Origin of the sequence: Synechococcus sp. W60.3, from assembly GCF_047502615.1 — a bacterium.
Lineage (GTDB): Bacteria > Cyanobacteriota > Cyanobacteriia > Thermostichales > Thermostichaceae > Thermostichus.
Genome location: NZ_JANSHJ010000020.1, coordinates 1,706 through 51,706 on the forward strand (window position 1 = coordinate 1,706; position 50,001 = coordinate 51,706).

Annotated in this window: 44 protein-coding genes, 1 tRNA gene and 2 pseudogenes; 27 read left to right on the top strand and 20 right to left on the bottom strand. The window is 60.8% G+C overall.

Annotated elements, in window-relative coordinates; translation table 11 throughout:
- Window positions 1-13: 13 nt before the first annotated feature.
- The 3 genes from NW846_RS08220 to NW846_RS08230 form a co-directional block, all read right to left on the bottom strand.
- Window positions 14-1,270, bottom strand: coding sequence for an RNA-guided endonuclease InsQ/TnpB family protein (locus NW846_RS08220; RefSeq protein WP_414515744.1), 1,257 nt, complete (start codon window positions 1,268-1,270; stop codon window positions 14-16).
- Entirely contained in the window at window positions 1,158-1,775 is a 618-nt protein-coding gene (locus NW846_RS08225) for an IS607 family transposase (protein ID WP_414515735.1), read from the bottom strand. Before NW846_RS08225 ends, NW846_RS08220 begins: the two co-directional genes overlap by 113 nt.
- 286 nt (window positions 1,776-2,061) lie before the next feature.
- Window positions 2,062-2,135, bottom strand: a tRNA-Pro gene (locus NW846_RS08230).
- A gap of 210 nt (window positions 2,136-2,345) precedes the next feature.
- Here NW846_RS08230 and rpsB point away from each other — a divergent pair.
- From rpsB to queG, 4 genes and pseudogenes are all read left to right on the top strand, one after another.
- Window positions 2,346-3,149, top strand: coding sequence for a 30S ribosomal protein S2 (rpsB, locus tag NW846_RS08235; RefSeq protein ID WP_011430474.1), 804 nt, complete (start codon window positions 2,346-2,348; stop codon window positions 3,147-3,149).
- Between the two features lie 175 nt (window positions 3,150-3,324).
- A pseudogene (gene tsf / locus NW846_RS08240) lies at window positions 3,325-3,969 on the top strand (translation elongation factor Ts); the annotation flags it as partial.
- Window positions 3,970-4,379: 410 nt separating this feature from the next.
- Entirely contained in the window at window positions 4,380-5,795 is a 1,416-nt protein-coding gene (locus NW846_RS08245) for an amidohydrolase (protein WP_414346972.1), read from the top strand.
- 8 nt (window positions 5,796-5,803) lie between these two features.
- Entirely contained in the window at window positions 5,804-6,847 is a 1,044-nt protein-coding gene (gene queG, locus NW846_RS08250) for a tRNA epoxyqueuosine(34) reductase QueG (RefSeq protein ID WP_276307354.1), read from the top strand.
- 10 nt (window positions 6,848-6,857) lie between these two features.
- Here queG and NW846_RS08255 read toward each other — a convergent pair whose 3' ends face one another.
- Window positions 6,858-7,142, bottom strand: coding sequence for a zinc ribbon domain-containing protein (locus NW846_RS08255; RefSeq protein WP_206336883.1), 285 nt, complete (start codon window positions 7,140-7,142; stop codon window positions 6,858-6,860).
- A gap of 403 nt (window positions 7,143-7,545) precedes the next feature.
- Between NW846_RS08255 and NW846_RS08260 the strand changes: the two genes are divergently transcribed.
- On the top strand, window positions 7,546-7,689 hold the full coding sequence (locus NW846_RS08260) for a hypothetical protein (protein WP_168175288.1): 144 nt from the start codon (window positions 7,546-7,548) through the stop codon (window positions 7,687-7,689).
- A 222-nt stretch (window positions 7,690-7,911) separates the two neighbouring features.
- Window positions 7,912-8,418 (top strand): AAA family ATPase, encoded by a 507-nt coding sequence (locus tag NW846_RS08265; protein ID WP_168174235.1) that lies wholly within the window; start codon window positions 7,912-7,914, stop codon window positions 8,416-8,418.
- On the opposite strand, the gene dnaN is transcribed toward NW846_RS08265, so the two are convergent.
- The 6 genes from dnaN to rnz all read right to left on the bottom strand — a co-directional run bounded on the left by dnaN (window position 8,415) and on the right by rnz (window position 14,089).
- Complete coding sequence (dnaN, locus tag NW846_RS08270) at window positions 8,415-9,779, bottom strand: DNA polymerase III subunit beta (protein WP_099835900.1); 1,365 nt, start codon at window positions 9,777-9,779, stop codon at window positions 8,415-8,417. The genes NW846_RS08265 and dnaN overlap by 4 nt on opposite strands.
- A gap of 818 nt (window positions 9,780-10,597) precedes the next feature.
- On the bottom strand, window positions 10,598-11,638 hold the full coding sequence (gene dusB, locus NW846_RS08275) for a tRNA dihydrouridine synthase DusB (protein ID WP_099836037.1): 1,041 nt from the start codon (window positions 11,636-11,638) through the stop codon (window positions 10,598-10,600).
- Between the two features lie 63 nt (window positions 11,639-11,701).
- Window positions 11,702-11,917 (bottom strand): 30S ribosomal protein S18, encoded by a 216-nt coding sequence (gene rpsR / locus NW846_RS08280; protein ID WP_011430485.1) that lies wholly within the window; start codon window positions 11,915-11,917, stop codon window positions 11,702-11,704.
- A 29-nt stretch (window positions 11,918-11,946) separates the two neighbouring features.
- Window positions 11,947-12,141, bottom strand: coding sequence for a 50S ribosomal protein L33 (gene rpmG / locus NW846_RS08285; protein WP_011430486.1), 195 nt, complete (start codon window positions 12,139-12,141; stop codon window positions 11,947-11,949).
- Between the two features lie 89 nt (window positions 12,142-12,230).
- Window positions 12,231-13,085 carry an RDD family protein gene (locus NW846_RS08290; RefSeq protein ID WP_228375219.1) on the bottom strand — a complete coding sequence of 285 codons (855 nt, stop codon included), beginning with the start codon at window positions 13,083-13,085 and terminating at the stop codon, window positions 12,231-12,233.
- 47 nt (window positions 13,086-13,132) lie between these two features.
- On the bottom strand, window positions 13,133-14,089 hold the full coding sequence (gene rnz, locus NW846_RS08295) for a ribonuclease Z (protein ID WP_041439069.1): 957 nt from the start codon (window positions 14,087-14,089) through the stop codon (window positions 13,133-13,135).
- Between the two features lie 140 nt (window positions 14,090-14,229).
- On the opposite strand from rnz, the gene NW846_RS08300 reads away from it, so the two are divergent.
- Window positions 14,230-14,586: a HesB/IscA family protein gene (locus tag NW846_RS08300; RefSeq protein WP_011430489.1), complete on the top strand. Its 357-nt coding sequence runs from the start codon at window positions 14,230-14,232 to the stop codon at window positions 14,584-14,586.
- On the opposite strand, the gene NW846_RS08305 is transcribed toward NW846_RS08300, so the two are convergent.
- From NW846_RS08305 to NW846_RS08315, 3 genes are all read right to left on the bottom strand, one after another.
- Window positions 14,587-15,816: a response regulator gene (locus tag NW846_RS08305; protein WP_414346971.1), complete on the bottom strand. Its 1,230-nt coding sequence runs from the start codon at window positions 15,814-15,816 to the stop codon at window positions 14,587-14,589.
- Complete coding sequence (locus tag NW846_RS08310) at window positions 15,803-20,542, bottom strand: PAS domain S-box protein (protein WP_414515738.1); 4,740 nt, start codon at window positions 20,540-20,542, stop codon at window positions 15,803-15,805. The genes NW846_RS08305 and NW846_RS08310 overlap by 14 nt, the downstream gene beginning before the upstream one ends.
- A 232-nt stretch (window positions 20,543-20,774) precedes the next feature.
- On the bottom strand, window positions 20,775-23,531 hold the full coding sequence (locus NW846_RS08315) for a cation-translocating P-type ATPase (protein ID WP_414346847.1): 2,757 nt from the start codon (window positions 23,529-23,531) through the stop codon (window positions 20,775-20,777).
- 124 nt (window positions 23,532-23,655) lie between these two features.
- On the opposite strand from NW846_RS08315, the gene NW846_RS08320 reads away from it, so the two are divergent.
- The 11 genes from NW846_RS08320 (at window position 23,656) to NW846_RS08370 (ending at window position 34,722) form a co-directional block, all read left to right on the top strand.
- Complete coding sequence (locus tag NW846_RS08320) at window positions 23,656-25,434, top strand: diflavin flavoprotein (protein ID WP_011430493.1); 1,779 nt, start codon at window positions 23,656-23,658, stop codon at window positions 25,432-25,434.
- 34 nt (window positions 25,435-25,468) lie between these two features.
- On the top strand, window positions 25,469-26,431 hold the full coding sequence (locus NW846_RS08325; RefSeq protein WP_414346846.1) for a DUF726 domain-containing protein: 963 nt from the start codon (window positions 25,469-25,471) through the stop codon (window positions 26,429-26,431).
- Between the two features lie 283 nt (window positions 26,432-26,714).
- Window positions 26,715-28,079, top strand: coding sequence for a histidine phosphatase family protein (locus tag NW846_RS08330; protein WP_011430495.1), 1,365 nt, complete (start codon window positions 26,715-26,717; stop codon window positions 28,077-28,079).
- Between the two features lie 11 nt (window positions 28,080-28,090).
- A complete protein-coding gene (locus tag NW846_RS08335; RefSeq protein ID WP_414346845.1) occupies window positions 28,091-29,425 on the top strand; it encodes a dihydroorotase in 1,335 nt (444 codons plus the stop codon).
- 88 nt (window positions 29,426-29,513) lie between these two features.
- Window positions 29,514-30,533, top strand: a complete 1,020-nt coding sequence (locus tag NW846_RS08340) for a YihY/virulence factor BrkB family protein (protein WP_049749756.1) — start codon at window positions 29,514-29,516, stop codon at window positions 30,531-30,533.
- Window positions 30,502-31,602, top strand: coding sequence for an L-threonylcarbamoyladenylate synthase (locus NW846_RS08345; RefSeq protein WP_011430498.1), 1,101 nt, complete (start codon window positions 30,502-30,504; stop codon window positions 31,600-31,602). The genes NW846_RS08340 and NW846_RS08345 overlap by 32 nt, the downstream gene beginning before the upstream one ends.
- Entirely contained in the window at window positions 31,572-32,102 is a 531-nt protein-coding gene (gene purE / locus NW846_RS08350) for a 5-(carboxyamino)imidazole ribonucleotide mutase (RefSeq protein WP_011430499.1), read from the top strand. Before NW846_RS08345 ends, purE begins: the two co-directional genes overlap by 31 nt.
- Window positions 32,103-32,173: 71 nt before the next feature.
- Window positions 32,174-32,953, top strand: coding sequence for a hypothetical protein (locus NW846_RS08355; RefSeq protein ID WP_071813555.1), 780 nt, complete (start codon window positions 32,174-32,176; stop codon window positions 32,951-32,953).
- 103 nt (window positions 32,954-33,056) lie between these two features.
- Window positions 33,057-34,091, top strand: a complete 1,035-nt coding sequence (locus tag NW846_RS08360) for a CobW family GTP-binding protein (RefSeq protein WP_099813166.1) — start codon at window positions 33,057-33,059, stop codon at window positions 34,089-34,091.
- Between the two features lie 80 nt (window positions 34,092-34,171).
- Window positions 34,172-34,498 carry a hypothetical protein gene (locus tag NW846_RS08365; RefSeq protein WP_414515742.1) on the top strand — a complete coding sequence of 109 codons (327 nt, stop codon included), beginning with the start codon at window positions 34,172-34,174 and terminating at the stop codon, window positions 34,496-34,498.
- A gap of 2 nt (window positions 34,499-34,500) precedes the next feature.
- Window positions 34,501-34,722, top strand: a complete 222-nt coding sequence (locus tag NW846_RS08370; protein ID WP_011430503.1) for a hypothetical protein — start codon at window positions 34,501-34,503, stop codon at window positions 34,720-34,722.
- 52 nt (window positions 34,723-34,774) lie between these two features.
- Here the strand turns inward: NW846_RS08370 and guaA are convergent, their stop codons facing one another.
- Complete coding sequence (guaA, locus tag NW846_RS08375; protein WP_099813400.1) at window positions 34,775-36,325, bottom strand: glutamine-hydrolyzing GMP synthase; 1,551 nt, start codon at window positions 36,323-36,325, stop codon at window positions 34,775-34,777.
- A gap of 374 nt (window positions 36,326-36,699) precedes the next feature.
- Between guaA and NW846_RS08380 the strand changes: the two genes are divergently transcribed.
- The 3 genes from NW846_RS08380 to NW846_RS08390 all read left to right on the top strand — a co-directional run bounded on the left by NW846_RS08380 (window position 36,700) and on the right by NW846_RS08390 (window position 38,914).
- Window positions 36,700-37,704, top strand: coding sequence for a hypothetical protein (locus tag NW846_RS08380; protein ID WP_011430506.1), 1,005 nt, complete (start codon window positions 36,700-36,702; stop codon window positions 37,702-37,704).
- Window positions 37,701-38,483: a 16S rRNA (guanine(527)-N(7))-methyltransferase RsmG gene (rsmG, locus tag NW846_RS08385; RefSeq protein ID WP_011430507.1), complete on the top strand. Its 783-nt coding sequence runs from the start codon at window positions 37,701-37,703 to the stop codon at window positions 38,481-38,483. The genes NW846_RS08380 and rsmG overlap by 4 nt, the downstream gene beginning before the upstream one ends.
- A 140-nt stretch (window positions 38,484-38,623) precedes the next feature.
- Entirely contained in the window at window positions 38,624-38,914 is a 291-nt protein-coding gene (locus NW846_RS08390) for an RNA recognition motif domain-containing protein (protein ID WP_011430509.1), read from the top strand.
- A gap of 39 nt (window positions 38,915-38,953) precedes the next feature.
- On the opposite strand, the gene NW846_RS08395 is transcribed toward NW846_RS08390, so the two are convergent.
- Together NW846_RS08395 and NW846_RS08400 are read right to left on the bottom strand one after the other, a co-directional pair.
- Window positions 38,954-39,787: a metal ABC transporter permease gene (locus NW846_RS08395; RefSeq protein WP_011430510.1), complete on the bottom strand. Its 834-nt coding sequence runs from the start codon at window positions 39,785-39,787 to the stop codon at window positions 38,954-38,956.
- A gap of 15 nt (window positions 39,788-39,802) precedes the next feature.
- Window positions 39,803-40,558: a metal ABC transporter ATP-binding protein gene (locus NW846_RS08400; RefSeq protein WP_011430511.1), complete on the bottom strand. Its 756-nt coding sequence runs from the start codon at window positions 40,556-40,558 to the stop codon at window positions 39,803-39,805.
- A 44-nt stretch (window positions 40,559-40,602) separates the two neighbouring features.
- On the opposite strand from NW846_RS08400, the gene NW846_RS08405 reads away from it, so the two are divergent.
- The 4 genes from NW846_RS08405 (at window position 40,603) to NW846_RS08420 (ending at window position 45,428) form a co-directional block, all read left to right on the top strand.
- Window positions 40,603-41,556 (top strand): metal ABC transporter solute-binding protein, Zn/Mn family, encoded by a 954-nt coding sequence (locus tag NW846_RS08405; protein WP_414346844.1) that lies wholly within the window; start codon window positions 40,603-40,605, stop codon window positions 41,554-41,556.
- Between the two features lie 72 nt (window positions 41,557-41,628).
- On the top strand, window positions 41,629-43,434 hold the full coding sequence (gene aspS, locus NW846_RS08410) for an aspartate--tRNA ligase (protein WP_011430513.1): 1,806 nt from the start codon (window positions 41,629-41,631) through the stop codon (window positions 43,432-43,434).
- Between the two features lie 59 nt (window positions 43,435-43,493).
- Window positions 43,494-44,270 carry an enoyl-ACP reductase FabI gene (gene fabI / locus NW846_RS08415; RefSeq protein ID WP_414346939.1) on the top strand — a complete coding sequence of 259 codons (777 nt, stop codon included), beginning with the start codon at window positions 43,494-43,496 and terminating at the stop codon, window positions 44,268-44,270.
- Window positions 44,271-44,291: 21 nt separating this feature from the next.
- Complete coding sequence (locus NW846_RS08420) at window positions 44,292-45,428, top strand: AI-2E family transporter (RefSeq protein ID WP_011430515.1); 1,137 nt, start codon at window positions 44,292-44,294, stop codon at window positions 45,426-45,428.
- 80 nt (window positions 45,429-45,508) lie between these two features.
- Here the strand turns inward: NW846_RS08420 and NW846_RS08425 are convergent, their stop codons facing one another.
- From NW846_RS08425 to psbV, 4 genes are all read right to left on the bottom strand, one after another.
- Entirely contained in the window at window positions 45,509-46,405 is an 897-nt protein-coding gene (locus NW846_RS08425; RefSeq protein ID WP_414346940.1) for a sulfatase-like hydrolase/transferase, read from the bottom strand.
- Complete coding sequence (locus NW846_RS08430; RefSeq protein ID WP_011430517.1) at window positions 46,393-46,893, bottom strand: hypothetical protein; 501 nt, start codon at window positions 46,891-46,893, stop codon at window positions 46,393-46,395. The genes NW846_RS08425 and NW846_RS08430 overlap by 13 nt, the downstream gene beginning before the upstream one ends.
- A 70-nt stretch (window positions 46,894-46,963) precedes the next feature.
- Window positions 46,964-47,488 (bottom strand): photosystem II cytochrome PsbV2, encoded by a 525-nt coding sequence (gene psbV2 / locus NW846_RS08435; RefSeq protein WP_011430518.1) that lies wholly within the window; start codon window positions 47,486-47,488, stop codon window positions 46,964-46,966.
- The gene (gene psbV, locus NW846_RS08440; RefSeq protein ID WP_011430519.1) at window positions 47,488-48,024 is read right to left on the bottom strand and encodes a photosystem II cytochrome c-550; all 537 of its coding nucleotides are present in this window, start codon (window positions 48,022-48,024) and stop codon (window positions 47,488-47,490) included. Before psbV ends, psbV2 begins: the two co-directional genes overlap by 1 nt.
- 391 nt (window positions 48,025-48,415) lie before the next feature.
- Between psbV and NW846_RS08445 the strand changes: the two genes are divergently transcribed.
- Both NW846_RS08445 and NW846_RS08450 read left to right on the top strand, forming a co-directional pair.
- Window positions 48,416-49,477 carry a CIA30 family protein gene (locus tag NW846_RS08445; RefSeq protein WP_011430520.1) on the top strand — a complete coding sequence of 354 codons (1,062 nt, stop codon included), beginning with the start codon at window positions 48,416-48,418 and terminating at the stop codon, window positions 49,475-49,477.
- Window positions 49,478-49,681: 204 nt separating this feature from the next.
- Window positions 49,682-50,001: pseudogene (locus NW846_RS08450) on the top strand (dolichyl-phosphate-mannose--protein mannosyltransferase); the annotation flags it as partial.

Consider the following 50,001-nt stretch of genomic DNA (forward strand, 5'->3'; position numbering starts at 1 on the left):
CTAGCTGATACATTTACGCTGAACACTGCTGAGCATTACTGCTCAGCGGTGAAGCGATAGCATTCTGTCCGTTTCCGTTGTCACTACGCGACGCTGACGCGACCGCGCTACTCGGACGGAGTCCAAACAGAAAGGCGGTATCCCGCAAAGCCCTGAGCATAACACCCAGAGCGCCTTGCCAATCTCGTGGTAGCCTATGGTTGCACTTTGGGCATCTAAACACCTTTGCGCCACCCAACTTAGTGTGGATGTGCCCGCACTTGGTACAGGTTTTGCTGGTGTACGCTTCCGATACTTCCACGACAACCACGTTTTTCTTCTTGGCTTGAAACTTCAGGAACTGCTTGAACCGATAGTGCGCCCAGGTGAGCATCGCCCTTGCTGTCTTGCTACCAAACTTCCTCCCTGCCTTGGCAACCATCTTGGCTGACTCGAAAGTGGGGAGGAATATCAATCGGTAGTTATCCGTGTTATCCGTTAGGAACGCCGCTACCTTGCGATGGCACTCGTCCACCAAGTTCCTGATTCTCTCCCGCAGACGAAACGCCGCTTGCCGCATTCGCCTACGCTTGAGTCTCGGCGCTTTGCTCAGCCTAGATTGCAGATCGTCTAGGTGGTAGCACAGCCGAACGATCCTGCCAAAGTCTCCCTTGGCGATATCTACAAAGCCCGCCCCATCAAACCCTGTAAGGAAACTTCTTACTCCAGGATCAAGTGCGATCACCCCCTTTGCTAACGAACACTGCTCGTTCACGGGCTCAGGAAAGATGGCATACCATCTGTCTTTCACCCGCATTAGCTCAGTTCCACGTGCCCATTCTCTGGGCATCTCCTCGGATGCACGGAACGCCAAACCTCGGGTGAGTTTCGGATACCACTTCCCATTGCGAAAGTTGCCGGCGTTGAATTGCAGCGTATGCGACCTGTCCCGCACACTGCGAAACCTCGCGTCTTTGCTTCGGCGAAACGCCAACCACGCCTCGACGACCGCGTTCTGCTTGATGTGGCAAGGGGCGTCCTTCACCCACCCGGGCAGGTCGGAGTGCAGGATGATGTCCCGCAGCTTTCTGGCCGTTTTTGGGGCACCATGCTGACGCTGATAGGCAATCGCTTGGTTGTAGCAGTACCGGCACGCCGCTTGCCACCGCTTCCAAACTTTAGCCAGCGCTGGCTCCGGATAAATCCGTATCTTTCTCGATTGCAGCCCGGTATTTTCTGAGTCCGTAGAGCCGACTGCTGAAGCAGTGCAGGATGGTGAGGATGTCCTCAACCAGTTCCTGTTGGGGAGAAAGGTGATCGTCATCGAGAACCAAGACTTCGCACCCGTATTGACGGCAGTACCACTCAACGAACTCAAATCCAAACCGGCAGAGTCGATCCCGGTGAGCGACCACAATCGTTCCGACGTCTCCCGCACGGACTCGTTCCAATAAGGCAAGGAACTTTGGTCTTTTGAAGTCGAGACCGCCGCCAACCTCTCCGACCACTTCGGCTCCAGGATAGAGGTTAACCAGTCTTGCAATCTGTCTTTCCAAGTCTGGTTTCTGTCCTCGACTGCTGACTCGGGCGTACAAAACGACTCGTTTGTCGTTTTTGGGCGCTCTGTTCGCGTCAGCGGGCCGGAGGCCAATGTAGCTGTCGAGGTCATACCTTCTCGCCCTACCGGATGGTGTACGTGTTGCATTGATCCAGCCCTTCTGTTCCCATCGCCTCAAGGTGTGGAGACACACCCCAAAATAATCCGCCGCTTCTCTCGGTTTTACATATCTAGCCATACCAAGCAGCCATACTGAACATACTGTACATTATTTTCAGTATAGTCCAGCGTATCATTGACTAGAGTCATGCTCCTGCCCCGGCGCGGGCGGCCAAGATGGAAGCCACCTAGGAGGCCCCGCACCACTAGCGCCAATGCAGCTTTCTTTCCAAGAGCAGTTTCCCTGCTCGCGCCAGCGGGACGGAGCCCTCAGAGCCCCTAGCTTCAGCCGCGGGGTAGTTTACCGCAATCCCCAAAAGAATGGCTTGACCCTGCCACTAGAAAGGGGCTCTCTCTAATTCCAGTCGGAGCGAAAGGATTTGAACCTTCGACCCCCACTACCCCAAAGTGGTGCGCTACCAAGCTGCGCTACGCCCCGACGCACCTAAGCCAGAGAAAATCTCTGGAGGTGCTTTACCAGTTTAGCTTCTAGAACCGGATCCCGGCAAGTGCAAGGCCTTGGTTACCGGATCCTGTAGAACACATGCTAGCATAGCTGAGCTGTCAAAATACCACACGCCCGAACTACCGGGTGTCCTCAACGGGGATCCGTTCGGGCGGAGGCTAACCCGTAGGAGATAACCAACTCATGAGCGTAGTCAGTTTGCCTCAACTGCTGGAGGCAGGGGTACACTTCGGCCATAAGGCCAGCCGCTGGAACCCCAAGATGCGGCCCTACATTTTCGCCGAGCGCAACGGCATTCACATCATCGACCTGGTGCAGACGGCCCGTTACCTCAACGAAGCCTATGAATACGTGCGGGAGGGGGCCGAAAAGGGGTGGCGTTTCCTGTTTGTCGGCACCAAACGGCAAGCCGCCGGGATCATCGCCCATGAGGCCACTCGCTGTGGCAGCTACTACGTCAACCAGCGCTGGCTGGGGGGCATGCTCACCAACTGGGCCACCATCAAAACCCGCATCGACCGCCTCAAGGAAATCGAGGAGATGCAGAGCAGCGGCCTGCTGGATCGCCTGCCTAAGCAAGAAGCGGCCCGCCTAAAACGGGAATTGGCCAAGTTGGAGAAGTACTTGGGCGGCATCAAAACTATGCGCAAGCTCCCCGACGCGGTAATCATCGTCGATCAGCGGCGGGAGGCCAACGCCGTTCAGGAATGTATCAAGCTCAAGATTCCGATCATCTCGCTGCTGGATACCAACTGCGATCCTGACCTGAGCGATGTCTTCATCCCCTCTAACGACGACGCCATCCGAGCGATTAAGCTGATTGTAGGCAAGCTGGCCGATGCCATCTACGAAGGGCGACATGGGCAGCTCGACACAGTCGAAGAGGATGAGTACGACTACGAGGGGGCCATGGACATGGATCTAGAGGATGACATTCTGGAAGATGTGGAGGATGAAGAGGAGGGGGATCCCGAGCAGGGAGAGTAACCCTTGGGCCGAGGGTGGGGATCCTGGGTGGTTCGAGTTGCTCCCTGTCCATCCTTTCTCCAGAAGCCTGTATCCTTAAAATCCAGATTCATCCTTTGTTCTGCTCCTGCCTATCCTCTGCATCCGGTCACATCCTTTCTGCCTCTTTGTACGATGTGAGATTTGAGGAACCCTCATGAGTATTGATGCCAAATTGGTCAAAGAGCTGCGCGAAAAGACGGGCGCAGGCATGATGGACTGTAAAAAAGCCCTGGAAGAGTCCGGTGGCGATATGGAGAAAGCCATCACCTGGCTGCGGCAGAAAGGGTTGGCAGGGGCAGCCAAAAAGGCCAGTCGCGTGGCGGCTGAGGGGGTTGTCGATAGCTACATCCACTTCGGCAACCGGATCGGTGTGTTGGTGGAGGTGAACTGCGAGACGGATTTTGTGGCCCGCAACGAAGACTTTAAGAAGCTGGTGCAAGATATTGCCAAGCAGATTGCCGCCTGCCAAAGCGTGGAGTACGTCAGCATTGACCAGATCCCTCCCGAAGTGGTGGAGCGGGAAAGGGCCATCGAGATGGGCAAAGAGGATCTGGCCAGCAAGCCTGAAAACGTGCGGGAAAAGATCGTGCAGGGCCGCATCGAGAAGCGCCTGAAAGAGCTGTCCTTGATGGATCAGCCCTTTATTAAAGATTCCTCGATTACCGTAGAGGAATTGGTGAAGCAGCACATTGCCAAGCTAGGGGAAAACATCCGGGTGCGGCGGTTTGCCCGCTTCGTCTTGGGAGAAGGGATCGAGAAACAAGAAGCGGATTTTGCCGCTGAGGTGGCCGCTCAGGCCGGTCTCAAGCCAGCACAGCCAGCGCAAGTGGCAGAAGTTGCAGCCGCTCCTCCCGCAGAACCTGTGGCTGACCAACCTGCTGCCGAACCTCCAGCAGAGTCCGTTGCCCCAGAACCCGTCGTCGCAGAATCTGCTGACGCAGAGCCAGCGCCTGCTGCTGAGGGCAAGCCCTCCAAAAAGGGCTCCACCAAGAAGAAGAAATAAGCCCATTCCACGCTGCGGATGGATCCCTGAATTCACCCCGATTGGTGGAAGCAGCCTACTCGGTGGGCCTCTCCACCCTGAGGGGGGCTGGCTAGGTGGTGACTTCCTCACGGGAAGCGTCCTGGGAGGGTATTTGGGGCTTTCCTCCCTTTTTGCCTTGGCACGGCAAAGTGTGAACTGAAGAACAGCTCTTTTGATTGCTGGCCATGAGCTACCTTTTGCGCAATGTGCTGATTCCCACCGCCACCGGCTACGAGACTACAGATGTCCGCATTGAAGGGGAGCGGATCGCTGCCATCGGCAAAGAGCTGGCGGCAGTGGGCCCAGATGGCGTAGAGCTCGATGCCCACAACAAGCTTTTGTTGCCCGGCTTTGTCAACGCTCACACCCACTCTTCGGAGCTGTGGCAAAGAGGGATCATCCCGCCCTACCCGCTGGAGCTGTGGCTGGCACAACTGCACGAGTACGCGCCCCCGGATCCAGAAAAGATTTATCTCAGCGCCCTGGCGACAGCGGTGGAAACCTTGCTCAGTGGCGGCACGACCGTAGTGGATCACCTAATCCTCATCCCTGGCCAGGAGCTGGCCACCCTCGAGGCGGCGGTGCGGGCCTACCGAGAAGTCGGGATCCGCGCTTTCATCGGCCCCCTGCTCCAGGATCAAGCCCTCTCTCAGGGGTTGCCCAGCGGCTCCTTTTCGGATCGGGAGCTGGAAACCTATCCTCTCTCCACAGCGGAGGTGTTGGCCATTGTGGAAGAGGCAGTGCAGCGCTTTCACCGGCCAGAGGAGGGCATCACGCTGATGGTGGCCCCCACCGGCATCCAACTCTGTTCTGACAAGCTGTTTGAGGGCTGCGCGGAGTTGAGCCAGAAGTATGGCCTCCCCCGCCATGCCCACCTGCTGGAAACCCGCGCCCAGCAGAGATTGGCCCAGGAAAAGTACGGCTGCAGCGCAGTCGAGCACCTGGAGCGCTTGGGCTACCTAGACCGGAGAACCTCGCTGGCCCACTGCGTCTGGCTTACCGATGCCGATATCGAGATCTTGGCCCGCACCGGCTCTACGGTTGTCCACAACCCCTTGAGCAACCTGCGCCTGGGCAGCGGCATCGCCCCCATCCTCAAGTACCGGCAGGCGGGGGTGAACGTGGCCTTCGGCTGCGATGGGTCAGCCAGCAATGACTCCCAGGATCTCCTGGAGGCCATTAAAATCGGCACCATCCTGCACAACATTACGGATCCCGACTACCGCCACTGGATCTCGCCGCGGGAGAGCATCGAGATGGCCTCTCGCGGTGGGGCCATTGGTCTAGGGCTGGGAGAGGAGCTGGGATCCCTGGAGGTGGGCAAGCAGGCGGATCTGGTGCTTTACGACCTCACCCAACTGTCGCTGTTGCCCCGCACGGATCCCATTGGTCTACTGGTGCTGGGCCGGCCCACCCAGGTGGTGCACAGCGTCTGGGTCAGGGGGAAGCGGGTGGTGGCCAACGGCGAGGTAACGACGGTGGATGTGGCCAAGCTGCGGCAGGAGCTGTTCGCTCACAGCACCTGGGATCCCTTCCATCGCTCGCAGCAGGCAGCACAACTGGAGGCCCGCTACCGCCAGGTGATGGGTCTGCCAGAATAGCCCTAGAATTGTCGGGGCCGACCGTGGGAGCAGCAGCCGATTGGGCCAGAGCCACCGAGCAGGTGAAGCGGCAGGCGCTGGCGCTGGGCTTTGACAAAGTCGGCATTGCCAGCGCGGCGGATCCCCCTGACTTGACGAGCTTGCGGGCCTGGCTGGCCGCGGGCATGGCCGCCGACATGGCCTGGATGGCCGATCCCCGGCGAATGGATCCAGAGCGGGTGCTGCCGGGAGTACAATCTCTGGTCTGTGTGGCCCTCAACTACTACACCCCCACCTGCCACAGCCGGGATCCAGCTAAAGGCAAGATCTCCCGCTACGCGTGGGGGCGGGACTACCACCGCGTGTTGGGACGGCGGCTGAAGCAGCTCCACCTCTGGATGCAGGCCCAGTTTCCGGACTACCGCGGTCGATTCTACGTCGATACCGGCCCAGTGGCGGAAAAGCCCTGGGCCATGCAGGCGGGCTTGGGCTGGATCGGAAAAAACGGCCTCTTGCTTACCCGCGAATACGGCTCCTGGGTATTTCTGGGGGTAATCCTGACCACTCTCCCGTTGATCCCCGACCGGCCCCACACCGCCCACTGTGGCACCTGTAGCCGCTGTCTGGAGGCCTGCCCCACCCAGGCCATTGTCAGCCCAGGGGTGGTGGATTCCCGCCGCTGCATTGCCTACCACACCTTGGAAAGCCACGCCGAGCAGATCCCTGCCGAGATCGCCCAGAACCTACACAACTGGGTGGCCGGCTGCGACATCTGCCAAGAGGTCTGCCCTTGGAACCAGCGCTTTGCCCGGCCCAGCCGGATCCCCGATTTTCAGCCTTACCCTTGGAATGTTGCCCCCGATCTCCAAGAACTGGCGCGGATTGGCGACGAGGAGTTCGACCGCAGGTTTCCCGCCTCTGCCCTGCGCCGCCTCAAGGCCCACCGGCTGCGCCGCAACGCCCAAGCCGCTCTCAGCGGCCATTCGGGCTCCACAGCCCACAGCAACGATTTGGAAGCCCATACTCCCGTTCCTCACCCTGAAGCGCTCCGCGCCGCTGACGCGAACGGGTAGAGGGCGGGCTTCATGGCTTACGCCACGCTTCGCGAACAGGGATCCCTGCTATCGCAGCGGGCGTTTCCTGAGCTTTAAGAACGGGATGCCCCACCGCTCTGGATTTGATTCCCCTCGCCAAGTTGTGATCCCGTGACAGGCTTAGCCCGCAGTAGGGGCAATCGTGCCACCTTTCGTGGAGTTTTTTGGGAACCACCTGACCACACCCAGAACACTCTTGACTCATGCCGTTTGGATTCCCTGCAATCGTCAACAGCCCAGCTCTTTCAGTCGTCCACGCCCTAGCACCCCCTATTGGCTTCCCCTCTTCTCAGACCCTAACCCTGCCTGGATAACGATTACGAAGACTATTACCCCAGCTACCGGCACAACCTACTGCAATCCGGGTGGAAACCCCTGTACCGCCATTTCGATGCCGAGTATTCCTGTGCGGGATCCCTGGGCGTTGGCCGAAAAATTTTTGGAGATGTGTGCAGCGATATTGCCAATGCGGTAGGACGTAGAGAGTACAGCGCGCTTCTCAACTTTCAGAGAATACCTGTTACAAGATCGAAGGGTTTTGGAATAGCGTCACTCCACCTCTGCCCAGCCCCGACCATACAGTATTTCATGATCAGCTCTCCACGCAGACGCCGATTCAGCAGCAGGTGAGCCGGGATCAAGTTCCCATCGATGACGTTTTAAGGCGCCTGCAGGAAATGACCGTTCTCAGAGTTTTAGCGCATCTGGGGCGACTGGTGCAGTTGGCGCAATTCCATATGGAGCGCTACTTCTACCATCCAGTCGAGCGGTTCAGCAGTTGGGAGGAAATCAGCAGCCTGGGCACCACCTATGCCTTCTGACCGGAGCCGCAGATTTGGCTACAAGTTCAGGCCACCTATCACAACTGCCGCCGCTACACCCTGCTGGGCGTGGCTCTCAGGCCCTTGTTCGCAAGGTTACTTACAATCTGGCAGTGATGGTGAGCGGCTACCAAAGCCGGATCGGGCAAATCCACAGCCCCTATCCAATCAGTTCTTTTCCCACCGAAATTCAGGCCTTTGCAGCTTCTACAGCAGGAGCGATTGGCGGTCTTGGTGCACGGGATCCCGGGTACGGGCAAAACGGGATGGACGCAGGCAGTGACCCACGAGCTGCTGGGGCCCCTGCGCTATGCGGTGCTCATCTTGGATCACGAAGCCGTGCAGGAGTTCATCGCGCCCCCCTACCTGGAGGGGGTCTGCCTGATCATCAACGAAGCCGATCACCTCGCCCAAGACCGAGCCAGCGAGGTAGCCCAGCAGAGCACCAAAACCGAACGCATCCTCAGCCTGTTAGATGGCACCCTTCACCAAAGCGTGCTCGCTCCCGATTATCTCGACTGCGAGCAGAGGTTGGTGGTGTTAATGACCTGCAACACGACCGAGCGCCTGGAGCCGGCCGTTTTGCGCCAAGGGCGGGTGGACTTGGTGCAGGAGTTTACCCACCGGTTTGCTCGAGCTGCTATCGGCAGCCACCTGTTCTCCTCTCCGGACAGGTCAGGGGAGCAACTGAGGCCAATCTTCGATTTGGGTCAGGCTGGGGTGGGCTAGGTAGCCCGCAGTTGAACCGGCATGACCAAATAGCAGAGGCGCGTCGCTCCAATCGGCTTCCAGATGGCCGGCTGGGTAGCGCCGTTCAGCTCCAGGCTCACCTGCTGTGTATGAAACACCTTAAGGGCCTCCAGCAGGTAGCGCACATTAAAAGCCAGCTCCAGGTCAGGGCCGGACATCTGTACCGGCAGAGATTCCTCGCCGCTGCCCACATCGGGCGCCTCGGTGCTGATGCGTAGGGTTTGGGTTGCCTCAGAAAGGTTGAACTTGATGATGTCGTTCCGCTGGGCAGCAAACACCCCCACTCGCTCCAAGGACTCGATCAAAGGCCGACGCTCCAGGGTTACATGCCGCTCAAATTGCCGGGGGATCAGGCGGTTGTAGTCGGGGTACTGGCCCTCCAAAAGGCGGCTGGTAATCCGCTGCTGGCACTGAGCGCTGCCGGCGCCAGGGGGCAAAATAAATTGCACCTGCGACCGGTCAAACCGCAGTTCCACCGCGGAGGCGGCCGTCTGGGCGCCGAGGATGCGCTCCACCTCTCGTAGAGTCCGAGCGGGAATGGTGAAATCCAGCTTCGTCCCCCCAGCCGCCAAATCAACTGGGATCCCTTCCGCCTCCACCTGAACTATCGCCAGGCGATGTCCATCGGTGGCCGCAAACTCCAGCCGCGGCGGATCCCCGGTCAAGAGCTTGACATGTACACCCGTAAGCACTTGCTTGGTGTCATCACCGGAAGCGGCAAAGAGGGTTTGGCCAATCCCTTGCAGCAGGCTCTCGATGGGCAGCTCAAGGATCTGGGCGGCTAAGCTCTCCTCCTCAGCATCGGCATCGGCAGTACGGGGCGCTATCTCGGGCAACGTGGGATACTCTTCCGCAGGCATGCCGCGTAGCTGGTACTGGCCGGCGGCCGATGTAAGGGTCACGGCAGCGCTCTCCGGCACTTGGCTGAGGCCGATCGGGCCGCTAGGCAAACGGCTGACGATGTCGCTGAGCAGCTTGGCCGGCAGAGTGGTGCGACCGGATCCCTTCACCTCGGCCTCGAACTCGCTGCGAATGCCCAAGTTCAAGTCAAAGGCCGTCAGGGCAACCCGCTGTGCCTCTGCACTTGCCTCTACCAGCACGTTGGCCAAAACTGGCAGGGCAGGACGGCTGGCAACGGCTCGGCTAACTGCAGCAAGGTGGTGGCTGAGCTCAGCTTGCTCACAGGTGAAGCAAAGACAACCGGCAGGTAGGTCGACAGCCTTGCCGAAGGACTCTGTCCTGTTGACGGGGAAGGGATCCCCAGACCTGCCGTCGCGCGGGGCAGACGCGGGCGATCCGGTTTCGACTTCCCAATCCGCAGGACGTTGAGCTTGCACCATCAGGGGACTTGCGAGCTGAATACGCCTATCCTACACCGCCTGCTTCCCACGGATCCCTCCCTGCCCAGACGAGTTTTGCAAAAAATTTTCCTCGCGCGCGCAGGATAAAGTTAAAAATCACGATCCCTACCCAATTTAATTTTTTAATCTAGTAGTAGTAGGGGCTGTGGAAACTGTGGAAATTGATCGGAAAAACCTTGCGCCACAAGCTTTTGATCGTATTCCCCACCTGTGGAAAAACTGTGGATAACTTGGCCAACTTTCCACAAGGTATAAATACTCTGTGGATAACTCGGGAGGTTTTTCCACAAGTTTTCCACAGATTTTTGAAGTTTTCCACAAGTTTTCCACAGGCTGAGGGGGATGAAAATGTTGCTATTCCCTGACAAATTTATAAAACTTAACGTACGACCAGTGTGGGATGCTCTAATCTAGTGGTTCGTTGCTCTAGATGTGGTCTGGGGATCCCATGAAGGCTGGGGGCGGCCTTCGGGGGATTTCCACAGGTTTTCCACAGGCTGCTCGGGAAAACCGTGGCAGCCTGCGGGAGGCTGGCCAGGCCCGCCAGACCAAAAGCTCGCATCGAGCTCAGGTGCGGCTGAAGCTGCTGACCGCGAGCTTCTGTTTGGCATGGTTACTGTCATTTCGGCCTCAGCCGGAGCAGTTTGCTTATGCTCAACTGCCCATAGCAAGTCAGGGTCGCTTCTCCAGAAGCGTGGATGCCTTGTTTCAAGATGAAAACGACCGTTTGCAAACGGCGGTCAAAGACCGATTGGCTACCGCCCAGCCGTCAGGGTAAAAGGATCCCCCACTCAATTTCAGGTAGTCTCTTCAAATTGCTCTTCGTTTGAGTCTTCAGTTACTTCTTCCGGTTGCAGCGGGGCCTCTTGGCAGCGCTCCATGGCCTGAAGCAGAAGGGCTTCCCCTTCTTGCAAGGTTTCGATGCGACAGAGAAGGGCGCGAAACTGAGAGGCGCCGGCAAAATCCTTGATGTACCAGGTCATGTGCTTGCGGGCCTGACGGATGCCACGTTCTCCCTTATACTCCCAGAGGCCCCGCAAGTGTTCTAAAGCCATTTGAATCCGATCCAGGGGGGTAGGAGCCGGCCTTTCTTGGCCGGTTTTCAGGAAGTGATCGATTTGCCCCACCAGGAAGGGGTAGCCCATCGTGCCGCGGGAGCACATCACCCCGTCGGCTCCGGTCTCCTCCAGACACTTTACCGCTGCATCAGTCGAGAAAATATCGCCGTTGGCGATCACCGGAATGCGTAAGTGCTCTTTGACCCGGCGGATCCAATCCCAGCGAGCCTTGCCGCTAAAGCCCTGGGCGCGTGTGCGGCCATGCAAAGTAAGCAGTTGCGCTCCAGCCTCCTGCAGCCGATGGGCAAAATCCAGAATGTTGATCTCCTGATCTGACCAGCCCAGGCGAGTTTTCACTGTAACAGGTACAGGTACAGCCTTGGCCACCGCTTCCACAATCCGGGCTGCCGTGTCCGGCTCCCGCAGCAGGGCAGAGCCGCCGCCGTTTCTGGTAATCTTGTTTACTGGGCAGCCCATGTTGATATCCACCAAGGTCGCCCCCTCATCCACGGCCATGCGAGCCGCTTCGGCCAAAAAGTGGGGCCGGCAGTCGAACAACTGGATGCCGATGGGCTGTTCTCCTTCACCCACTTCCATAATGCGGGGCAGCTCGCGGGCATAGTGCAACCCGGTGGCGTTCACCATCTCGGTGTAGACCAGGCTTTGCGGGGCAAAGCGGCGTACCAACCCCCGAAACACTTTGTCGGTTACGCCTGACAGGGGTGCCTGAAAGACACGACTAAAAACCTTTACCCCCCCAATCTCAAGGGGCTGGGCCATTCGAGCTTGCAATTGCGGCGAAAGCTGCAGGCTCATCGGGATCCGGAGAAAGCAGACAGCAACTTACCCTTCTTTGTTGACAAAGTAGAGAAGGCCTAGGATGCGCGCTTGTTTGATGGCTTTGGAGACTTGCCGCTGCTGCTTGGCAGTCAGCCCCGTGATGCGGCGGGGCAGGATCTTGCCGCGCTCGGTTACAAATTTCTTGAGCAGCTCAACATCGGTGTATTTGATCGGCTCTCCCGGTTTGATGGGAGACAGGCGGCGACGAGCGTAAACCATAGGTCAGGAGAACGGTAAAGCGTCTTGAACTATTTGATCTCTTTATGGACGGTGTGGCGGTTGCACTTGGGGCAGAATTTCTTCAGCTCCAAGCGGGCCGTGGTGTTACGGCGATTTTTGGTGGTGGTGTAGCGGTTTACCCCCGGAGAACGTTTGTTGACGTTGGTGCGGCACTCCGTACATTCCAGGGTAATGATGATGCGGGCACCCTTTGCTTTGGCCATAGTGGATCCCAAGATGGAGGTGAAAGTCGGCTCGAGATCCCCAAAACCCCAGCCAACGAGGTTGGAGATGGGCTACCTCGCAAGCGCGATCACCAATTATCCAACTTTTCTTTGACGGAATCAACCCAGTTTTTGACTTGCCTGCCGGTTTGTTGGCGGAGGGCGCGGGTGTTCCGATCCACGTCCCTGCTCAGGCGCTGCATCTGTCTGGAAAGATCGCGCACAGTTTCGTTGCGCTGAGCTTTGCGCAACAGGTCGCGAGCAGCGGACTTGACGTCCTCGGCGGCTTCTCCCTCCAGAATTTCCTGCAGCAGCCGCAGGGCTTTTTCATCCAGGTGGTAGCCTCGCTCCGATTCCACCACCAGGGTGCGTCCGGCGCGGTCGTGGATGCTCTGGCGTTTTTCTTTATCGAAAAGGGCGAACAGGCCATCGGCAGCCAAAGGCACCAGCAGGGCTTCCGTGAGGATAAACAGCGAGAGCACCCCTTCGCGGGCCAGGGAGCGCACCAGATGGGGTGAGGCCTCGGTTTCGGGATCCAGGGTTTTGAGGTTCAGCAGCCATTTGCCGAGGCTTTGGCCGGCGGGGCGGGATTGGAAGTAGCCGCGGTTCACCAACCAGGTGGCAAAAAAGGCGATGTAGCCGGTCATATCCACGGCGCCCGCATCGGCTCCCACCAGGGAAGCCAGGCCCTGCGCCAGGTAGGAGACCCCCAGCCCCAGCCCAAAATCCAGGGCAAAGGCTCCGATCCGTTTGCCCCAGGGGGCCAGTTTGGGCAGGGTTTCCTCAGCCTGGGGGACGCTGGCTGCTTGAGAAGCCGGTCGCTCGGCTTGCACAGGAGGCAGAGAGGTGGCGGGGGGCAAGGCGCTGAAGGCCTGCCACTCGCTGGCGTTTTGCTCCAGTTGCTCGGTTTTGGGCCGTTCGGGATAGGGTCTGGGATCCGTCATCGCAGGTTGAGGCTGTCGGTCCTATCATTCTAGCTAGCAAGGCAGGTCTAGACTCCCACCGGCAGGGGAGCGGGGCTGCGGCGCGGGATCTCGTAGGTCATCCGATCCCGGGCCAGGATGGTGTTGGGAAAAATGGCCCGGGCTTCGGCCAGCAGGTCTTCCAAAGTGATAGGGCCCTCTGAGGTGTAGCGGGGGCTGAAGTGGGTGAGGATGAGGGTCTGGGCCTTGGCTTCGGCGGCCACCCGCGCGGCCATGGCGGCGGTGGAGTGCTTGGCGCGCTCGGCTAGCTCCCGATCCGCTTCGGCGTAGGTGGCCTCGTGGATGACCAGATCGGCGGCGCGAGAGAGATCGACGGCGTTGCGGCAGAAGATGGTGTCGGTGCAGTAGGAGAACTTGCGCCCTGGGATCGGAGCCCCTACGTAATCTCGCCCGTGGAACCAGCGGCCTTGCCAGAGGATGGATTGGCCGGCCTTGAGCTGCCCGTAGAGAGGGCCGGGCGGGATCCCGTCTGCCTGGGCTTTGGCCACGTCGAAGGTGCCGGGCCGGTCTTGCTCCACCACGCGGTAGCCGAAGGCGGGCACCCGGTGATCCAGGGGGGCGCAGAAGACCCAGTACTCGGGATCCTGAAGAATGAGCCCTGTTTCGACGGTGTGAACCCGGAAGGAATAGGGAATTCGGCTCTCGCTGTAGCGCAGCACCGTCTTCAGGTACTCTTCCAGGCCGGGGGGGCCATAGATGTCGATGTGTTGGGGGGTGCTGCCCAGGCCGCAGGAGGCCAACAGCCCTGGCAGGCCGTAGATGTGATCCCCGTGCATGTGGGTGATGAAAATGCGGCGCAACTGGCTGGGGCGCAGCTCGTCTAGCCGCAGCAGTTGGTGTTGGGTGCCCTCGCCACAGTCAAACAGCCACCATTCTGACCGCTGCGGAAACTGCACCGCCACGCCCGAGACATTGCGCTGGCGGGTGGGCATGCCGGAGCTGGTGCCCAGAAAGGTAACACGAATGGCGTTGGGATCCGTCACAAGGGCAGAACGTTAGGCTTGAGGAAACGGGATCCCTAGCTTATCAACTGTTCCTGCCGCGCGAGGGGAAAAGGCGGCCCAAAACCCCTGTTAGGATAAAAGTAAGTGTCAGCTTTCCCGCCATGATCACCTTGACCGAGAGCGCCATCCAAGAGCTAAAGCGGCTGCGCAGCAAGTATGAGAAAGAGGGATCCCAACCCATCTTGCGCCTGGGGGTAAAGCCCAGCGGCTGCTCCGGCCTCTCCTACACCATGAACTTCGAGCCCCAGGCCAACCCTGACGACCATACCTTTGACTTTGGCGAGATTCGGGTGGCGGTGGATCCCTTGAGCATGACCTTTATTCAAGGGCTGACTGTCGATTTCTCCGAGGATCTGTTGGGGGGCGGCTTCCGCTTCAAGAACCCCAATGCGGTGGCTAGCTGCGGCTGCGGCACTTCCTTTGCCACTGCCGAAACCGCCGCTGCCGTCGGCCACTGATCACGTCCTGCCAGAGGGCTTTAGGCTGGGCAGGCGCAGCAGGAAACATGTCCACCCCGCCTCGCTGGTTACTCGAATGTGACCCTGGAGACGCTCCACCCATTGCTTCACCAAGGCCAGCCCCAGGCCGCTGCCCGGCTGGGCCCAGGGATCCGCAGTGGGCACCCGATAAAAGCGCTCGAACAGGCGGGGCAACTGGTCGGGCGGGATCTGAGCGGTGTTGCCGATCCTGAACTCAACCCCTTCAGGGATTGGCTGAACCTCTAGACGAATCGTGCCACCTGGCTGGGTGAACTTGCAGGCGTTGTCCAGCAGCTCTTTGAGGATCTGGGTCAGGAGCTGCCGATGGCTGTAAAACCGCCAGGGGGAGGGGGGCAGATCCCCCACCTGCAGCGTGAGGGAGCGGGCCTGGGTGCATTGCTGCACCGACTCGATCAAGCTGTGCCAGAGGTGGGGCAGGTCAATAGCTGCAACGGCAGAGCCCAGGTCTTTCCCTTCCAGGCCCTGCAGATCCAATAGGCGGTTGATGAGCTGGATTTCGGCCTCGCACTCCTGCAGGGCAATGTCATGGTATTGCCGCTGCTTCTCGTTGAGGGGGGTGCGGCGCAGGAGTTCCAGGGCCAGCTTGATCTTGGTCAGGGGGGTGCGCAGCTCGTGGGAGACGGTGGCCAAAAAGTGGTCTTTGAGGCGGTTGAGCTGCTCCAGATCTGCCACCTGGCAGGCCAGTTGGGCGGTGCGCTCCTGTACCTTGGCTTCCAGTTCCTGGTTAAGCTGCTGCAGACGGCGCTGGGCCTGGTTGGCTTGCAGCAAGTGGCGCAGCCGCCGCTTCAAAACCGACCAGTGGATGGGCTTGGGGATGTAGTCGCTGGCGCCGGCTGCAAAGGCCTCGTTGACAAAGGTTTCGTCTTCCAAAGACGTGACGATTAAAATCGGCAAGTCCGGGTTTTGGGCGTGGAGGCGGCGGCAGCACTCAAACCCATCCAGATCCGGCATCACCGCATCGAGGAGCACCATGTCCGGCTGATAGCGGCTTGCAGCTTCTAGACACGCCAAGCCGCTGTCCGCTTCCACGAGTTGGTAGCCCTCCCGCTCCAGGGCGTAGCGAGTCAAAAGCCGCTGGCTGGGATCATCGTCGGCAATGAGGAGGAGAGGCCGCTTCTCTGCCGCAGCAGAGCTCGTTCCGGTCTGAGGAACGGATCCAGCCGAAAGGTTGCTCTCAAGCCTCTGCATGGGCCCCTGGAGAAGAAAGAAGCGGTCCTGGCGCGCTAGCCGATAATTCGAGGATAACCCGCTGGTACTCGGCTTCCAACCGCTGGAAGGCCTGCTCTATGGTATCCCAGTTTACAGAGTTGGCCGATGGCTTGCGAACGAGCTTTTCCAGCGCCTGGCAGCGTTGAGCTAAGAGCTTGGCCCCCAAGGTTCTGCTGCTGCCCTTGAGGCGGTGGGCCAGTTGGGCCACGGTTTGGACATCCCGGCTCTCCAGGGCCTGGCGCAGGGATCCCAGCAGGGCCTGGCTGTCTTGCCGGTAGGTTTGGATCATCTCCTGCCAGTCTTCCGGGGATCCCAGCATGCTCTGCAGGCTGGCCAGGGCAGCGGCATCCAGGGCCGGCTCTGGCTTTGGATCCCCGACAAAATCGAGAGCAGCTTCCTGGAGGGCCCGCTCCAGCACAGCCGGCTGCAGGGGCTTGGTCAGGTAGCCATCGACGCCGGCGGCTTCGGCAGCAGCGCGGCTTTCCAGGAAGGCATCGGCGGTGAGGGCGAGGATGCGCGGCTGGCGCTCTGGGGGAAGTTCGCTGCGGATGCGGCGGGTGGCGGCCAGGCCGTCCAGCTCCGGCATGTGCAGATCCATCAAGACCAGGTCGTAGGCGCGCAGTTGCAGCGCCTGCAGGGCTTCCAGGCCGTTGGCCACGATGTCCGGCTGATAGCCCAGCCGCTCCAGCATCAGGCGGATGACCTTTTGGTTGACGGGGTTGTCTTCGGCTACCAGGATGCGCAACGGGCAGCGGCTGGCCAGAGGGAGCTGGGGTTTCAAGTGGGAAGCAGCCGCCGGCACTTTTTCCTGGCCCAGCAGAGCCCGCAGTTGAGAAGCCCTGACCGGCTTACCTAAGGCAGGAAGAGAGCCAGCGCTTGCCAAAGCGGCTCTGCGATCCACCAGCAGCACAAGCCGCAGGGGGGGCTGCTCCTGTTGCAGAGCCCTGGCCAGGGCCAGTCCATCGCCGTCGGGCAGGCTGGTATCCACCAGGGCCAGCTCAAAAGTCTGGGCCTTGGCTATGGCTTGGGCTTCCGCCACCGTGCTGCAGGCTGTTACCTGCATCCCCCAGGACTGCAGTAGGCGCGCAAGAAGTTGCCGTTGGCTGGCGTTGTCTTCCACCAGCAAAACCCGCTGGCCGGCCAGAGCTGGGTCGGGGGTGGGGGTTGCCCAAAGGGCCGCATCCGGAAGCTTCAGGGGGATGCGGAAGCCAAAGGTGGATCCCTGACCCGGCTGGCTTTGCACCCAGATCGTTCCGCCCATGAGTTGACAGAGGCGCTGGCTGATGGCCAGCCCCAGGCCGGTGCCGCCGTACTGGCGGCTGATGGAGCTGTCCACCTGGCTGAAGGGCTTGAAGAGGCGATCCTGCTTTTCCGGCGGGATGCCGATGCCAGTGTCCTGCACCTGGAAGCTCACCCACTGCACCTGGGCCTGGGGATCTTGCTCTTGGGCCTCGACGGTCACCACCACCTCCCCTTGGGGGGTGAACTTGATGGCGTTGCTGAGGAGGTTGGCCAGGATCTGGCGCAGGCGGTTGGGATCCCCGACCAGGGTGGCCGGCAGGGCCGGATCCACCCAGGCCACCAGCTCCAGATCTTTGCTCTGGGCCTGGGCGGCCATGAGATCCAAGAGCTCCTCCATGAGCTGGGGCAAGGAGAAAGGCGTTTCCTCCAGCTCCAGCTTCTGGGACTCGATCTTGGAAAAATCCAAGATGTCGTTGATGAGGCTGAGCAGCACCTCGCTGCCGTAGCGGATGGTCTGCACCCAATCCCGCTGCTGGGCATCGAGAGAGGTATCCAGCAACAGGCCGGCCATGCCCATGATGGCGTTGATGGGCGTGCGGATCTCGTGGCTGATGGTGGCCAGGAACTCGCTCTTGGCGCGGTTGGCCGCCTCGGCAGCTTCCATAGCCGCCTTCATCTGCTCTTGGGCCTGTTTGGCCAGGGTGATGTCCCGCCCGGCGGCGTAGGCCAGGGATCCCGCCAAAGAAGCGCGCCACTCGATAAAGCGGTAGCTGCCGTCTTGGGTGCGGTAACGGTTGACAAAGCCATCCAGACGCCCTTCTTCCAGCAGCTTTTGCACTGCTTGCTGCGTGGCCGGCAGATCTTCCGGGTGCACCCATTCCCAGAAGGGATGCTGCTGCAGCTCCTCGAGGGAACGGCCCAGGGCGGCCTCCCAGGCCGGGTTGAGGCGGCGAAAATACCCCTCCTTGTCGGCAATGCAGAGCAAATCCAAAGCTACCGAGAAAAATTGCTCCAGCTCGGCTTCTGCCTGCTTGCGGGCGGTGATATCGACGGCGGTAAACACCCAGCAAGGGATCCCGCGCAAGACAAGGGGCTGCACAAACACGTCTTCCCAGACAACCTGGCCATCCTGCCGCTGCCATTGCCACTCAAAGCGGGCGGATCCCTGCTGGCGGGCCTGCTCCAAGTAGGGCTGCAAGGCAAACTCCCTCCCCTGCAAAGCCCGGCGATAGGGAGACTGCTCGCAAGCGTCGAAGGCCCGCAGCTCCTCCAGGCTGGAAAACCCGTAGGCGGCAATGGCTTGGGAGTTGGCCTCCAGGATCTCGCCGGTCTCGGCATGACGGATGAGGATGGCCACAGCGGCATTCTCAAACAGAGCCCGGAACTTCTGCTCGCTTTCCTGGACGGCCTGCTGGGATCGCACCCTGTCGGTTACATCGCGGACGATCACCACCACCTCTTGGGGGTTGAGGGGCACAATGCGCACCTCTTCGTGGCGGGTCTCCCCTTCAATCTCGATGCTTTGGTCGTAGCGCTGCCGCGTCTGGGTAGCTATAGCCTGCTGAACAAAGAAAAGCCGCCGCTCGGCCAATTCCGCTGGCAGGACCTCTTGGAGGGATCGGCCCACGTAGGTGTCGGGTGAGCCATAGGGAAGAACCTCGCCCCCCGAGATAAAGCTCAAGCAAATGCCCTGGCTATCAAGGCGGAAGATCAAGTCGGGAATGGCTTCTAGAATGGCTCGCTGCAGCTGTTCAGCGGCTTTCAAGGCCAGCTCCGCCTGCTTGGCTTCTGTAATATCCCGCACGATCACCAGGACTTCCTGGCTGTTGAGAGGAACAATGCGCGCCTCTTCGTAGCGTACCTCCCCTTGAACTTCAATGCTGTACTCGTAGCGCTGTTGGGTTTGGGTGGCCAGAGCCTGCTGAACAAAGAAAAGCCGCTGCTCGGCCAATTCCGCTGGCAGGACCTCTTGGAGGGATCGGCCCACGTAGGTGTCGGGTGAGCCATAGGGAAGAACCTCGCCCCCCGAGATAAAGCTCAAGCAAATGCCCTGGCTATCAAGGCGGAAGATCAAGTCGGGAATGGCTTCTAGAATGGCTCGCTGCAGCTGTTCAGCGGCTTTCAAGGCCAGCTCCGCCTGCTTGGCTTCTGTAATATCCCGCACGATCACCAGGACTTCCTGGCTGTTCAGAGGCACAATGCGGGCTTCTTCGTGGCGTACCTCCCCTCGGACTTCAATGCTGTACTCGTAGCGCTGTTGGGTTTGGGTGGCCAGAGCCTGCTGAACAAAGAAAAGCCGCTGCTCGGCCAGCGCTGGCGGCAGAATCTCCTGGAGGGATCGACCTAAGTGGCGCTCTGCTGGGCAGTAAAGATGGACATCGCCTCCGGGAATAGAGCTCAGGCAGATGCCCTGGCTATTCAGGCGAAGGATGAGGTCGGGGATGGCTTGGAGAATGGCCCGCTGGGTGGCTTCCATTTCTCTAAGGGCCAACTCCGCCTCTTTCCGCTTGGTGATATCCCGCACCAAAACGTAGACTCTATCTCTGCCATAGGCAACGACGCAAGCCTTCTGATAGCGGCGGATTGCCGGCTCAGACTCGTTTGCGGCAGCGGCGGGGAGCACCATTTCGTACTCCAGATACTGTGGCGTTTGAGTGGACAGGGCCCGCCCTGCTAAAAGCTGATACTGCTCTCCGAAAGAGCTGGGAAACACGTCTTGGGCGCGGCGACCCACACAAAACTCGGGCGGATGCTGGGTGGGGACGTGGGGAGAAGGCTTGCAGTTGAGAATCAGCCCCTCAGGGTCAATCTCGAAAATCAAATCCGGGATCGCCTCATAGAGGGCCCGGTAGCGCAACTCGCTTGCCTCCAGGGCTTGCTTGATCTGGACCTGCTCGCTGATGTCGCGGCTGGTGATGAGGATCCCGTCTCCCACCGGCACCACTTGGTGATGGATCCAACTGGCCTTCAAGCCCGGCTGCCCCGAAATGGGGAACTCCTCTTCCAGAGGAATGCCGGTTTCCACCACTCGCTTGTATTTCTCAAAAAAGCCCCCCCAGCGGTTGATGGGCAGCAGCTCGCACAGCCGCTGGCCGATGATCTGCCGGCGCTGGAGGGAAATGAGCTCTTCCCCCTTGGCGTTGACATCCACAAAGACAAAGTCGATGATCTCGCGGGTAACGGGATCCCGCACCGCCTCCAGCAGGTAAATAGCATCCAAGCTGGCTTCCAAGGCTGCCCGAAAACGAGCCTCTGGGCTGGGGGTGCCTCTAGGAGGTTGGAAGGGAAATCTTCGAGAAAGGGATCCCAGGATCCCTCTGAAGACAGAAAGCGGCTGACTTTCCCCCAGGCTGACGCCAAGCAGCAGGAGAGCCAAGAAGAGGGATCCCAGCAGCCAAAAGGCAAGGCCAGAGGGATCCACCAGGCCCACCGTTTTCCCTACCGCCCATAGCTCTCTGTGCATAGAACCCAGAGATTCCTGCCCCCTTTCCACAGTATCCCAGCAAGTCTTTCCAGCTTATCTTGGAGGTCAAAAGGGGAAGCTCAGCTAACTTGCGGAAATGGCCTCTGTACAACCACTTGAGGATAGCTTTTGGGGGAGACGAGCCTCTGCTCAGAGTTTCGTTTCTGGATGCAGCAGGGAGAGAGACTCTTTATTGTGAAGATGCTTTATTGTGAAAAATAATTGTGAAGATTCAGCGGGATCCCTGGCGCCAGCGGCGGTAGAGTTTTTCCAGATCCACCCAGACCATCACCACCGTGCTAAAGCCCAGGCAAATGAGCAGTTCTGGAAGGGTCAACTCTTCTGTCCCGAAAAAGTTGCGCAGGAAGGGCACATAGAGCAGGGCCAACTGCAACAGCAAAGTGGCCAACACGGCCCCCAGCAGGTAGGGGTTGGAAAAGGGGTTCATCTCGAGGGTCAGCTTGTCGTTGGAGCGGGCTGCCAGGGCATGGCCCATCTGGGCAATGCACAGGGTGGTGAAGACCATCGTGCGCCAGTGGGGGATATAGGCTTCCACGATGGCCATCATCAGGATCGTGGAGATGGCAAAGACCACACCGATGCGCACCATGTAGGCACCGAGCCCTTGGGCAAAGATGCTCTCTTTGGGGTTGAAGGGGGGGCGCTGCATCACCCCTGGTTCTGCTGGCTCCATCGCCAAGGCCAGGGCGGGCAGGCCGTCGGTTACCAGGTTCATCCACAGGATCTGCAGGGGCGTCAGTGGCACGTCCTCTAGGCCCAAGATAGGGGCAGCAGCCACCGTCAACACCTCGCCGATGTTGCTGCCCAGGATGTATTTCACGAAACGGCGGATGTTGCTGTAGACCACCCGCCCTTCTTCAATGGCTGCCACGATGGTGGCGAAGTTGTCGTCCAGCAGCACCATATCGCTGGCCTCTTTGCTCACATCGGTGCCCGTGATGCCCATGGCGATGCCAATATCCGCTTGGCGCAGGGCAGGGGCGTCGTTGACCCCATCCCCGGTCATGGCTACAAACTGGTTTTGTTTTTGCAGAGCTTGGACGATGCGCAGCTTGTGTTCGGGGGCAACACGGGCATAGACGTTGACCCTTTGCACCGTCTGCAGCAGCTCCTCAAAGCTGAGCCGAGAGAGGGTGCGCCCGTCAATGGCTTGGCCCTCCGAGTCGAGAATGCCCAGCTCGCGGGCAATGGCCACAGCGGTCAATTGGTGATCGCCGGTAATCATCAGGGTGCGGATGCCGGCCTGGCGGCAGCGGGCTACTGCTTCCCGCGCTTCGGGCCGCGGCGGATCGTACATGCCCACCAGCCCCAGCCACACCAGGTTGCGCTCGATCTCCTCCAGGTTCTCCGGGATCCGCTGCAACTGCTGGGTGGCCACCCCCAAAACCCGGATGCCCTGGGCCGCCAGGCGGTTGTTGGCAGCCAGAATGGCTTGGCGCTCGGCTTCTGACAGCTCCTGCCAGGTTCCGCCTTTTTGGATCTGGGCGCACTGCTCCAGCACCAGCTCCGGGGATCCCTTGACGTAGACGCGGTAGCTGCCCTCCTCCTGCACCACCACGCTCATGCGCTTGCGTTCCGAGCTAAAGGGGATCTCCTGCGCGCGCGGGTGCTGCTCTTGAAGGGAAGCTTTCTGCAGGTTGGCCTTGGCAGCAGCCACCAGCAGGGCGGCCTCGGTGGGATCCCCTAGGATCGACCAGGTGGGGGCAGCGCCCCGTTGGGCTGGAAGACTGGCCTGCAACAGGGCATCGTTGCAGAAGACCACCGCCCTGAGAAGGGCCTGCAAATCCGGGGCGCTCTGGGGATCAATGGGCTGGCCGCGGCAGTAGAAGGATCCCTTGGGGATGTAGCCGCTGCCGCTAACCTGGTAGTAGCGCTCCGGCGTGAGGATGTCGGTAACCACCATCTTGTTCTCGGTGAGGGTGCCGGTTTTGTCGGAGCAGATGGTGGTGACGGATCCCAGGGTCTCTACAGCCGGCAGGCGGCGGATGAGGGCGTTGCGGCGCACCATGCGTTGGGTGCCGATGGCCAGGGTGACGGTGATCACGGCCGGCAGCCCCTCCGGCACCACGGCTACGGCCATACTGAGAGAGATTTCCAGCAGCGAGGTGAAAGGCGCCATGCTGCCGGCCTGCAGCAGCCCCACGATCACCACCAGCGCCACCAAGGCCAGGGATCCCGACACCAGCACGTTGCCCAGCTGGCTCATGCGCCGCTGCAGGGGGGTGGGCTCGTTTTCCACCGTTTGCAGCAGGGCGGCCACCTTGCCCAGCTCCGTGTTCATACCGGTGGCGGTAACCAAGAGGATCCCGCGCCCCTGCAACACCTCGGTGCCCATGAAGGCCATGTTGCGCCGTTCCCCCAGCTCCGTGTCTTCGGGGAGGACACAGTCAGCCTGCTTGCTAACCGGTACCGCCTCCCCTGTCAGGGCCGCCTCCCGCACCTGCAGGTTGACCGCTTCCGCCAAGCGCCCATCGGCCGGGATCTGCACCCCGGCTTCCAGGAGCACGCGATCCCCTGGCACCAATTGGTTGGCGGGGATCTCCTGCCACAGGCCGTCCCGCTGCACCCGCACGCTGGGGGAGGCCAGCTTTTTTAGGGCCGCCAGCGCTTTTTCCGCCCGGCTTTCTTGTAAGTAGCCCAGCAGACCGTTGAGGCCGACGATCAACAGAATGGCCAGAGCATCTTTGGGGAACTCGCCTTCCTGCAAGTCCAGAGTCGCTGAGATCGCCGCCACGGCGATCAGCATCAGCAGCATGACGTTGCGGAATTGGTCGAGGAAAAGCTGCCAGGCGCTGCGTCCAGGAGAGGAGATTAGCTCGTTGGGGCCGTATTCCCGCTGCCTCTGGATCACCTGCTGGGTAGTCAGGCCAGCATCGGGATCGGTCTGCAACTTCTGGATAACAGCAGGAAGAGGGAGGCTATGCCAGGCCGTAGCAGAAGCACCGGCGGATCCAGAAGCTTGGGCCATCGCAAACACTCCCAGGGAATGGACAAATTCTACGTTAGCTCTCGAAGCTTTCCATAGAGGAAAAGGGGTCCCCATTTCCCTAGTTTCGTGGCAAGGTGGGGACAGAGGCCCCCTGGAGACTGCTATGGCGAGCAAAACTCCCACTCGCGATGTTCAAGTGGCCGTCATTGGCCCGTCCACTCTGGTTTTGCGCTCCCGCACCTGGGATCGCCTCAAGTTTGAGCTGGAATATGCCCGGCAGCGGGGCACCACGGCCAACAGCTACCTCATCCAGGCCCGCCAAACCCTGCTCATCGATCCGCCGGGGGAGTCGTTTACGGACATCTTTCTGGAGGAGCTGGCCCAGCACCAATACCTGCAGCGGCTGGACTTTATCCTGCTCAGCCACGTCAACTTCAACCGCATCGCCACCCTCAAGGCGCTTCTGCCGCTGGCCCCCTACGCAGTGGTGCTCTGCTCTAAGCCAGGATCCCTTACCCTGCGGGCAGCTTTTGAAGGCAGGGAGTCCCCCCCTCCTGGCCGCGACGAAGAGGAGGCCGCCGATTTTGGCATTCCCTACGGCAGCAATCAGTCCTTTCGCCTGCGGGTCATCCGAGATGGGGATCGCCTGGATCTGGGAGAGGGCCATGAGCTGCACTTGCGCACGGTGCCCACGCCCCGCCACCCCGATGCCCTCTGCACCTACGATCCGGCCACCGGGATCCTCTTTACCGACAAGCTCTTTGGCGCCCATGTCTGCGACGAGCAGGTATTCGATGAACATTGGCGGCAACTGAGCGAGGATCGCCGCTACTACTTCGACTGTCTCCACCGCAACCAAGCGCCCCAGGTCAAGGCAGCCCTGGCCAAGCTGGAGGAATTCCCCGCCCAGATCTACGCTCCTGCCCACGGGCCCCTCGTGCGCCACAGCCTGCGGCGGCTGCGCTTGGACTACCAGCTCTGGTGCGAAGAGGATCCCTTGGAGCAGCGGGTGGCCCTCCTGTACACCTCCGCCTACGGCAACACCGGCTTGATGGCGGTAGCCATTGCCCAAGGCTTGGAGCGGGCGGGAGTTACGGTGGAGCGGATTAACTGCGAGTGGGCCACCCCTGAAGAGATCGCCCAGGCCTTGGAGCGCTGCCAGGGGTTCATCATCGGCTCGCCAACCCTGGCCGGCCATCCCCCGGTCCAGATCCAAACAGCCCTGGGCCTGATTCTCTCTTCCGTTCCCACCAGCAAGCTGGCCGGGGTCTTCGGCTCCTATGGCTGGAGCGGCGAGGCCGTGGATCTCATCGAGAGCAAGTTGCTCAATGCCGGCTTTACCTTGGGGTTTGAGACGATCCGCGCCAAGTTTAAGCCCACCGCCGAGATCTTGGAAGCTTGCCAAGAGGCGGGATCCCAATTTGCCCAAGCCCTGCGCAAGGCCAAGCGAGCTCGTGCCCCCCGCCAAGGCGGTGTTGAAACTCAGGCGGATCGGCTGGCGCAGGCCCTCAGCCGAGTGGTGGGATCCCTCTGTGTGGTGACCGCCTTGCAGGATGGGATCCCGCGCGGCTTTCTCACCTGGTCAGTGGCCCAGGCCAGCTTCAATCCCCCCGGCCTCACCCTCTCCGTGAGCAGGGAAAGCGAGGCAGAACTGCTCACCCATCCGCAAGCGGCCTTTGTGCTCAACATCCTGCGGGAGGGCAAAAGCAGCAGCCTGCAGCGACACTTTCAACGGCCTCAACGCCCTGGCGAAGACCGCTTTGCCGGCCTGGCCACGGCCACTGCCGAAAATGGCTGCCCGATCCTTTTGGATGCCCTGGCTTACCTGGAGTGCCGTGTCAAAAGTTGGATGGAGTGTGGCGATCGCTACCTCATCCATGCCGAGGTAGAGCGCGGCAAAGTGCTGGATCCCACGGGGGTTACCGCCATGCGGCGCGGGTAATACTGGTCTCAGCTCTCAGGGGGTGTCATTGACCATGCAAGACATTTTTGAGGCGGTCTTCAAAGCTCCTGCCCAGATTGGCGAAAAAGTTGTAGACGTAGTCTTCGATACAGGCAAGTTTGTCGGCCAGGTTAGCGGGGCCGTTGCGCAAACTGTCATTGGTACGGGTATCGAGACCACCCAAAAAGCCGCAGAAATTCTTGCTGAAACCGGCAAAGCCACTTTCCAAGTTGGCCAGAAGGTTACAGAAACTCTTGTTGAAGAAGTTGTCCACCATGAGCCTTATCTGATCCCTATTGAGCCCTCCCGGGGCTGGGACGAAGCCCTGGTTTTCATCAACGGTTTTCTCAGCGAAGGTGAAACCCAACCTTGGAAAAAAAGACTGTTGTGGGAAACGCTCCGACGTGCCGGATGGCGGGGATCCCTGTACTACCTCTGGCGGGACGCTTCCAGTCCTGTAAACTTGACTTTATCTGCCCTGAAGCTAGGGGTAGGACTACTTGCCCATTGGGAAGCTCACAAAGCCAAGGCCAAGCAAGTGGGACTGGACTACGCCTACCCCCTGCTCTCTGCTCTGCCAGAAAAGCAAATTACCTTGATGGGGTTTTCTTTGGGAGCGAGGTTAGCCTACTACATCATGCGCGGTTGGCCACAGACTGCCGATCGACGTCTTAAAGATGTTATCTTGCTCAGCGGTGCCGTTAGAAGACAAGCCGATAAGAACTGGAGTTTACACGTAGAAAATATCACTGGAAAGTTAGTCAATATCTACAATGAAGACGATTTGGTTCTGGCCTACGTCTTCAAAGTACCTTCCCTCAACCGCAGCCCCTGTGGGATCAAGCCGATCAAAGAGTTCCACCCCAGAATTGAGAACCTCAATGCCACTCACTTAATCGGCTCTGGGGAGCACAGCTATGAAGCCTATCTCCCTTATCTGGAGTTTCTTCTGGATCAGAAGCTGGACTGGAAAAGCCGCAGTGGCCGCCTGAACTAGCCTATGCCAAGCCAGAGGGTTCCTGCCCCAGCCGCAAGGGGGGATATAGGGGGGCTAGCTGGCTTGCTCTTTGTTCGCGTCTTCCCGCTCCTGAAGAGCTGGCAGAGTTTTCTCAGTGGCTTGGGCGGCTCATCCCAATTGAAAACTTGACTGCCCGATCTGTTGAGGCCAGAATCCGGGACCCAACCCCTAGAAAGAACCCCACTGGCAGGGCAAGCCCAGCCCAACAGCGATACTCTAGGCGATACTCTAGAAGGTGTTCTTGAGTAAGTCCGTGCAAACAATGGCTCAGCCTGCCCTGCGCATCCTGCTCGTGCGCCACGGTGAGAGCACCTTCAACGTCGAAAATCGCATCCAAGGCCGCTCCGATCTCTCTCGCCTCACCCCCGGTGGAGAAGCGCAGGCACAGCGGGTAGCTGAGGTTCTGGCCGGGATCCCCTTGGATTATGCCTACTGCAGCCCTCTCTCCCGTGCCCTCGACACCGCCCGTATCATTCTCAAGGAGCGAGCGGGGATCCCTTTGTTTATCAGCGAGTACCTGCGGGAGATCGACCTGACAGCTTGGGAGGGCTTGACCTTTGCCGAGGTGAAGGAGAAATACCCAGAAGATTACCACCTATGGCGGCACCGTCCCGACGAGCTGGAGCTGGAGGGGCGCTTTCCGGTGCGGGATCTCTGGCAGCAGGCGCAGGAGTTTTGGCAACTGCTGGCCGAGCAAGTGAAGTCAGTGCCCCCCGCCTCCTCTGATCGGAGAACCGATCCAAGGCATCCCCTCACCGTTCTCGTTGTCGGACACAGCGGCATTAACCGCGCCCTGGTCAGCACCGCCATTGGCTTGGGGCCGGTTCACTACCACCGTCTTGGGCAAGATAACTGCGCCATCAGCGTTCTCAACTTTCCCCAGGGCCTGGGGGCGCTGCCGCAACTGGAATCTTTGAATATCACTGCCCATCTGGGCCAGCCTCTGCCCAAACGCAAGCAGGGGATGCGTATCCTGCTGGTGCGGCACGGCGAGACGCAATGGAACCGGGAGCAGCGCTTTCAGGGGCAGCGCGATATTCCTCTCAACGCCACTGGCGAGGAGCAGGCAGCTAGGGTGGCGGAGTTTCTGGCCGACCAGCCGCTGAACCTGGCTTTTTCCAGCCCGCTGAAGCGCCCCTGGGCTACGGCGGACGCCATCTGCAGCAACCACCCCAACCTGATCCTACGCCCGATGCCGGAGCTGCAGGAGATCTGCCACGGCGACTGGGAGGGCAAGCTCCAGAGCGAGGTGGAAGCCGAATACCCCGGCGAGCTGGAGCGCTGGCAGCGGGATCCGGCCGCGGTGCAAATGCCCAACGGGGAAAATCTGTACCAAGTGTGGGATCGCACGCGCTCGGCCTGGGAAGAGATTTTGGCCATCACCGCCGCCCAATTTCCCGAAGGCACGGCCGTGGTGGTGGCCCACGACGCCATCAACAAGGCGATCATCTGCCAGTTGTTCGGCCTTTCCCCCCACGCCTTTTGGATCTTCAAGCAGGGCAATGGCGGCATTACCGTTATCGACTACCCGGAAGGAAAGGACGGCACCCCTGTTCTCAAGGTGTTGAACCTCACCACTCACCTGTCCGGCCAGATTTTCGACTGCACCACAGCGGGTGCGCTTTAGGGAGGTGGAAGATGGGATCCACCCTCCCTGCCGACCTGAGCCTGCTCAATCTCTGCCTCCGTGGGGTGCGCCTGTTGGATCCCTGGCAACAGCGGGATGAGGTGACCGACGTGTGGCTGCAGCAGGGCCGCCTCCGGGCCACCGAGCCGGCGGGGATCCCTGCCGACATCCCCCGCCTGGAGGCTGCTGGCTGGGTGCTGGGGCCGGGCTTGATCGATCTGTACGCCCACAGTGGCGAGATCGCTGATCAAGAGCTCTCCCCCTGCCGCGAAACCCTCGCCTCTCTGGGGGCAGCAGCTCTGGCAGGGGGGTTTACCCAAGTGGGTCTTCTCCCTGCCCCCCTGCCCGGAACGGCAACTTTCCCGGTGCTGGACGAGCCGGAGCAGGTGGGCCGCTACCGCCGCCGAGCGGGGGATTCCCGCTGGCTGCCCTGGGCTGCTTTGAGCTTGGGTGACCGGGAAGAAGCTCCCAGCCTCTGGGGAGAGCTGGCCCGCGCCGGCGCCATTGGCTTTGTGGCCCGGACTGAAGGATCAGAGCCGCTGCGGTCGTTGGCCCTACTGCGGCGGGCGCTGGAGTATTTGCGGCCTTGGAATAAGCCGCTGCTGGTGTGGGCCTGGGATCCCAGCCTGGCTGGCTCGGGCAGCCTCTACGAGGGGGTGTGGGCGCTGCGCTTGGGGCTGAAGGGGATCCCAACCAGTGCCGAAACCGCGGCCTTGGCCCGTCTCCTGGAAGTAGTGCGCAGCGTTCCTTCGCCGGCGCCGGTGCATGTGATGCGCCTCAGCCAAGCCCGCAGCCTGGAGCTTGTCCAGCAGGCCCAAGCAGAGGGGCTGCCGGTTAGCGCCAGCACCACCTGGATGCACCTGCTCTTGGCGGAGGAAGCCGTCTTGGAGCACGGCTACGATCCCCACCTGCGCCTCTTGCCTCCTCTCCCCCGCAGCAGCGACCGCGAGGCCCTCATCGCCGGCATCCGCAGCGGCAGCCTGGGTATTGCCACCGACCACGCCCCCTACACCTACGAGGAGAAAACCCTGCCCTTTGCCGAAGCCCCTCCTGGGGCCATAGGCCTGGAGCTGGCGCTGCCCCTGCTGTGGCAGAACCTGGTAGAGACGGGATCCCTGACGGCGCTCCAGCTCTGGTCGGCCCTCAGCCTCTACCCGGCCCGCTGCCTGGGGTTGGAGCCGCCCAGCCTAGCTCCCGGAAGTGACTGGGTGCTGTTCGATCCGGGCCATACCTGGACGGTCTCGGCAGCCACCCTTTGCTCGCGATCCCTGGCCACTCCCTGGCTGGGCAGGACCCTGCGCGGCAAGGTGTTGCACACCCATGTTGAAGAAGGAAGCCAGCCCTGAACCTGAGACCGGCAAAACCCCTTCTCTGTGCCAAGAGGCGCAGGGCCTTGAATTATCCTGGGAGCTAGGCTCAAGGGGGTAGGGGCCCATGAAGCTAGGGAAGCGGCTGGGGACGCTGCCGAGCTTCCGGCAGTTGCAAGGGATCCGCTGGGCATGGGGAGAGTGGAGTCGCCAAGGGGAGCTGGCCTGGCGTACACTACGGCTGGCCTGGGAAAACGCGATGCGCTACCGGCTGTTTGGCCTAGCCTCCGAGATGGCCTACAGCTCGATGTTGGCCCTATTTCCCTTTATCCTCACCCTCTTGACCGGGATTGGGCTGTTTGTCGGCTCCTCTGAGCAAGCTTTTCAGCGCCTGATGGAGCAATTGGGGCAGATTGCCCCCCAAGAAGCCCTGGTGCTTCTGGAACGGTATGCGCGAGAGCTCCGCTTTGGGGAAAACCGAGGCTTGCTCTCCCTCAGCTTCTTAGGAACCCTGTGGGCTGCCTCTGGGGCCTTGGGAGCAGTGATGACGGCTTTGGATCTCAGCCACGAGATCCCCCAGGAGATGCGCCGCCCCTTTTGGAGACGCAAGCTGATCTCGATGGTTTGGATGCTAGCTACCCTGGGGTTAACCGGTTTGGCCAGCTTGATCTTCTTGTTCAGTGCCAGCTTTTTCCGCTTCTTGTCCGCCCAAGCGAAATCCCTAGCGGAGGGGGTTGCCGGGCCGGATCAGTTGGATCCCTGGCGGGAGCTGGCGCTGAAGTTGTGGGAAGCGCTCACCTGGCCTATCTCGTTGGGGATGATCGTCGTCTCCTGTTGGGTGCTGTACCGATTCGGCCCCAGCTTGCGCCGGCCCCAAATGCCGATTTGGCCAGGAGCGATTGTGGCCAGCCTGCTTTGGGTTGGGGTGTCGTGGGGGCTGCGGGTTTATGTGGAGCACTTCGGCCAGCTCAACCAAGTCTACGGAGCCGTGGGGGCAGTTATTGTCTTATTGCTGTGGGTTTGGCTCACTTCCTTGGCGCTGCTGTTTGGGGATCAGATTAACATTGCCCTCTACCAGGCCCGACAATGGATTCGGGACTGCTCCCCCACCCCTCATGCAAACGCAGATCCTCCCCCCCACCCCTGAGCACATTGCCTTGGCGGCTGAAGCGCTGCGGCGGGGCCAGTTGGTGGCCATACCTACAGAGACGGTGTACGGCCTGGCGGGCCACGGCCTCAACGAACAGGCGGTGGCAGAGATCTTTGCCGCCAAGGAGCGCCCCCGTTTCAATCCCCTGATCCTGCATCTGCCGGCTGGGCTGGATCTAGAGACACTGCAGGGCTGGCTGGTGGATCTGGAGGCTTTTACTCCCGCCGCTCGCGCTCGCCTGGGATCCCTTGTCGACACCTTTTGGCCGGGGCCGCTGACGCTGGTGCTGCCCAAGGGATCCCGGGTGCCGGATCTCGTCACCAGTGGCTTGCCCACGGTGGCGCTGCGGATGCCCGCCCACCCCGTGGCCCAGGCTTTGCTGCGGGCAGTTCAGGTGCCTTTGGCTGCCCCCAGCGCCAACCGCTTTGGCCGCCTCAGCCCTACCTCGGCCCAGGCCGTCTATGCCGAGTTGGCGGGGCGGATCCCTTACATTTTGGACGGGGGAGAGTGCAGCGTGGGCCTGGAATCGACAGTGCTCAAGCTCAGCCCCGACGGCACGCCCACCCTGTTGCGCCCTGGCGGGATCCCGCGGGAAGTTTTGGAATCCCACCTCAATTTGCCCCTAAGCTCTCCCCCTGCCCCAGACGGCAAGGAGAGTCCAGAGGCTCCCGGCCAACTGAGCAGCCACTACGCTCCCGGTAAGCCCATCTGGCTTTTGCCCACTGCCTTTGCCCAGCTTCAGCCTGAGGATTGGCAACAGTTGCGGCGCTTGGCCACTGGCCACTCGCACCTAGGCATTCTCAGTTTCGCCGCCAAACCAGAAGCGCTGGCAGAAAGCCTCTCCCGCCACTGTCCTGAGGTCACCTTTACCCTAGAATGTCTGGGCCCGGATCCCAACTCGGCGGCCCACGCCTTCTTTGCCAGCCTGCGCCGCCTGGATGAGGGAGCGGCCACCTTGCTGTTGGCTGAACCGCCACCAGTTGTCACTGGCCTAGGTTATGCGATCATGGATCGGCTACGACGGGCCAGCCGCTCATGGAAGTCTCCCCTCTCGTCGCCATCCTAATGGGCAGCGATTCCGATCTGCCCACCCTGGCACCCGCTGCCCAGGTGTGTGAGGAGTTTGGGATCCCCTACCAACTGCAGATCCTCAGCGCCCACCGCACCCCGGAGGCGATGGTGGACTTTGCCCGCCGCGCCCATATCCAAGGGATCCGCGTCATTATCGCCGGCGCCGGCGGGGCGGCCCATCTGCCGGGGATGGTAGCCTCCCTTACCCCTCTGCCGGTCATCGGGGTGCCGGTGTTCAGCCAATCTCTGCAGGGGCTGGACTCCCTATATTCGATCGTGCAAATGCCCAAGGGGATCCCGGTGGCTACTGTAGCCATCGGCAATGGCTACAACGCTGGACTCTTGGCCGTGCAGATCTTGGCCAGCGGCGATCCCGCCCTGCAACAACGGGTGCTGGCCTACCGGGAAAGCCTCAAGCAAGCGGTGCAAGAGAAAAACGCCCAGTTGCAAACTCAGGGGTGGAAAGCCTATCTCAGCTCCGCCGGCAGAGCATAATTATTGAGTGAGAGAGCGTTGGCCTGTCTTGACAGGGATCAGATGGGACGAAGTTGGGGGAGTTGCCAGCGGTGAAGGATGGATCGGGTCGCCCCTCTTCCGGACAGGGATCCTGGCGGGAATATCTGCAGCGAGTTCAGAAAGGAGCAGTGGAGAGGGGATCCCAGGTGGCCCTGTGGCTACTCTCGGGGCCGCAATGGCGGGTTTTGGCCCTGTCGGGCTTGGCCTTGGCGGGGCTGGCTTTTTGGCACTGGCGGCTAGCTCTTTCTCTAGCTGTGGGCAGTGGGGCAATGCTGGGGCTGTATGCTGCGCGCAGCCCTGAGTTCAGCCGCCGCTGGCAGGAGTTGCAAGCCTGGTTTCGCCAAGCCGATCGCTCCCTGCTGCTTGCTGTTGTCGGGGGGGCAGGCGCCGCTCTGGGCACCTACATCGTGGTTTCCATCTGGGCAGAATCCAGCCAGCGCTGGCTGGCCACGGGCGCCATTTTGCAGGGGCTAGCCACCTTTGCCTTGTTGGCGCTGCTGTTTTGGGAGTGGCTTAGCCGCCGCCAAGAGCGGCAGCGTTCCCAACTGGAGCGAGATCTCAGCGACATCGCTTCCCCCGACTCCTACCGACGGCTGCTGGGCGTGCGTCGGCTGCAGAGCTTGATGCCATACCTGGATGCCGAGCAGACGCGGCTAGCGGTGGACTACCTCCGCCTCGCCCTTGACCAAGAAACCGTGGCTGTCGTCCGGGAAGCCCTGCTGGAAGCTCTGCAGGGGTGGGGGATCCTGCGTCGCCTCAACGATTTGGCCGACCTCAAACGCCCCGAAAGCAGCGGGGATCCCTCTTCAGGTCGGAACCACAGCGTCTAGATGGCTGCCTCAACATCTCCGCTGGGGCAGCGAGTCTTCAAAGAGCGTCATTAACAATGAGGATAAAGTGGAAGGGTCCTCTTTAGCAGATTGCGGTTCCTCCATGACCACCACCATTGAAGTGCCCAAGCGAGGCTTGCCTGTCACCATCATCACTGGCTTTCTGGGGAGCGGGAAAACCACTCTGCTCAACCACATCCTCCGCAACCAGAAAGGGATGCGCACAGCGGTGCTGGTCAACGAATTTGGGGAGATTGGCATCGACGGCGAGCTGATTGTCTCCAGCGAAGAAGACCTCGTAGAGCTCAACAACGGCTGCATCTGCTGCACCATCCGCGACGACATTGTCGAGAGTGTGCTGCGCCTGATGGAGCGCTCCGACAAAATCGACTACCTGGTGGTGGAGACCACAGGACTGGCGGATCCCTTGCCGGTTGCCCTCACCTTTTTGGGGCCAGAACTGCGGGATCTGACACGGCTGGATTCGATCATCACCCTGGTGGATGCCAGCAACTTCGCTCCTGATCTGTTCAACAGTGACGTGGCCTACAGCCAAATTGCCTATGGGGATGTCATTCTCCTCAACAAAACCGACCTGGTTGAGCCGGCGGAGATCGAGCGCCTGGAAAAACGCATTCGCGAGATCAAGGAAGATGCCCGCATTTTGCGCACGGTCAACAGCGCAGTGCCCCTAGAGCTGATCCTGGATACAGACCTGTTTCAGTCCAGCTCTCTGCCCCAGGAGGAGGCTCCCGACGCTGAGCATGACCATGAGCATGACCATGAGCATGACCACGAACACGGCCATGATCACGGCCACTCGCACCGCAGCCACATCGAGGTCGATGGTTTTAACTCCCTGGCCTTTGAGAGCGATCGCCCCTTCTCTCTAGACGCTTTCCAGAACTTTCTCAACGAGTTGCCCGATGCAGTCTTTCGGGCCAAAGGGATCCTGTGGTTTGAGGAAAGCCCAGAGCGACATATCTTCCACCTCAGCGGTCGGCGCTACACCCTCAGCAGCGACGCCTGGCCTCGCCAGCCCAAAAACCAGTTGGTGCTCATCGGCCAGCACCTCGATACGGCCAAGCTGCGGCAAAAGTTGGAAGCCTGTCTTGTCCCGGCGCCCGTCCAGGGCTAAGAACTGGGTGGCGGCTTAGAATCGTCGGGCCCTGTTCCGGCAGCCTCGCGAGGGGAGCCTTGAGAGAGGGCATCCCAGCTATGTCCGACATCTTTGTGATGATCCGCAACCAGGCCAACAACGCCCTCACTTCCATCGACGGGATCCCTTTTGTCGCCTTTCTGGAGCGGGAGGGGCAACTGATTGCCGAAGAAACCATCGAGTTAATCTACGCCGACGCCGGCTTTGATGACCTGCCGATTGGAGAATACACTGTGGGGGTACGGCATGAACGGGTGGAGCCCCCGAAAGCCACCTGCCCGGTCAGTATTGCCTCTGAGGACGAGGTTGTTTTGGTAACATTTGTTTACCTCGAGCCGGAGCGGGTTCTGCTGAACGCTCAGATTGCTGTGGAAAAAAGGTTGTAACCATGACCGTCAAAGTGATCCCATCGCACTCCATCAAAGCTTTTCGCTATCGAGTGTTTTGTCTGGGACAAGATCTCTGGAATGCCCGGGATCCGATTAGCCGTGCCAACCTAGCCCTACAACTGGCCGACGCGGCCACAACCCTGGCCCGTATGGAAGTGCAAGCCGCTCAGCCTTTCAGCTCAAGCCCTTCCTATTCCCTGCCGGAAGCAGGCCATAGGTAATCGCTCCAGTCCGGCCTTGAGGCCAGAGGCAAGGGATCCCGCCCGACCAGCATCACTCCCACTCGATGGTGCCGGGGGGCTTTGAGGTGATGTCGTAGACTACGCGGTTGACGCCCGGCACCTCGTTGACGATGCGGTTGGAGATGGTGGCCAAGAGGTCGTAGGGCACCCTAGCCCAGTCCGCCGTCATGCCGTCTTCGCTGGTGACCAGTCGCACCACCACCGGGCAGGCATAGGTGCGCTTATCCCCCATCACCCCCACCGAGCGCACTTCCGGCAGCAACACGGCAAAGGCTTGCCACAGCTTGGGATAGTAGCCGGAGCGGTTGATCTCCTGGCGGACAATCATGTCGGCCTCGCGCAGGATCTCCAGCCGCTCTTTGGTGACCTCGCCCACAATGCGGATGGCCAGGCCCGGCCCCGGGAAAGGATGGCGGCCAACAATTTCTTCCGGCAAGCCCAACGAACGGGCCAGTTGCCGTACCTCATCTTTGAAGAGCTTGCGCAGAGGTTCTACCAGCTTAAAGCGCAGATTCTCCGGCAAGCCGCCGACGTTGTGGTGGCTTTTGATCTTGACGGCAATGCGCTCTCCGGTAACCGGATCCACATTGGTGTTGGCCGACTCGATCACATCGGGGTAAAGGGTGCCCTGGGCCAGGTACTCGAAGGGGCCCAGCCGCTGCGACTCCTCCTCAAACACGCGAATAAACTCTGCCCCGATGCGTTTGCGCTTCTCCTCGGGATCGGTGACCCCCTGCAACTGGCGGAGAAAGCGCTCTTGTCCGTCCACGTAGTGGACAGGGATGTGAAATTGCTCTTGGAAAAGGCGCAGCAGCCGCTGCGGCTCATCTTTGCGCATGAACCCCTGGTCGATGAACACGCAGGTGAGCTGATCCCCAATGGCCTTGTGTAGCAGAAAAGCCAAAGTAGAGCTGTCCACCCCCCCCGAAAGGGCCAACAGCACCCTCTTGTCGCCCACGCGGGCACGGACTTCCCGAATGGCCTCCTCCAGAAAAGCTTCCGTTGTCCAGGTGGGCTCGCAGCCGCAGATGTGATAGACAAAATTGCGAATGAGAAAGGCACCGGCCTCCGAGTGGGCCACCTCTGGGTGAAATTGCACCCCGTAGAGACGGCGCGCCGGATCGGCAATGGCGGCAAAGGGGGTGTTGTCAGTGTAAGCCAGCGAATGAAAGCCCGGGGGCAACTCGGTCACCGAGTCTCCGTGGCTCATCCACATGATGCTGCTTTCTGGCAGGTTGGTGAGCAGATCGGTGGGATCCAAAATGTGCAGGGCGGCACGGCCGTATTCCCCCTTCTGGGCCGGCTCCACCTTGCCCCCCAACTGCTGCACCATAAGCTGCATACCGTAGCACACGCCCAGGATGGGGATCCCCAAGTTCCAGATCTCCAGGTCACAAGCGGGAGCGCCCGGCTCATAGACCGAGTTGGGGCCGCCGGAGAGGATGATGCCCTGGGGCCGCAGTTGCCGCAGTTGCTCGGCAGTGGTGCGGTAGGAAAGGATTTCCGAATAGACGTGGGTTTCGCGAATACGCCGGGCAATGAGCTCAGAGTACTGGGATCCAAAATCGAGAATAACAATCATCTGGCGCTGCACCTTGAGGGAGGAAGGAAAAAGGCCGGGAGGGAGGGGAGAGGTAGAAGAGTTCACAAAACCTCGCAAGTGCAGAATGAGAAAGCCGGGCCTAGCGACTAACTCGGCTGTGGATAAGAAACATTAAGGGCTCTTCCATCGTAACAGGGATGGAGGCGCTTGCTTGCAGTTGCCTGTCCTGGAGAGTCCCTATCGGGTGGGAAGAGAGTTTTCGCTAAAAAACCGCTCACTGGCTAGGCAATGATTCCCAGCAACCATCGCAACGGGGAACCCAGATGACCAGGTAAAGGCAAGACTTATGATCGAAAAAAGAAGCCATCCAGACCGGTGGAGATACTGGCAAAGATCCGCAGTGCCATCGTTTTATGTCCGTTGTTGCTGAGTCCTTTCAAACGTATCTTCGTCGTCGCCGTCGTCTGCTGGCTCGCCGTCTCAAGCGGCAGCAAGGGTGGGGTGTGGTTTTGGCTTTGTTGGCCTTGTACTTGCTCAGTTGGGATGCGCTGAGCGAGGGTGGGTCGTTGCTGCACTTGGGGAGAGGGCAACCCCTATGGCTGGTGGTGATCCCGCTGTTGGGGGGAGGACTCTACAGCTTGGGCGCTGGGATGGTCTGGATGCTGCGCCAGCGCTGCTCTGCCCAGCTTTTGGCCGAGATGATCAGCTTGCCCCACTTGGCTTTGGCCGCCCTGCTCTGGCTGGGTCTGGCCATCTGGGGAGAGCAGCTTTCGCCTTTCCTGTTACGACAAAAAAACCAGTTATTGGCGGGCCTGGTGATGAGTTGGCTGTTGGCTCAGGGGTGGAGTTTTCTTCGCTCCCACTGGATCGTGGAGGTGGGGCAGCTGTGGAGGGATTATCTGCAGGAGCTGCGAGCCTCGGTGTTACAGCCCTGCTACCGGCGCCTGGAAAGCTGCCGCCATTCGCTGCGCCTCTATCAGGCCATTTGGCAAGACCTACAACTGGAAGAGCTGGAAGCCCAGCACCTGATCCAGGTGCTCTCTGAATCGCTGTTGCCGCTGACCTTGCCGCTCAAGGTCTATGCCCAGCGGGTTCACCACTACTGCCAACAGTTGGCAGCCCTGCTGGCGCAGATGCAAGAGCAGGTGGAGCGACTGGAGCAGGTGCTTCTGGATGTGGAGCTGGAGTTGGCCTCCCGTCAATCCTTCCAGGCCCAGCCACAGCCGATTAACCTGCTGGTGGAAGAGGGGATCCACTGTCAGGAGCTGGATTTGCAGGAGTTGGTTTGCCTGAACCAGGAGCTGCTGGGGGCCGATCGCTCTTTGCAGGGCTTGGCCGAAGAGCTCAAGGGCTGGGCCGACAAAGCCATCCCCGCCGGCTTAAAACTGGGATTGCCATGGCTGCGATCCCTGGGATGAAGAAGGCTGACCCGCCTGCTTCTGAGCCCCCAGAACTGGAGGCCCTGTGGTCAAGCTGGCTGGTGGATCTGGGCTGGCAGCCTTCTGAGCCGCAGCAGCAGCAACTGCAACAGCTCTATTCCCTGGTGATGGCCGGAAACCGCACCCAAAACCTCACCCGTATCACCGATCCCATCGATTTTTGGGAGAAACACCTGTGGGACTCGCTGCGGGGCCTGCGCCTGCTGGGATCCTGGGATGAAATCCAAGCTCAGCCCTGGCGCGGGATCGACATCGGCACCGGGGCAGGGTTTCCAGGGATCCCGGCCCAGATCGCCCTGCCCCAGGCCCACTTCACCCTCCTAGACAGCAGCCAACGCAAGATCGCCTTTGTGCAAGAAGTTTTGCAGCAGCTTTCCCTCGCCCAGGCGCGGGCGGTGGCCCAACGGGCAGAGATCTGGGGGCAAGACCCGCAGGAACGCGGCAGCTACGATCTGGCCTTGGCCAGAGCCGTGGCAGCGGCGGAGATCTGCGCCGAGTATTGCCTGCCCCTGCTCAAGGTGGGGGGACGCGCCATTCTCTACCGCGGCCATTGGACCGAGGCAGAAGCCCAAACCCTGAAGCGGGCCCTTTCTCTTTTGGGGGGGAAGCTGATCCATGTCGAAGCCTTCACTACCCCCCACAGCCACGGGATGCGGCATTGCCTGCTGTTGGAGAAAGTCGCCCCTACACCAGCTTGCTATCCCCGTCCTCCCGGCATTCCCAAACGCCAACCCCTGGGACAGGACAAGCGCCGCTAAAAGATCTTGGACAGGTAGTTTGCAAATGCCGTCGGGGAGACTAAGATGTGGATGGCATCAGGTTCGGATTGAGCCAATGGTCTAACCAGGTGAGCTTCCGAACTGAGCGCTAAAGGTTAAGGTTCGGAGTTCGCTACGTTATGACCATTTTTGTGGGCAATCTGTCCTTCAAGGCCAGTGAAGAAGACCTACGGCTTGTGTTTTCCGAGTACGGCACCGTCAAGCAAATCAAGCTGCCGGTGGATCGGGAGACGGGCCGCAAGCGCGGCTTTGCTTTTGTGGAACTGGAAAACGAGGCCGACGAGCAAAAAGCCATCGATGAGTTGGATGGCGCCACCTGGATGGGCCGGGATCTGAGGGTTAACAAGGCCATGCCGCGTCAGGCCGGCGCAGGCGGCGGCAGGCGGGATAGCCGTTCTTCCCGCTTCTAATCCGATAGGCTCTGGGCCGGGGATCCCTCTCCCCGGCCTTTAGCTTTGGCCGAAGATGACTTTGGCCAGAAAGGCCAAGCCAAACCAGGTGGAGGCCACCAGGACAATAGCCGGGCCAGAAGCGACGTTGAGGTAGTAGCTGGCGTACATCCCCAGCAAGCTAGCGCTGACGCCAAACAGGGATCCCAGCAGCATCACCTGCTGCAGGCGAGGCACCAACAGGTAGGCTGTTGCTGCCGGCGTGATGAGCATGGCCAGCACCAGCAGCACCCCCACCGCCTTCATGCTGGCCACCAAAGTTAGGGAGGTGAGCGCCATCAGCCCCCAGCCCAGTCCCTCGGTGGGCAGGCCGGCTGCCTTGGCTCCCAGGGGATCGAAACTGTAAAAAGTCAGCTCTTTAAAAAAGAGGGCCACCAATCCCAGCACCAGAGCGGTGATGCCCACCACCGTCAACACGTCGGCAGCACTTACCCCCAGCAGGTTGCCGAAGAGGAAGTGGTTGAGATCGATGCGGGCCCGCCGTTGGATCAGGGTGATCAACAGGATCCCCAAAGCAAAGAAAGCAGAAAAGACGATCCCCATGGCCGCATCGGGCTTGAGGGGAGTGGCGGAGCGGATCCACTGGATGAGCAGAGCGCTCAGCAACCCCGCCACGAAGGCGCCGACAAAAAGGTTTAGGCCCAGCATGTAGGCAATGGCCAGGCCCGGCAGCAGCGAATGGCTGAGGGCATCTCCCAGCAGGGCCAAGCTTTGCACCAGCAGATAGCTGCCCACCACGGCGCAGAGCATGCCGATGGCCACGGCCACCAACAGGGCCCGCTGCATGAAGGCAAAGCGCAAGGGATCCGCCAGGGTGTGCCAGAGCCCTTCCATACCACCTCTCACCCCCTAGGCAGCCGAGTCCAAGGGCAGGATACGGCCATAGGCCCGCTGCAACACCTGCGGCTGCAACACCTGCTGCGGGGATCCCTGGGCAATCAGCACGCGGTTGAGGAGCAGCACCTCGTCAAAGTAGGCCAGCGCCTGCCCCAGGTCGTGGTGCACCACCATCACGATATGGCCGGCGTCGGCCAGCTCCCGCAACACCTGAAACACAATGGCCTCGCTGGGCTGGTCGATCCCGGCCAGCGGCTCGTCCAGGGCGTAGATCTCCGCTTCCTGCGCTAGAGCCCGCGCCAAAAACACCCGCTGCTGCTGTCCCCCTGATAGCCGACCAATGGGCCGATCCCGATAGGCTCCCATCCCCACCCGCTCCAGGGCTTGCGCGGCCCGCTCCCGACCTTCTGGCCCGATGCGGCGCAACCAGCCGGCAGCTCTTACCTGTCCCATCAGCACCACATCCCACACCGTGGCCGGAAAGCTCCAGTCGATGGCCGACCGCTGCGGCACATAGGCCACTTGCTCCCCCCGCAGCACCTGGCCGCCGTAGCGCACCTCGCCCCCCTCTTTGGGCACCAACCCCAACAGCGCCTTGAGCAATGTACTCTTGCCGGCCCCGTTGGGCCCCAGGATGCCCGTGATGCGCCCCGGCCGGATCTCGGCGCCGATCCTCTCCAACGCCAGCAACTTGCCGTAGCGCACCGTCAGATCCCGCACCACCAGGGAGGCCGGACGAAGCGGGAGAGAAACCGCTGGTTTTTTCATTTTCCTTTCATTTTCATCAAGACCAGTGTAACCTAGGGGGGTACATGAATCATGAAACGATTATGAAAATGAAAGCTTTGTTTTTTGCTGGGCGCCGCTTGGCGGTGGGATTTGGCCTGGTGATCGGGGGTTGGCTGTCCCTGGCTGGCTTGGCTGTGGCGCGTCCCCGCGTCGTGGTTACCACCACCTTGATTGCCGATTGGGTAGGGCAGGTGGGGCAGGATCGCATCCAGCTCAGCAGCCTGCTGCAGCCGGGCGTGGATCCCCACGTCTATGAGCCGACGCCGGCCGATGCCGCGGCCCTGGAGCAAGCGGATCTGGTGTTTTACAACGGCTACAACCTGGAGCCGGGGTTAATTCGTCTTATCGAGGCCACGGCCCAAGGAGCGCGGCGGGTTGCTCTAGCCGAGATCCTTGAGCCCATCGTCGCCGATGAAGACGGGATCCCGACGCCGGATCCCCACGTGTGGGGCAATGTGGAAAACGTCATCCTCATGGTGGAGCACATTGCCCAGGAGCTGACGGAGCAAGTCCCCAACGAAGCCGCTTTTTTCCAGGCCAATGCCGCCGCCTATCGGGCGGAGCTGGAGGAGCTCCACACCTGGATCGGGGAACAGATTCAGACCATTCCCCCCGCCAACCGGGTTCTGGTGACCACCCACGATGCCTTTGCCTACTACACCCAAGCCTACGGCCTGAAGATGGGGGGATCCCTCCTGGGGATCAGCACCGAGGAACAGCCCAGCGCCCAGACGGTGGCCCAGTTGGTGGAGGAGATCCGCGCCCTGGGGGTGCCGGCGGTCTTTGCCGAGACCACCCTTAACCCCGCTCTCATCCAGACGGTGGCCGCCGAAGCCGGGGTGCAGGTAGCCGAACAGGAACTGTACTCGGACTCTTTGGGGGAAGCAGGCAGCGGCGCCGAAACCTACGTCGCCATGATGCGCCTCAACACCTGCACCATCGTGGCGGCCTTGGGCGGATCCCCTGACTGTCCTTGAGGGGCAGCATCGAGACGGTGGGGCTGAGTTTTGTATGATAGGGGCTCAGACCCTCGTTATCTCACCGCGTCCATGCCTGCTGCCATCCGTCGCCCGCCTCGTTCCCTCTACTGTGGCCAAGTGCGCCCGGCCCACATCGGCCAGACCGTCACCCTCTACGGCTGGATCGACCGCCGCCGCGACCACGGCGGTGTGATCTTCTTGGATCTGCGGGATCGCTCCGGCATCGTGCAATTGGTGGCCGATCCCCAGAAAACCCCCCTCTCCTACGAGCTGGCGGGGCAGGTGCGCAGCGAATATGTGGTGCGGGTAACGGGAACGGTTCACCAAAGACCTAGTGACTCCTTTAATCCCCGCCTGGCCACCGGCGAGGTGGAGGTCTACGCGGAAGAGTTGGAAATTCTCAGCCGGGTGGGCAAGCAGCTTCCCTTCAGCGTCTCGGGGGAGGAAGGGGAAGAGGTGCGGGAGGAGATCCGCCTGCGCTACCGCTACTTGGACTTGAGGCGAGAGCGCCTGTCCCGCAACCTGCAGCTGCGTCACCAGGTCATCAAGGCCATCCGCCGCTTCCTGGAGGACGAAGAAGGCTTTATCGAGGTGGAGACCCCCATCCTCACCCGCTCTACCCCCGAAGGTGCCAGAGATTACCTGGTGCCGAGCCGCGTCAACCCCGGGGAGTGGTTTGCCCTGCCGCAGTCGCCCCAGCTTTTTAAGCAGTTGCTGATGGTGGCCGGCGTGGATCGCTACTACCAAATTGCCCGCTGCTTTCGGGATGAGGATCTGCGGGCGGATCGCCAGCCGGAGTTTACCCAGCTGGACATGGAGATGAGCTTTATGGATCAGGAGGCGATCCTGGAACTCAACGAGCGGCTCCTCTGCCATATCTTCAAAACCGTCAAAGGCATCGACCTGCCCCGCCCTTTCCCGCGGCTGACCTATGCCGAGGCCATGGCCCGCTACGGCTCCGACAAGCCCGACACCCGCTTTGGGCTGGAATTGGTGGATGTTTCGCCGCTGTTTCAGGGATCCGGCTTTAAGGTCTTCGCCAAGGCCTTGCAAGAGGGCGGTGTGATCAAAGTTCTGCCGGTGCCGGGCGGCGACGAAAAGATCTCCAACACCCGCATCAAGCCGGGCGGGGATCTGTTCAAGCTGGTCACCCAGTACGGGGCGGGTGGCCTGGCCTTCATCCGGGTGCGGCCCGGCAGCCTCGACACCATCGGCGCCCTCAAAGAAAGCCTCAGCCCCGAGCAGGAACAGCAGTTGCTGCAGCTTACCAACGCCAAGCCGGGGGATCTGCTGCTGTTTGGAGCAGGGCCGGCTGCCGTGGTCAACGAGTCGCTGGGCCGCCTGCGGCTGCACCTGGGCCAGGAGCTGGGCTTGATCCCGGAGAACGCCTTGAATCTCCTCTGGATCACCGATTTTCCCCTGTTTGAATTCAATGCCGAGGAAAACCGCCTGGAAGCCCTGCACCACCCCTTTACCGCCCCCCACCCCGACGACTTGGCCGACCTGAAAACGGCGCGGGCCCAGGCCTACGACCTGGTCTGGAACGGCGTGGAAGTGGGCGGGGGATCCCTGCGCATCTACCAGCGCGAGATCCAGGAGCAGGTTTTCCAGACCATTGGCCTTACCCCTGAGCAGGCGCGGGACAAGTTTGGCTTTTTGCTGGAAGCCTTCGAGTACGGCACCCCGCCCCACGGCGGCATCGCCTATGGCCTAGACCGGCTGGTGATGCTCTTGGCGGGGGAAGATTCCATTCGCGATGTCATCGCCTTTCCCAAAACCCAGCAGGCCAGGTGTTTGCTCACCGGTGCCCCTTCCGGCGTCGAGGCCAAGCAGCTCAAAGAACTGCACGTGGCCTCCACCTATCAGCCCGGCTGAACAGGATCCCCTGTTCCGGACTGTGGAAGGATAGAGAAGAACCTACCCCACCTTTCCGTATGCTAGACCTGACCGGAAAAAAAGCCTTGGTAACCGGCATTGCCAACGAGCGCTCCATCGCCTGGGGCATTGCCCAGCAACTGCACAAAGCGGGGGCGACGTTGGGGGTTACCTATCTGCCGGACGAGCGGGATCGCTTCAAGACCAAAGTCCAGCAGCTCACCGAGCCCCTGCAGCCGGATTTTCTCCTCCCTTGCGACGTGCAAAGCGACCAGCAGATTGACGAGCTGTTTCAGGCAATAGCCCAGAAATGGGGTCAGGTCGATATCTTGGTTCACTGCCTGGCTTTCGTCAAAAAAGAAGAGCTGAGCGGCAACTTTAGCGATATCTCGCGGCAAGGGTTTGCCCTGGCCATGGATGTGAGCACCTACTCCCTGATTGCCCTCTGCCGGGCCGCCAAGCCTCTCTTGAGATCCGGCAGCAGCATCCTCACCCTCACCTATTTGGGGGGGGTGCGGGTGGTGCCCAACTACAACATGGCCGCTGTCACCAAAGCGGGCCTGGAAACCTGCGTTCGCTACCTGGCGGCCGAGCTGGGCCCCGCCGGGATCCGGGTGAATGCCATCTCCGCTGGACCCATTCGCACCTTGGCTTCTTCGGCCATTGCTGATTTCCATGCCATGCTGCACGCGGTCGAGGAGAAAGCTCCGCTGCGGCGCAATATCACCCAGCTCGAGGTGGGCAATGTGGCAGCTTTTCTGGCCAGCGACCTGGCCAGCGGCATTACCGGCCAGGTGATCTATGTGGATAGTGGATATAGCATCCTGGGTTTTTAGGCTCTTGGGGATCCCCCTGGCATGAATCGCTTCTCGCCTTTGCAGCGGCTGCTGCTCACCTGGATTTTGATCGTCATCAGCGGCTGGCTGGCCCTACAGGTGGGCCGGCTGTTTGGCCATCTGCTCACCACCATCCTGACGGCGGCGGTGCTGGCTTTTTTGCTCAACTATCCGGTGCAGGTGCTGCGGCGCTATCGGGTAAGCCGCGGTTTGGCAGTCACCCTGGTTTTTGCCCTGTCGGTGGTGCTGCTGGCCTTGGTGGGGATCGCTGTGGTGCCCATCCTGGCCAAGCAGGTGGTGCAGTTGGGGGCGCGGATCCCGGAGTGGGTGGATACCTTACAAAGCTGGCTGGATCAAATCAGCCTGTGGGCGGCAGAGCGCAACATCAACCTCGGCCAGACAGAGCTGGTGAACACCCTCCTCAACCGCCTGCAGGCCAGCGCCGAAAAAATTGCCGGCCAATCCCTGGACATCCTCCTGGGCACCTTCAATCAGGTGATCGATCTGGTGTTGGTGTTGGTGCTGGCCCTCTACATGCTGCTCTACGGGGGGCAGTTCTGGCAGGGGTTGCTCAGCCTCTTCCCCAAGCCCTGGGGACCGCGCATCGGCGAAGCCCTGGCTCTGAGTTTCCAGAACTTTCTCATCAGCCAGTTGGTGTTGGGGTTCATCATGGCCCTGATGCTGGTGCCAATTTTTGGGTTTTTGCGCGTGCCCTTCGGGCTTTTGTTTGGCCTGTTGATCGGCCTGCTGGAGGTGATCCCACTGGTGGGGGGCTTTATTGGCATCGGCGCGGCAGCGGTGCTGCTGGCCTTTCAGGATATCTGGCTCAGCCTCAAGGTGGTGCTGGTCTCCCTAATTGTGCAGCAGGTTAAGGATCGGGTCATCGCCCCCCGCCTGATGGGGGAACTGATCGGCCTCAACCCGGTGTGGATCTTGATCGCCCTGTTGGTGGGGGCGCAACTGGGGGGCATCCTGGGCGTCATCGTCGCGATTCCCCTAACCAGTGTGGTGAAAAGCCTCTACGAGATCGCGCGTTCCGCCGACTTGGCCGCCGAAGAGGGCTTGGACTCGACCACGAGAGTGACCTCTCTGGGCGAAAGTCGCAGAGAAACTCGCCGGGATCCCACCTTGCCCAAACCGGAGACCCAACAGGTTTAGCGTGCTGACGTTCCAAGCGGAGCCGAACCCGAATCCGTATCTCCCCTCTCCCAAAGGGAGAAGGGCCGGGGGTGAGGGCCTCAGCGAATTTTTCCCTCGATAAAAGGCACCTCCAGCACCTTTTCGTGGTGGATGGGGCCATGGCCAAAATAGCCCCCTTCCCCGAACAATTCGCCGTGGTCGGCGGTAACGGTGATGTAGGTGTTTTTGGGAACCAGATCGAACAATTGTTCAAAAACCCCATCTAGGTAGCGCACCGCCTCGATCTGCCGCTGGCGCAGCTCCTCCAACTGGGCGGCGCTGAAAAAGGTGATCCCGGCCTCTTCCCCTTCATCCAGGCGCTTTAACACGCCATTCACCCCAGAGATGCGGGGCCACAGGCTGGGATCCTCATCGGGCAGGGCGTAGGGATAGTGAGTTTCGCCCACATTCAACAGGTAAAAGCTGGGGCGATCCGGATCAAAGCGCAACTGCTCCACCATGGCTGCCATGTCGTTGTGGCGCGGCATGAGGCGGTAGGAATCGAAGTCGCGGTTGAGCAGGGTGCTGGGGTTGAGCACCGGCAGGGAGACCATGGCGTGGGTGGTGTAGCCCAGTTGGTGCTTCAGTAGCGTCGGCAAATAGAGGTGGGGCAGCAGATGCTTGAACTCGATCGGCTGCCGGGTACCGAGGCGCTCGTTGTAGCGCAAATATTCCTGCTTGTAGTGTTCAGACGCGAAAACCTGGGTGGGGCTGGTGTGGGGCAGCAGGCCCATGAGCAGGTTGTAGTGGGCGGGAGCCGTCCAGGAAGCGTAGCTCCAGCGCTTTTCCAGGGATCCCAGCTTGAGCAGATGCTTGGGGTTGGCGGCCAGCAGGCTGTCGAAACGGCAACTGTCGAGAACGATCAGCAGATAGTTATTCTGTCCCTGGGGTTCCGGTCGAGGGTCGGACTCAGACGAGGGAGCCGCAGAAGATCGCCACCAGTTCAAGAGTCCCATTCCTCTTCCTCCTGGGCAGAATAGGGCCGTCGGACGATCCGCCAGTTGGGGGCTGTGGCCGCGTCGTCTTCCTCCTCAAGTTCTTCCTCAGGATTGGCAGATTTAGGAGCCGGGTCGCGAATGCGTTCCGGCGGGATATTGGAGTAGGAATAGCGGCCTGCCTGGGGATCCGGCAGATCCTGAGGCAAATAGTGGTCGGGGGGAATCATCTGCGCTTCCAAAAAGCGCACTCGCTCGATGAGCTGGTTTAACTTGCGGATTGCCTGTCGCTGGAATACCCGGTCGTGCAGCCGCCAAGCGCCCACATACAGAAACCCCAAGCCCACTCCTACCCCATAGGCCGTCAAGAGCGTCAGCGACAAAGGAATCGCAGCGCCAGCTTGCCCGGCTACGACTACGGCTGCCGCAGATCCCCAGTTTTGGACAAGGAAAACGAGCAGGGTCAGTATCCACAGGCCCAGGAGTATGGAGCGGATATTCTGGAGCATGGCCGCCACCTTCCCTCTTCACCAGGCTACCACCACCCCTGCAAGGAGCGGCGGAGGAAACCCCGACTCCTCAGCCACCTCCGATTGCGTTGGATCCCCAGCCCGGAGCCACTTGAGCCGCCCTGAGGATAAAGGCAGCCAGGTTGCGCAGCGCTTCATCATCCATCCAGGAGGGGGGCACGGGGCGGCAGCCATAGCTAACCTCGGTGCCATCGTAGCTGCGGGGATCCCGTTGGTACTCCACCAAGGCTTGAATGGTGTCGCGGGGTGGGGTGGCGCCGCGCAAGTCCTTGAGCGAAAGGGAAATGTTGGGGGCCGGTAGGGTAGAGCCACCCACGTGGCAGTTCAGACAGGCGGACTGAAAGCGATTTTTCCCGTCGGTAAGTTGCTCTGGAGTAAAGGTGAGCATGTGCCCTTCCGCATCCCAGGGCAGCTCTATCGGCTCAGTGGTTCGCAGATAGTGGCTCACGTAAGGATCAATGCGGCCTGCTGCTGGGCTAGCTAGCCCTAGCCATACCAGAAGCAGGATCCCGGCCCACCTCCAGCCACGGCCCGGGACCCGCCACCGCTTTGCCCCTTGAGTTTGCCCAGGCATCAGAGATAGGCCGAAAGGTCACTGTGGGATTCGCTCTTGGTGCCGCCCCAGCCGGGCACGGTCTTAGCCTGCACTAGGATGTAGCCGGCAATTAACTTCAGATCCTCATCGGTGAGGTTGCGCAGGCGAGGATACTCACTTAGAAGCTGGGTGTTGGGATGATATTCCACCAGGGACTCTACCCCGTCATAGGTGACCGGGTTCTTGATGTAGTCCACGATCGCCAACACATTATCGCGGGGAGGTGTTGCCCCCTCCAGATCCGAGAGCTTCAAGGTAACATCCGGATTGGGATAGGTCTGTCCACCCACATGACACTGGGCACAGGCCCTGTTGAATAACTGCTTTCCTCTGGCCAGTTGCGCTTCCGTGAAAGTGATGGACTCGGTTGGCGACAAGGCTACAGGAGGAATCTGCCTGGCCGCCAAGGCCGGCCCCCAGGCATACCCGGCCATCCCCAAAACCAAGATCAGGATCAGTAACCGACGACGCGCCGCCGCGAACGCTTTCTGAAGAGAAAAAAATTTGCTAAACATGGTTCTCCGTAGTTCGATCTTAGAAAAGGGGTCAGCTCTGCTCCAGCGACAAACCCGACAACAGGATCAAGAATAGACCATTGCGAGATCATTTGCAGATGGGATCCGGGATCCGTTTTGCAAGGCGTTCCCTTCGACCTTGGTGTTAAGTTTGATTGCGAATTCAGGGCCCCTTCAACGGTCGGGTTATTGCCCCCACCCTGCCGAGATCGGCAATGCGATACACAAAAGCAAACTCGGAGAAGGGATCTCTTTCCTCCTGGAGAGGACAGCAGAGGTTGGGACAGATAGGGTTGAGGAGTCCTCAAAGGCGGTTCAATTGCCAGGGATCCCCTGGCTGGGGCTATCCTGTAAGCATCTCTCCTGCGTGCGTTCTCTAAGTGGGTAGGCAATGCCTTGGGACCTGGGGCGGTTTTGGAACACGCTGACCTACTACGAAGCGCTGCCCTTTGCCGACCTATGGCGCTGGGTTCAGAATGGGTTCCAAGCAGCAGCGGTTGACTTCATGCCTCCTTCCCTGGCGACTTCAGCTCCTCTTCCCGTGATCTTCTTGGGCGATGGCCTACCAGTGGGGCTGGCGGAGGCGCTGCAACAGCAGGGGGCGGAAGTCCAGGAGAGAGGGGATGAGGTGACAGCCAGGGTCATCCTGGGTCTGGAGAACCGGGAGGAAGCTAAGGCCCACCTGGAGCGGCTGCGCCGCAGCGGCCAGACGGAACAGATGCTCTTTGACTTTCGCCGGCCTGACCCCCAGGTGAACCAGTTCTGGGGCATCCTAGACGATGTGGTGATGGGCGGGGTGAGCCAAAGCCAACTGCTCTGGGGCGAGGGCGAGCTGCTGTTTACGGGGCAGGTTTCCACGGCCAACTTCGGCGGCTTTGTTTCCACGCGCACCCGCAACTGGCAGCCTCCCTTGGATGTGTCGGGGTTTGCCGGCCTGGAGCTGCGGCTGCGGGGGGATGGGCAGCGCTACAAGGTTCTGCTGCGGGATCAAGGGGGTTGGGACAGCCCGGCCTACGGCTATGCCTTCGACACCACCCCAGGGGAAGAGCAGACCGTCCAGGTGCCTTTTGCCGAGATGGTGCCTACCTTTCGCGCCCGCCGGGTTGCTGCTCCCCCTTTGAATACCCGCCAGATCTATTCCCTGCAACTGATGCTGAGCAAGTTTGAGGCGGACGGCAGCCCCAACCCCCGCTTTCGGCCTGGGCCCTTCCAACTGGGCCTGCGCTGGATCGGGCTCTACCGCCGCGATCCGCTGCCGCAACTGATGGGGGTGGCGCGGGGATCCCTAACTCCCGATTGGGTGGCGGCCTTGCGGGAGAGCTCCAGCCGCTGGTGTGGGGTGGAGATTCCTGCAGAGATCGAGGGATCCGCTCTGGCAGCCCAGTTGCTGCGGCTATTGCACTCGCCCGAGAGTGTGGGCCGGGTGGTGCCTCTAGAAGCTGTCCATGGCTAAGCTTCTGGGCCGCCTCAAGGGATCCCTGGGGCTTTTGGCCGGCCTATGGCTGTGGGCGGGCCAGGGGATCCCTTACCTGTTTGACTGGGACGAGCTCATTTACGCCAGCTTGGCGCGGCAGATGCTGGCCAGCGGCGATCCCCTGGCTTTGCATAACGGCGAGCCTTTTTCGAAAAGCCCCTCTTTTGGCTGCAGGCCCTGGCGATGGCGGCCCTGGGGGTCAACGAATGGGCGGCGCGGTTGCCTAATGCCTGGGTGGGCGGGATCACAGTGGCGCTATTGGTGGGGTGGGGATCCCATCTGCGTGGGGTGGGGTTTGGCTGCCTATGGGGGATCTTGCTGCTTACGGGCTACCTGCCCTTGTTTTTTTACAAAACTGGTCTCATCGACCCGCTACTCAACCTGGGCATGGGTGTGGGGCTGGGATCCCTTTGGGCCGCCGAGGAGGCCTGGCGGGCCGGGTACTCTGGACGCAGGTGGAGAGCGGTGGGGGCGCTGGCCCTGGGCTTGGCAGTGTTGGCCAA

Bases quoted from the DNA above. Each gene is read 5' to 3' on its own strand.
- fabI (WP_414346939.1), top strand. From the start codon at position 43,494: ATGCTAGACCTGACCGGAAAAAAAGCCTTGGTAACCGGCATTGCCAAC.
- NW846_RS08260 (WP_168175288.1), top strand. From the start codon at position 7,546: ATGACCGTTCTCAGAGTTTTAGCGCATCTGGGGCGACTGGTGCAGTTG.
- NW846_RS08425 (WP_414346940.1), bottom strand. From the start codon at position 46,405: ATGGGACTCTTGAACTGGTGGCGATCTTCTGCGGCTCCCTCGTCTGAG.
- NW846_RS08320 (WP_011430493.1), top strand. From the start codon at position 23,656: ATGGCGAGCAAAACTCCCACTCGCGATGTTCAAGTGGCCGTCATTGGC.
- dusB (WP_099836037.1), bottom strand. From the start codon at position 11,638: ATGGCCCAGCCCCTTGAGATTGGGGGGGTAAAGGTTTTTAGTCGTGTC.
- rpsR (WP_011430485.1), bottom strand. From the start codon at position 11,917: ATGGTTTACGCTCGTCGCCGCCTGTCTCCCATCAAACCGGGAGAGCCG.
- aspS (WP_011430513.1), top strand. From the start codon at position 41,629: ATGCCTGCTGCCATCCGTCGCCCGCCTCGTTCCCTCTACTGTGGCCAA.
- NW846_RS08345 (WP_011430498.1), top strand. From the start codon at position 30,502: ATGCAAACGCAGATCCTCCCCCCCACCCCTGAGCACATTGCCTTGGCG.
- NW846_RS08390 (WP_011430509.1), top strand. From the start codon at position 38,624: ATGACCATTTTTGTGGGCAATCTGTCCTTCAAGGCCAGTGAAGAAGAC.
- NW846_RS08370 (WP_011430503.1), top strand. From the start codon at position 34,501: ATGACCGTCAAAGTGATCCCATCGCACTCCATCAAAGCTTTTCGCTAT.
- NW846_RS08430 (WP_011430517.1), bottom strand. From the start codon at position 46,893: ATGCTCCAGAATATCCGCTCCATACTCCTGGGCCTGTGGATACTGACC.
- NW846_RS08290 (WP_228375219.1), bottom strand. From the start codon at position 13,085: ATGACGGATCCCAGACCCTATCCCGAACGGCCCAAAACCGAGCAACTG.
- NW846_RS08380 (WP_011430506.1), top strand. From the start codon at position 36,700: ATGTCCGTTGTTGCTGAGTCCTTTCAAACGTATCTTCGTCGTCGCCGT.
- rsmG (WP_011430507.1), top strand. From the start codon at position 37,701: ATGAAGAAGGCTGACCCGCCTGCTTCTGAGCCCCCAGAACTGGAGGCC.
- purE (WP_011430499.1), top strand. From the start codon at position 31,572: ATGGAAGTCTCCCCTCTCGTCGCCATCCTAATGGGCAGCGATTCCGAT.
- NW846_RS08445 (WP_011430520.1), top strand. From the start codon at position 48,416: ATGCCTTGGGACCTGGGGCGGTTTTGGAACACGCTGACCTACTACGAA.
- NW846_RS08315 (WP_414346847.1), bottom strand. From the start codon at position 23,531: ATGGCCCAAGCTTCTGGATCCGCCGGTGCTTCTGCTACGGCCTGGCAT.
- psbV (WP_011430519.1), bottom strand. From the start codon at position 48,024: ATGTTTAGCAAATTTTTTTCTCTTCAGAAAGCGTTCGCGGCGGCGCGT.
- NW846_RS08310 (WP_414515738.1), bottom strand. From the start codon at position 20,542: ATGCACAGAGAGCTATGGGCGGTAGGGAAAACGGTGGGCCTGGTGGAT.
- guaA (WP_099813400.1), bottom strand. From the start codon at position 36,325: ATGATTGTTATTCTCGATTTTGGATCCCAGTACTCTGAGCTCATTGCC.
- NW846_RS08360 (WP_099813166.1), top strand. From the start codon at position 33,057: ATGACCACCACCATTGAAGTGCCCAAGCGAGGCTTGCCTGTCACCATC.
- NW846_RS08330 (WP_011430495.1), top strand. From the start codon at position 26,715: ATGGCTCAGCCTGCCCTGCGCATCCTGCTCGTGCGCCACGGTGAGAGC.
- NW846_RS08365 (WP_414515742.1), top strand. From the start codon at position 34,172: ATGTCCGACATCTTTGTGATGATCCGCAACCAGGCCAACAACGCCCTC.
- rpsB (WP_011430474.1), top strand. From the start codon at position 2,346: ATGAGCGTAGTCAGTTTGCCTCAACTGCTGGAGGCAGGGGTACACTTC.
- NW846_RS08340 (WP_049749756.1), top strand. From the start codon at position 29,514: ATGAAGCTAGGGAAGCGGCTGGGGACGCTGCCGAGCTTCCGGCAGTTG.
- NW846_RS08400 (WP_011430511.1), bottom strand. From the start codon at position 40,558: ATGAAAAAACCAGCGGTTTCTCTCCCGCTTCGTCCGGCCTCCCTGGTG.
- NW846_RS08305 (WP_414346971.1), bottom strand. From the start codon at position 15,816: ATGCAGAGGCTTGAGAGCAACCTTTCGGCTGGATCCGTTCCTCAGACC.
- NW846_RS08335 (WP_414346845.1), top strand. From the start codon at position 28,091: ATGGGATCCACCCTCCCTGCCGACCTGAGCCTGCTCAATCTCTGCCTC.
- NW846_RS08405 (WP_414346844.1), top strand. From the start codon at position 40,603: ATGAATCATGAAACGATTATGAAAATGAAAGCTTTGTTTTTTGCTGGG.
- rpmG (WP_011430486.1), bottom strand. From the start codon at position 12,141: ATGGCCAAAGCAAAGGGTGCCCGCATCATCATTACCCTGGAATGTACG.
- NW846_RS08395 (WP_011430510.1), bottom strand. From the start codon at position 39,787: ATGGAAGGGCTCTGGCACACCCTGGCGGATCCCTTGCGCTTTGCCTTC.
- NW846_RS08245 (WP_414346972.1), top strand. From the start codon at position 4,380: ATGAGCTACCTTTTGCGCAATGTGCTGATTCCCACCGCCACCGGCTAC.
- dnaN (WP_099835900.1), bottom strand. From the start codon at position 9,779: ATGGTGCAAGCTCAACGTCCTGCGGATTGGGAAGTCGAAACCGGATCG.
- NW846_RS08225 (WP_414515735.1), bottom strand. From the start codon at position 1,775: ATGGCTAGATATGTAAAACCGAGAGAAGCGGCGGATTATTTTGGGGTG.
- psbV2 (WP_011430518.1), bottom strand. From the start codon at position 47,488: ATGCCTGGGCAAACTCAAGGGGCAAAGCGGTGGCGGGTCCCGGGCCGT.
- NW846_RS08300 (WP_011430489.1), top strand. From the start codon at position 14,230: ATGATCACCTTGACCGAGAGCGCCATCCAAGAGCTAAAGCGGCTGCGC.
- NW846_RS08420 (WP_011430515.1), top strand. From the start codon at position 44,292: ATGAATCGCTTCTCGCCTTTGCAGCGGCTGCTGCTCACCTGGATTTTG.
- NW846_RS08325 (WP_414346846.1), top strand. From the start codon at position 25,469: ATGCAAGACATTTTTGAGGCGGTCTTCAAAGCTCCTGCCCAGATTGGC.